The 52,463-nt window shown below is 62.1% G+C and carries 43 protein-coding genes and 12 pseudogenes; 20 read left to right on the forward strand and 35 right to left on the reverse strand.

Translation table 11 applies throughout. From position 1 onward, the window contains the following. From G3436_RS00420 to G3436_RS00445, 6 genes are all read right to left on the reverse strand, one after another. The coding region (locus tag G3436_RS00420; protein WP_338001175.1) for a rhodanese-like domain-containing protein at positions 1–248 on the reverse strand (248 nt) is incomplete at its 3' end. A gap of 101 nt (positions 249–349) precedes the next feature. After that, positions 350–946 carry a cysteine dioxygenase family protein gene (locus G3436_RS00425; RefSeq protein WP_163940263.1) on the reverse strand — a complete coding sequence of 199 codons (597 nt, stop codon included), beginning with the start codon at positions 944–946 and terminating at the stop codon, positions 350–352. Between the two features lie 22 nt (positions 947–968). After that, entirely contained in the window at positions 969–1,787 is an 819-nt protein-coding gene (locus G3436_RS00430; protein WP_163940265.1) for an amino acid ABC transporter ATP-binding protein, read from the reverse strand. Beyond that, positions 1,777–2,457, reverse strand: a complete 681-nt coding sequence (locus G3436_RS00435; protein WP_163940267.1) for an amino acid ABC transporter permease — start codon at positions 2,455–2,457, stop codon at positions 1,777–1,779. The genes G3436_RS00430 and G3436_RS00435 overlap by 11 nt, the downstream gene beginning before the upstream one ends. Then, on the reverse strand, positions 2,447–3,181 hold the full coding sequence (locus G3436_RS00440) for an amino acid ABC transporter permease (protein WP_163940269.1): 735 nt from the start codon (positions 3,179–3,181) through the stop codon (positions 2,447–2,449). Before G3436_RS00440 ends, G3436_RS00435 begins: the two co-directional genes overlap by 11 nt. After that, the gene (locus G3436_RS00445; RefSeq protein ID WP_163940271.1) at positions 3,181–4,020 is read right to left on the reverse strand and encodes a transporter substrate-binding domain-containing protein; all 840 of its coding nucleotides are present in this window, start codon (positions 4,018–4,020) and stop codon (positions 3,181–3,183) included. The genes G3436_RS00440 and G3436_RS00445 overlap by 1 nt, the downstream gene beginning before the upstream one ends. 277 nt (positions 4,021–4,297) lie before the next feature. Between G3436_RS00445 and G3436_RS00450 the strand changes: the two genes are divergently transcribed. Together G3436_RS00450 and G3436_RS00455 are read left to right on the forward strand one after the other, a co-directional pair. Further along, complete coding sequence (locus tag G3436_RS00450; protein ID WP_163940273.1) at positions 4,298–5,155, forward strand: LysR substrate-binding domain-containing protein; 858 nt, start codon at positions 4,298–4,300, stop codon at positions 5,153–5,155. Between the two features lie 262 nt (positions 5,156–5,417). Continuing rightward, a pseudogene (locus G3436_RS00455) lies at positions 5,418–6,642 on the forward strand (MFS transporter). Positions 6,643–6,771: 129 nt separating this feature from the next. On the opposite strand, the gene G3436_RS00460 reads toward G3436_RS00455, so the two are convergent. The 3 genes from G3436_RS00460 to G3436_RS00470 form a co-directional block, all read right to left on the reverse strand. Beyond that, positions 6,772–9,189: a TonB-dependent siderophore receptor gene (locus tag G3436_RS00460; protein WP_163940275.1), complete on the reverse strand. Its 2,418-nt coding sequence runs from the start codon at positions 9,187–9,189 to the stop codon at positions 6,772–6,774. Between the two features lie 163 nt (positions 9,190–9,352). Then, positions 9,353–10,273, reverse strand: a complete 921-nt coding sequence (locus tag G3436_RS00465; protein WP_163940277.1) for a FecR domain-containing protein — start codon at positions 10,271–10,273, stop codon at positions 9,353–9,355. Continuing rightward, a complete protein-coding gene (locus G3436_RS00470) occupies positions 10,270–10,785 on the reverse strand; it encodes a sigma-70 family RNA polymerase sigma factor (protein WP_163940279.1) in 516 nt (171 codons plus the stop codon). Before G3436_RS00470 ends, G3436_RS00465 begins: the two co-directional genes overlap by 4 nt. Positions 10,786–10,996: 211 nt before the next feature. Here G3436_RS00470 and G3436_RS28670 point away from each other — a divergent pair. Next, positions 10,997–11,149: pseudogene (locus G3436_RS28670) on the forward strand (pentapeptide repeat-containing protein); the annotation flags it as partial. A gap of 90 nt (positions 11,150–11,239) precedes the next feature. After that, positions 11,240–11,695: a pentapeptide repeat-containing protein gene (locus tag G3436_RS00475; protein WP_420801162.1), complete on the forward strand. Its 456-nt coding sequence runs from the start codon at positions 11,240–11,242 to the stop codon at positions 11,693–11,695. 24 nt (positions 11,696–11,719) lie between these two features. On the opposite strand, the gene G3436_RS00480 is transcribed toward G3436_RS00475, so the two are convergent. Then, entirely contained in the window at positions 11,720–11,893 is a 174-nt protein-coding gene (locus G3436_RS00480; RefSeq protein WP_243666948.1) for an Lrp/AsnC family transcriptional regulator, read from the reverse strand. A gap of 26 nt (positions 11,894–11,919) precedes the next feature. Between G3436_RS00480 and G3436_RS00485 the strand changes: the two genes are divergently transcribed. The 3 genes and pseudogenes from G3436_RS00485 to G3436_RS00490 form a co-directional block, all read left to right on the forward strand. Further along, entirely contained in the window at positions 11,920–12,399 is a 480-nt protein-coding gene (locus G3436_RS00485; protein WP_163940283.1) for an AzlC family ABC transporter permease, read from the forward strand. A gap of 32 nt (positions 12,400–12,431) precedes the next feature. Then, positions 12,432–12,476 (forward strand): annotated as a pseudogene (locus tag G3436_RS28675) (hypothetical protein); the annotation flags it as partial. Between the two features lie 55 nt (positions 12,477–12,531). Beyond that, a pseudogene (locus tag G3436_RS00490) lies at positions 12,532–12,831 on the forward strand (methyltransferase family protein); the annotation flags it as partial. A 130-nt stretch (positions 12,832–12,961) separates the two neighbouring features. Here G3436_RS00490 and G3436_RS00495 read toward each other — a convergent pair. From G3436_RS00495 to G3436_RS00515, 5 genes and pseudogenes are all read right to left on the reverse strand, one after another. Further along, the gene (locus G3436_RS00495) at positions 12,962–14,167 is read right to left on the reverse strand and encodes a multidrug effflux MFS transporter (RefSeq protein ID WP_163940325.1); all 1,206 of its coding nucleotides are present in this window, start codon (positions 14,165–14,167) and stop codon (positions 12,962–12,964) included. Positions 14,168–14,199: 32 nt separating this feature from the next. Then, positions 14,200–15,492, reverse strand: a complete 1,293-nt coding sequence (gene fabF, locus G3436_RS00500) for a beta-ketoacyl-ACP synthase II (protein WP_163940287.1) — start codon at positions 15,490–15,492, stop codon at positions 14,200–14,202. Positions 15,493–15,558: 66 nt separating this feature from the next. Next, positions 15,559–18,649: pseudogene (locus G3436_RS28185) on the reverse strand (efflux RND transporter permease subunit). Continuing rightward, the gene (locus G3436_RS00510) at positions 18,646–19,752 is read right to left on the reverse strand and encodes an efflux RND transporter periplasmic adaptor subunit (RefSeq protein WP_163940289.1); all 1,107 of its coding nucleotides are present in this window, start codon (positions 19,750–19,752) and stop codon (positions 18,646–18,648) included. The pseudogene G3436_RS28185 and the gene G3436_RS00510 overlap by 4 nt, the downstream one beginning before the upstream one ends. Before the next feature lie 80 nt (positions 19,753–19,832). Next, positions 19,833–20,447, reverse strand: a complete 615-nt coding sequence (locus tag G3436_RS00515; protein ID WP_163940326.1) for a TetR/AcrR family transcriptional regulator — start codon at positions 20,445–20,447, stop codon at positions 19,833–19,835. A gap of 90 nt (positions 20,448–20,537) precedes the next feature. On the opposite strand from G3436_RS00515, the gene G3436_RS00520 reads away from it, so the two are divergent. Next, positions 20,538–21,986: an efflux transporter outer membrane subunit gene (locus G3436_RS00520; protein ID WP_163940291.1), complete on the forward strand. Its 1,449-nt coding sequence runs from the start codon at positions 20,538–20,540 to the stop codon at positions 21,984–21,986. Between the two features lie 175 nt (positions 21,987–22,161). Here G3436_RS00520 and G3436_RS00525 read toward each other — a convergent pair whose 3' ends face one another. The 7 genes and pseudogenes from G3436_RS00525 to G3436_RS00545 form a co-directional block, all read right to left on the reverse strand. Further along, the gene (locus G3436_RS00525; RefSeq protein WP_163940293.1) at positions 22,162–24,597 is read right to left on the reverse strand and encodes a TonB-dependent siderophore receptor; all 2,436 of its coding nucleotides are present in this window, start codon (positions 24,595–24,597) and stop codon (positions 22,162–22,164) included. A 90-nt stretch (positions 24,598–24,687) separates the two neighbouring features. Further along, complete coding sequence (locus tag G3436_RS27145) at positions 24,688–25,011, reverse strand: FecR family protein (protein ID WP_243666951.1); 324 nt, start codon at positions 25,009–25,011, stop codon at positions 24,688–24,690. A 79-nt stretch (positions 25,012–25,090) separates the two neighbouring features. Continuing rightward, a pseudogene (locus G3436_RS28680) lies at positions 25,091–25,654 on the reverse strand (FecR domain-containing protein); the annotation flags it as partial. Beyond that, entirely contained in the window at positions 25,651–26,106 is a 456-nt protein-coding gene (locus G3436_RS00535; protein ID WP_420801161.1) for a sigma-70 family RNA polymerase sigma factor, read from the reverse strand. The pseudogene G3436_RS28680 and the gene G3436_RS00535, both read right to left, overlap by 4 nt. Further along, positions 26,025–26,273, reverse strand: a pseudogene (locus G3436_RS28685) (sigma factor); the annotation flags it as partial. The pseudogene G3436_RS28685 and the gene G3436_RS00535, both read right to left, overlap by 82 nt. 157 nt (positions 26,274–26,430) lie before the next feature. Beyond that, positions 26,431–26,913 (reverse strand): hypothetical protein, encoded by a 483-nt coding sequence (locus tag G3436_RS00540; RefSeq protein ID WP_163940295.1) that lies wholly within the window; start codon positions 26,911–26,913, stop codon positions 26,431–26,433. A gap of 345 nt (positions 26,914–27,258) precedes the next feature. Continuing rightward, entirely contained in the window at positions 27,259–27,738 is a 480-nt protein-coding gene (locus G3436_RS00545; RefSeq protein WP_178116265.1) for a DUF3617 domain-containing protein, read from the reverse strand. A gap of 143 nt (positions 27,739–27,881) precedes the next feature. On the opposite strand from G3436_RS00545, the pseudogene G3436_RS27155 reads away from it, so the two are divergent. Continuing rightward, positions 27,882–27,992, forward strand: a pseudogene (locus G3436_RS27155) (lysis protein); the annotation flags it as partial. A 246-nt stretch (positions 27,993–28,238) separates the two neighbouring features. Here the strand turns inward: G3436_RS27155 and G3436_RS00550 are convergent. Beyond that, on the reverse strand, positions 28,239–29,489 hold the full coding sequence (locus G3436_RS00550; protein ID WP_163940297.1) for an MFS transporter: 1,251 nt from the start codon (positions 29,487–29,489) through the stop codon (positions 28,239–28,241). A 104-nt stretch (positions 29,490–29,593) separates the two neighbouring features. Between G3436_RS00550 and G3436_RS00555 the strand changes: the two genes are divergently transcribed. Next, positions 29,594–30,580, forward strand: coding sequence for an AraC family transcriptional regulator (locus tag G3436_RS00555; protein ID WP_163940330.1), 987 nt, complete (start codon positions 29,594–29,596; stop codon positions 30,578–30,580). Between the two features lie 36 nt (positions 30,581–30,616). Here G3436_RS00555 and G3436_RS00560 read toward each other — a convergent pair whose 3' ends face one another. Then, a complete protein-coding gene (locus G3436_RS00560; protein WP_163940299.1) occupies positions 30,617–31,564 on the reverse strand; it encodes a FecR domain-containing protein in 948 nt (315 codons plus the stop codon). Then, a complete protein-coding gene (locus tag G3436_RS00565) occupies positions 31,561–32,076 on the reverse strand; it encodes a sigma-70 family RNA polymerase sigma factor (protein WP_163940300.1) in 516 nt (171 codons plus the stop codon). Before G3436_RS00565 ends, G3436_RS00560 begins: the two co-directional genes overlap by 4 nt. 221 nt (positions 32,077–32,297) lie before the next feature. Here G3436_RS00565 and G3436_RS27160 point away from each other — a divergent pair, with 221 nt between their 5' ends. The 3 genes and pseudogenes from G3436_RS27160 to G3436_RS28190 all read left to right on the forward strand — a co-directional run bounded on the left by G3436_RS27160 (position 32,298) and on the right by G3436_RS28190 (position 34,698). After that, complete coding sequence (locus G3436_RS27160) at positions 32,298–32,810, forward strand: STN domain-containing protein (protein WP_243666953.1); 513 nt, start codon at positions 32,298–32,300, stop codon at positions 32,808–32,810. Positions 32,811–32,821: 11 nt separating this feature from the next. Beyond that, positions 32,822–34,090, forward strand: a pseudogene (locus G3436_RS00570) (TonB-dependent siderophore receptor); the annotation flags it as partial. A 65-nt stretch (positions 34,091–34,155) separates the two neighbouring features. Beyond that, on the forward strand, positions 34,156–34,698 hold the full coding sequence (locus G3436_RS28190) for a TonB-dependent siderophore receptor (protein WP_338001176.1): 543 nt from the start codon (positions 34,156–34,158) through the stop codon (positions 34,696–34,698). A gap of 76 nt (positions 34,699–34,774) precedes the next feature. Here G3436_RS28190 and G3436_RS00575 read toward each other — a convergent pair whose 3' ends face one another. From G3436_RS00575 to G3436_RS00595, 5 genes and pseudogenes are all read right to left on the reverse strand, one after another. Continuing rightward, on the reverse strand, positions 34,775–35,284 hold the full coding sequence (locus tag G3436_RS00575) for a flavin reductase family protein (protein WP_163940302.1): 510 nt from the start codon (positions 35,282–35,284) through the stop codon (positions 34,775–34,777). Positions 35,285–35,372: 88 nt separating this feature from the next. Next, positions 35,373–36,401 carry a methionine synthase gene (locus G3436_RS00580; RefSeq protein ID WP_163940304.1) on the reverse strand — a complete coding sequence of 343 codons (1,029 nt, stop codon included), beginning with the start codon at positions 36,399–36,401 and terminating at the stop codon, positions 35,373–35,375. Between the two features lie 27 nt (positions 36,402–36,428). Further along, on the reverse strand, positions 36,429–37,403 hold the full coding sequence (locus G3436_RS00585; protein ID WP_163940332.1) for a DUF1852 domain-containing protein: 975 nt from the start codon (positions 37,401–37,403) through the stop codon (positions 36,429–36,431). Positions 37,404–37,590: 187 nt separating this feature from the next. Further along, positions 37,591–38,796, reverse strand: a complete 1,206-nt coding sequence (gene chrA / locus G3436_RS00590) for a chromate efflux transporter (protein WP_163940306.1) — start codon at positions 38,794–38,796, stop codon at positions 37,591–37,593. Positions 38,797–38,827: 31 nt separating this feature from the next. Then, positions 38,828–40,686 (reverse strand): annotated as a pseudogene (locus G3436_RS00595) (ABC transporter ATP-binding protein). Positions 40,687–41,008: 322 nt separating this feature from the next. Here G3436_RS00595 and G3436_RS00600 point away from each other — a divergent pair. Then, positions 41,009–41,998 (forward strand): proline dehydrogenase family protein, encoded by a 990-nt coding sequence (locus G3436_RS00600; protein WP_338001177.1) that lies wholly within the window; start codon positions 41,009–41,011, stop codon positions 41,996–41,998. Between the two features lie 469 nt (positions 41,999–42,467). Here the strand turns inward: G3436_RS00600 and G3436_RS00605 are convergent, their stop codons facing one another. The 4 genes and pseudogenes from G3436_RS00605 to G3436_RS28415 form a co-directional block, all read right to left on the reverse strand. Next, positions 42,468–43,085 (reverse strand): glutathione S-transferase family protein, encoded by a 618-nt coding sequence (locus tag G3436_RS00605; protein ID WP_163940308.1) that lies wholly within the window; start codon positions 43,083–43,085, stop codon positions 42,468–42,470. A gap of 71 nt (positions 43,086–43,156) precedes the next feature. Next, a pseudogene (locus G3436_RS00610) lies at positions 43,157–43,833 on the reverse strand (type 1 glutamine amidotransferase domain-containing protein). Positions 43,834–43,843: 10 nt separating this feature from the next. Next, positions 43,844–44,176 (reverse strand): aldehyde dehydrogenase family protein, encoded by a 333-nt coding sequence (locus G3436_RS00615; protein WP_338001178.1) that lies wholly within the window; start codon positions 44,174–44,176, stop codon positions 43,844–43,846. Beyond that, positions 44,077–44,502, reverse strand: coding sequence for a hypothetical protein (locus G3436_RS28415; RefSeq protein WP_338001179.1), 426 nt, complete (start codon positions 44,500–44,502; stop codon positions 44,077–44,079). The genes G3436_RS00615 and G3436_RS28415 overlap by 100 nt, the downstream gene beginning before the upstream one ends. Before the next feature lie 119 nt (positions 44,503–44,621). Between G3436_RS28415 and G3436_RS28195 the strand changes: the two genes are divergently transcribed. The 6 genes and pseudogenes from G3436_RS28195 (at position 44,622) to G3436_RS00645 (ending at position 51,968) form a co-directional block, all read left to right on the forward strand. Continuing rightward, positions 44,622–45,539 (forward strand): LysR family transcriptional regulator, encoded by a 918-nt coding sequence (locus G3436_RS28195; protein ID WP_163940312.1) that lies wholly within the window; start codon positions 44,622–44,624, stop codon positions 45,537–45,539. Between the two features lie 126 nt (positions 45,540–45,665). Then, a pseudogene (locus G3436_RS00625) lies at positions 45,666–46,967 on the forward strand (MFS transporter); the annotation flags it as partial. A 152-nt stretch (positions 46,968–47,119) separates the two neighbouring features. Further along, complete coding sequence (locus tag G3436_RS00630) at positions 47,120–47,617, forward strand: sigma-70 family RNA polymerase sigma factor (RefSeq protein WP_163940315.1); 498 nt, start codon at positions 47,120–47,122, stop codon at positions 47,615–47,617. Positions 47,618–47,738: 121 nt separating this feature from the next. Further along, positions 47,739–48,656 (forward strand): FecR domain-containing protein, encoded by a 918-nt coding sequence (locus G3436_RS00635; protein ID WP_178116266.1) that lies wholly within the window; start codon positions 47,739–47,741, stop codon positions 48,654–48,656. A gap of 123 nt (positions 48,657–48,779) precedes the next feature. Beyond that, positions 48,780–51,287: a TonB-dependent siderophore receptor gene (locus G3436_RS00640; RefSeq protein ID WP_163940319.1), complete on the forward strand. Its 2,508-nt coding sequence runs from the start codon at positions 48,780–48,782 to the stop codon at positions 51,285–51,287. A gap of 123 nt (positions 51,288–51,410) precedes the next feature. Beyond that, positions 51,411–51,968 (forward strand): lipocalin family protein, encoded by a 558-nt coding sequence (locus G3436_RS00645; RefSeq protein ID WP_163940321.1) that lies wholly within the window; start codon positions 51,411–51,413, stop codon positions 51,966–51,968. A 16-nt stretch (positions 51,969–51,984) separates the two neighbouring features. Here G3436_RS00645 and G3436_RS00650 read toward each other — a convergent pair. Continuing rightward, the coding region (locus tag G3436_RS00650) for an NnrS family protein (protein WP_163940323.1) at positions 51,985–52,463 on the reverse strand (479 nt) is incomplete at its 5' end.

Below are 52,463 nucleotides of genomic sequence, written 5' to 3' on the forward strand. Positions count from 1 at the left end.
AGCGCCTGCAAGCGCTGCGCCCCGCGCCGGGCCAGCTCGCCGCCGGTAGCGTCGTAGACCACCACCCGCACCGCAGGGTTCGGCGCCAGGCGCGGGGCGTCGAGTTCCAGCTGGCTGTACGGCAGATTGACGGCGTAGAACAGGTGGGCCTCGCCGTATTGGCCGTGCTCGCGCAGGTCAAACAGGGCGATTTCCTCGCCGTCGAACAGCCAGGTGTGCAGCAGCGTGGGGGTGATGCTGGGGGTCATGGGACGCATTCCGTGGTCGTTGGTAGGGTCAGTGTCTGGCATAGCGCCTCATCGCGGGGCAAGCCCGCTTCCACGCAAACCGGCGATGAGGCAGGCGGGCGTCAAAGCCCGTAGGCGGCAATCGAAGGCGCCATCTGCGATTTGTTGTAATTCACCACGCTGCCGTCGTCCTTGACCCCGTAGCGGTTGTCCAGCGACTCCAGCGGCCGGCCGTACAGGTGAAAGTGCAAGGTCGGGCTGTCGCCTTCAACGCGAATGCCGTGCAGGTCTTCACCCAGAAACGCCACCGGCGTACCCGGCTGCACCACCACCTCGCGTTCCAGCACAAGGCTGGCGCGCGCCGGGTCGCGGCCATCATCTTCGCGGCGATACACGCGGTTCAACTCCTGGCCCTCGACGGCAACGATAATCGCCCAGGTTTCGTGGTTGTGCGCCAGGGTCGCCTTACCCGGCAGCAGCGAGTTGACGTACAGCGTCGGCGACTCGCCGTCGTCGTTCAGGCGGTAGCGGAACTGCGTCTCGCCGGTCGCCGCAGCCGGCGCCGGCGCCGGAAAACGTTCGAAGTTGAACAGGTCGCGGCGCTCGGCCAGGGCTTCAAGCAGGCCGACAATCTGCTGCAAGGCAACGCGGTCGACGCCACGCTCATGGATGGCGCGCACGTGCGCAAGAAACGGCTGGATCACGGATTCACGGGACATATCGGAGTTCTCTGGTTAGGGCTCATACGCTGAGGCTGTAGCGCCCCAGGTTGCTGTACACATCGGGCGCCGGCCGGCTGGGGCGTTGGCCGCCCTCGCCCAGCGCATGCTGCAGAAAGCTGCGGGTGCGTTCGTGGGTTGGGTCGCGGAACACCTGCGCAGCGCTGCCGTGCTCGACGATGCGGCCGTGCTCGGTGAAGTACACCTGGTCGCTGATCTCTTCGGCAAAGCGCATCTCATGGGTGACCAGCACACAGGTCATGCCCTCCTCGGTGAGCTCGCGGATCACCGCCAGCACCTCGCCGACCATCTCAGGGTCCAGCGCCGAGGTGACCTCGTCGAACAGGATCAGCCTTGGCCGCATCGCCAACGCCCGGGCAATCGCCACGCGCTGCTGCTGCCCGCCCGACAGCTCACCGGGGAAGGCTGCCGCCTTGTGTCCCAGGCGCACCTTGTCAAGCAGCGCCAGCGCCTGTTCGCGGGCCTCGTCACGGTTGCGCCCGAGCACCTTGGTCGGCGCAATCAGCAGGTTGTCGAGCACGCTCAGGTGCGGGAACAGGTTGTACTGCTGGAACACAAAGCCGACCTGCTTGCGCAAGGCGATCAGCTCGGCCTCGCCGCGCAGCTGGTCGACCTGGGTGTGGCCAATGCGGATGCTGCCGCGCTGGGGCCGCAACAGGCCGGTCAGGCAGCGCAGAATGGTCGACTTGCCCGAGCCCGACGGGCCGATGATCGACACCGCCTGGCCGCTTTGCACCTCAAGGTCGATGCCGCGCAGCACCGGGTTGTCGGCAAACGCCAGGTGCACGTCGCGCAGCTGGATCAGGGGTTCAGAAGGCATAGCGGCGCTCCAGGCGTTGGGTCAGGCGGGCAATCGGGTAGCAATAGGCAAAGAACAGCGCCAGCACGCTGAAGTACACCAGCACGGTGAAACCGCTGCGGTTGACGGTGTTGGCGGCAATCTGTGCGCTGTCGATCAGGTCGTGCACACCCACCAGCGAAGCCAGCGCGGTGCCCATGGTCACCACCGCGTACAGGTTCATCCATGGCGCCAGCATGCGCCGCAGGCACTGCGGCAGGATGATCAGGCGCAACATCTGCCCACGGCTGAACGCCATCGAACGCGCAGCCTCCCACTGGGTGGCCGGGATCGAGGCCACCGCGCCGCGCAAGATCTCCGCCACGTTGGCGCTGGCCGGCAACGCCAGGCCCACGGTGACCTTGAGCCAGTCGGGGAAAGCCACCCAGGTGCCAGCCACCTGCACATCGAACGGGAACACGTAGGAGGTGAAGTAGATCAGCACCAGCCACGGCGCGTTGCGAAACACCTGCACCCACAGCTGCGCCAACGCACGCAGCGGCGCGAGCGGCGACAGCAGCAGCATGCCCACCAGCAGCCCCAGCAACGTGCCAAGGCCGATGGCGCCAACGCTCATCTGAATGTTCTGCAACAGGCCCACGCCCAGGGTGGGTGACCAGTGCCACAAGGTGGCGAGGTGTTCAGTGGCCATAGCCCGGCATCCTCAGGCGCGCTTCCAGGGCGCGGCCTACACAGTTGACGGCAAAGCTCAGCAGCCCGAAGAACGTCAGGATCAGGATCATCAACTCAATGACGTTGTCGCCCTGGGTCCAGATCATGATCGAGGCGTAGGTGATGTCGTTGACGGCAATCGCCGAGGCCACCGCCGTCATCTTCACCAGGTCGATCAGGTTGTTGACCAACGCCGGCAAGGCGAAGCGCACGGCCAGCGGCAGTTGCACCTGCAGCAATTGCTGGCGGCGGCTGAAGGCCAGCGAGCTGGCCGCCTCAAGGGTAACCGTCGGCACCGCCTCGATGCCGGCGCGCAGAGCCTCGGCATGAAACGCCCCCTTGTGCAGCGAAATCACCAGCACCACCCAGGCGAACGGGGTCATCGGGTTGGCGTTGCCCAGGCTCTGGTTGATCAGCATGTTCAGTACCAGAAAAGCGCAATACAGCTGCACCAGCGTGGGCGTATTGCGCGTGACTTCGATAAACGCGCGCGCCGGCCATTTCAACCCGCGCCGCGTCGAGGTCACCGCCGCCGCCAGCAGCACGCCCACCAGCAGGCTGCCGGCGATACTGAACAGGCACAGCCACAGGGTGGTCAGTGCGCCGTCCAGCAGCTTGCCGCTGGCATAGCTATCGAGCAGAAAGCTGTAGTTCAGGCCGAGCCGGGCCAACTGCCCGAGCAGCCCGTGCACAAGCTCGCTCATCAAGCGCCTTCGCCCTGCAACCTGGCGCGCAGTTCGACCAGCGCAGGCGATGCCGGGGTGATGTGGTTGGCCTGCTCACGCTCGATCAGCCAGCCGCTGCGGTGCCATTGCTTGACGAACGGGTCCAGGCGCTGCTGGGTGTCGGTTTCACCCAGGCGGGTCCAGATCACCGACGGCGCGGGGTTGAGCTCGGGCGTGAGGGCGCGGTAGCCGCCCCACTCGCCGCCCTTGGCCAGCAGCGGGTTGATCAGCGTGGCATCGTGCACGGCGGCGACGCAGTTGTTGCCGCGCAGGGCCAGCAGCGATTCGGCAGAGGTCTTGAAGGCTTTCAGGTCGGCGCCCAGCTCGACCAGGGCCTGCGTGTAGCTGCTGCCCTGGGAGGTGCACACCGGCTGCCCCTTGAGCTCGGCCCAGGTGTTCAGCGGGCTGTCCTTGGCCAGCACAGCAGCGCCGCCGACACGGTAGAACGGCGTGGGCACATGGCCAAGCAGCTTGTCGCGCTCGGGGGTCCATTCCATGTTGGCGATCAGCAGGTCGACCTTGCCCTGCTGTAGGAACTGCACGCGGTTGGCGGGCTGCACCGCGACCAGATCCACCGGTACGCCCAGTTGGCGGCCAAGGTCGCGGGCCAGGTCAACGCTGAACCCTACTGGCTCGCGGGTGGCCGGGTCGATGGCGCCGAACGGCCCACCCGACAGCACCACCCCCACCGACAATTTGTGACGCTGCTGGACCTTGTCCAGGGTGGCATCGGCCAGGGCCAGGCCGCTGGTGGCCAGGGTAGTGCTGGCGAGCAGCGTGGCGAACAACCCGCGACGGGCAACGGTGGACAGCGACATGGTGGGGTTCCTCATCCCGGCAGCCGGAACACCCGGCCAATGAGGGCGCATCCTAGGAAGTTGCAGGGGTAAGGGGAAATTCAAATATTGACTATCGTTATAACTTGGTTTGTTCTGCGCAATGTAAAAAAAGATATAAGCCCCTATTTTATTGATAACGACCATTGAGTGGTAGCCAGAAGATCAATCAATACATAACGATTCATTATCTTTAAGCGATCAGCTTTGATGTAATATCCGCCTACCTCGCCGCTTTTCATCCCCCACAGGCCTGCCCATGACCACTCCCGCCCTGGACCTTGAACTGCTGCGCACCTTCGTGGCTATTGCCGACCACGCCAGTTTCGCCGAGGCCGGCCGCCACCTGGCCCGCACCCAGGCCTCGGTAACCCAGCACATGCAGCGGCTGGAGCAACAGGTGGGCGTACCCCTGATGCGTAAACAGGGCCGCCACAAGTCACTGACCGACGCCGGTCGGCAACTGCTGCGTCATGCCCGGCAAATGCTCGCGCTCAATGACGAAGCATTGGCCGGCCTGCGGCAGGACGGCCCGAGCGGCGTGCTACGCATCGGCTCACCGCACGATATCGCCGACACCATCCTGCCGCCGATACTCAGCCATATCGCACGCTCGGCACCTAAACTACGCCTGGAGATCGACGTCGGCCGCAGCCCGTTTCTGATGGAGGACCTGCAGCGCGGCAAGATCGACATGGTTGTCTCGACCCGCACCGCGCCCGGGCTAGAAGGCTTCGCACTGCGCGTCTCGCCGGTATGGTGGATTTGCGCGGCGCAGTACCAGCACGTACCCGGCGAACCCCTGCCGCTGGTGCTGGTGGACGAGCCCAGCCTGTACCGCAAACTGGCCTTGGAGGCGCTGGAGCAGGCCGGCATAGCCTGGCGCCAGGCGTATCTGGCGTCCAACCTGATTGGCATCAAGGCTGCGGTACGCGCCGGCCTTGGGATCACCGCGCGCAGCCAGGAAATGGTCGGTCCCGATATGCGGGTACTGGGCAAAAGCGACGGTTTACCTGTCTTGCCAGACGTCACCTACCGCCTATGGATCCGCGCCAATACGGTCAACCCTCTGGTGCGCCAAGCCTACACGTTGGTCCGCGCAAGTGTGGGCATGTAGCTAAGGCGTCCTCATGGCGTATTAGCGCTACTAATCGATCATCAGTAGATGTCACTGTCACTCATGCCGTGGTCAACAATAATGTTGGCCCTGGGCCAATCCCCCAGCAACCACCCATCAGGCTGGTGCCCATCGATCACACTGATGATGACTATCGAGCAGCCCACCTGTCTGGCGGCCAGCACCGACGCCTATAATCGCCCCCAGACTTGACCCCTCCCCGCGCCTGCTACAGGCGACATTCCCCTTGGAACTCAACACCATGCCAAGCGCCAGCCAGGCCCCTCGCGGCCTTCCCGAACATAATCAACAGAGCGTCAAACAGCAGTGGCTGGCGATACTCTCGGTCGCCGTGGGTGCCTTCGCCCTGGTGACCAGTGAGTTTCTGCCGGTGGGCGTACTCAATGATGTTGCCAACGACCTCGGCATCACCGCAGGCCAGGCCGGCCTGATGGTAACCCTACCCGGCATCATGGCCGCGCTCGCCGCGCCCCTGCTGTCTGTGGGCATTGGCGCCCTGGACCGTCGCTATCTGCTGATCGGCCTGACCCTGATCATGATCATCGCCAACTCGGTGGTGGCCTATGCCAGCGACTTCGGCCTGCTGCTGTTCGGCCGCGTGCTGCTGGGCATCAGCATCGGTGGTTTCTGGGCGACCGCCATTGCCCTGAGCAGCCGCCTGGCGCCCAAGGGCGTGGGCGTTGCCCAGGCCACATCGATCATCATGTCGGGGTGACCCTGGCCACGGTGCTGGGCGTGCCCGTCGGCACCTGGCTCAGTGGCCTGATGGGCTGGCGCATGACCTTCCTGGTCACCGCGCTGGTGGGCGTGCCGGTGCTGCTGGCGCAGGTATTCCTGCTACCGCGGCTCACCCCCGACAAGGCCATCCGCATCAGTGACCTGCCGGCCCTGTTCATCAATCCGCAAGCGCGGGTCGGCTTGATCGCGGTATTGCTGATTGGCCTGGCGCACTTTGCCGCCTACACCTACGTCGCACCGTTCTTCAAACAGAATGCCGGGTTCGATGGCCCGACCATTGGCTCACTGTTGTTGCTGTATGGCGTGGCCGGGGTGGCGGGGAATATTTTTGCCGGCTTCGCCGCCAACCGCAGCGTGCGCCACACCCTGCTGCTGGTGGCCCTGATGATCGGCATCAGTACCGCCCTGTTCCCGCACTTCGCCACCGGCATGACCGGCGCTGCCATGCTGATCGCGCTCTGGGGCTTCGCCTTTGGCGCCTTCCCTGCCTGCGCCAGCATCTGGATGTTCGTGGTCGCGCCCAAGGATGTCGACGCGGCATGCCGCTGTTCGTGGCCATGTTCCAGGTGATCATTGCGCTGGGCTCGTTCTTCGGCGGGCAGATCGTCGACCAGTTGGGCAGCTCAGTGCTCTTGAGCCTGGCCACGGCCCTGGTGGGCTGCGGGTTTGTCACCGTACTGGTACTGGGGCGCAGCGTCAGCAATCGCCTGGCAGCCCAATCCTGCTGACAGATTGATGGCGATGGCGAAGGGGGACGTTTCGGCTTTATGAGAAACGTCCCCCCCAAGAATATGCCCACGAAGCATTTCCCTGCGCAACGCAACAACGCGCATGACCTCGTGGGCGGCGGCGTTTAATCAGAAGTCATAGCGCATCGTCAGGTTGGCGTTACGCGGTGCCCCGTAGTGGCCATAACTGCCCGCCATGCCGGCGTAGTACTTTTCGTCGAAGAGATTGTCCAGGTTCACGGTGGCCGCGAGATGATCGTTGATCTGGTAGCGCGTCATCAGGCTGGCGACAGCGTAGTCGTCCTGGGTGATGCGCGTGTTGTAGCGGCTAAAGTACAGCGACGACTTGGAGTTCCAGTTCACTCCGCCACCTACGGTCAGCTTCTCCCATTCGCCAGGCAGGCGGTAGGTGCTCCAGAAGCGGAACGTGTCCATGGGCAGTTGGGTAGTCAGGCGAACGCCATCGGCATTCTCCGTGCGTGTGTGGCTGTAGCCGGTCTGGATGTTCCAGCCGGGTGCAACCTCGCCGGCCAGTTCCAGGTCGATACCTTTGGTTTCGGCGCCGTCTTCGGCACGCGAAGCCGTGTCCGTGGTACCCGGCACTCGAACGTTGTCCTCCACAGCCAGGTTGTCGCGCTGAATCAGGTACAACGCGACATTGGCATTGAGGCGACCCTCGAAGAACTCGCCTTTCCAACCCAGCTCATGGTTCTTGCCCACCTCAGGGTCGAGTACCTTGCCGGTCCTGTCACGGGCAGACTGCGGCTTGAAGATATCGGTGTAACTGACATACACCGACTGCTCGGGGGTAAGGTCGTAGATCAGGCCGGCATAAGGCGTGACCACCCCCGTTTCCTTCATACCGTACCGGCTGCTGTAATCGAACGAACCATCGTACTGATACGAGTGGATGAAGTAGTCATAGCGATAGTCCGAGGCCCGGGCGCCCAGGATCAGGTGAAGCTGGTCGGTAAAGTTGAAACGACTGGCGGCAAAGTACCCCTGTTGGCGGACCTTGATATCGAAATCCATCCCGCCCGTGAACGGCGCATTGGCGATCTCGTTGTCCCAGGTGGTGTAGTTGAATTCAACGTCGCCCGAATAGGCCGCGTGATCGTTGTGATAATCGGAATAGTTGTAGCCGACGATGAGGTCGTGAGAACGGCCAAGCAGCTCGAAGGGCCCCTTTAAATTGATATCCAGGCCTTTCTGGACCTGATCGACCTTGGCTTTGTCATGGCTGCCCTGCGCGTCGCCGCTGGCCTGATCGATGAAGGCTCGGCCGCTCTGGCTGCTGTAGGTGGTGTTATCCAGGTCCCGCTTGATGTTCATGTAGTTGCCCACCACACGCAGCGCCCAATCATGGGCGAGCATCTGTTCCAGCGTGGCGGTGTAGTGGGTGGTGTTGAATGTCTCGTGGCCCCAGCGTGCGCCCGAGCCTTTGGAACGGGAGAAGTTCGTCGGCTGCCCATTGGTGTACAGCAGCGGCACACCGGGCGAGCCCGTGGCCTTGTATGTCTGGTTGTCGATGCCGAAGCGCAACAGGGTGGTATCGCTCAGATCGCCTTCCACCACGCCATAGAGCACTTCACGGTCCTGGGTGTACCAGTCCATGAACGCATCACTCTCCTGCTTGGCCGCCACCAACCGGCCACGCACCGTCTTGTGCTCGTTCAACGGGCCGGAGACATCGACCTCGGCACGGTAGTTGTCCCACGAACCAACACCGCCCTGCACATAGGCCTTGAAGTCGCGCGTCGGCTTTTTGCGCACCAGGTTGACCACGCCACTGGGTTCACCCGCGCCGGTCATCAGCCCGGCCGCCCCGCGCACGATCTCGACGTGGTCATACAGCGCCATGTCCAGCAGGGTACTGGGCATGTTGCGCGTCACGTTCTCCTGAACCGTGGTGACACCGTCAAACTGATAGGTGTTGATGGCGTTGCCACGGGCATAGATGTTGTATCGCTCGCCGCCGTCCTGGCTCATGGTGATGCCGGGGGTGCTCTTGAGGACGTCAGTGATGCTCGCCAGGTGCTGGTCATCCATGCGCTGACGGGTTACCACCGTAATGGTTTGCGGCGTCTCGCGGATCGACAGGTTCATCTTGGTCGCCGTGCTGGTCAAGCCGGTGGTGTAGCTGCCGGTGCCCTCGGTTGTACTCCCCAGGCCGGTGGAGTCGATGCTGGTCGCCCCCAGTTCGACGGCATCGCCGGTTTCCACCCGGTACAGCACATAGCGCTTTTCTCCCGCCTGCAGCACCCTCAACCCGCTGCCCTGTAACAACCTGGCGAACCCCTGCTGCAGCTCGAAGCTGCCCTGCAGCCCCGAGGACTGCAACCCCGAGGTCTCTGCGCTGCTGAAGCTGATGGTCACGCCGCTGGCGGCGGCGAACTGGCTGACGGCGGCGGCCAGGCTGCCGGCAGGGATATCATAGTGCTGCGGCGCAGCCCAGGCGGTCGAACTCGCCAGCGCGGCACTGCAAAGGCTCAACGCCAGGGTCGCCCGGCGAATGCTGCGGGCTAGTGGGGAACGGCGTGCGGACATGAATCGGGGCTCCTGTTCGGGGTGTCTTGGGCGCGTCTGATGCGCGCGTCCTGAAGGGCCGAAGCAGCGAAAAAAATCTGTTACCCCCAAGCGCAAAATAATTCACGAGGGTTGCGCCGGGGCGAACCAGCGGCGTGCAAAGGCGTGCTGCGCAGCACGTCGGTCAGCCCAACCCACGGGGCTCCAGACGTACCCAATAGCGCGTCATGCGCCGCGCGCGGATCGCTAGCGAGTCCTCCAGGCTGGCCAGCGCAGCGTCGGTGTCATCGAGGTTGAAAGCGCCGGACAAGCGCAGTTCGGCTACCTGCGCGGCGCACCCGAGATAACCGGGACGGTAACGTGCCAACTCGTTGACCACATCGCCCAGCCTCCAGTCGACGCTGACCAGCATGCCGCGGGTCCACGCCTGTGCGTCGGGCGCCAGCGGCTGCAGTGACCCCACGTTGCCGGTGCCGAAGCTCAACTGCTGCCCGGCGTCGATGCGTACGACTTGGGTCGATCGGCTCGGCTGCACCTGCACGGCATGCGCGGCCACCGCCACCTGGCTCACGCCGGCACCCTGGCGCACACTGAACCGGGTGCCGAGCGCACGTATGTCGCCTTCGGCGGTGCGTACGCTGAGTGGGCGCGGGTCCTTGGCGGTGTCCACCAGGATCTCGCCCTCGCGCAGATGGATCAGGCGCTGGGTGGCATCGAAGTACACATCGACGCGGCTGCCGGTGTTGAGGTCCAGGCGCGTGCCGTCAGCCAGGGTCAATTGTCGCCGCTCGCCAACCCGCGTCGCGTAATCGGTGCTCCACGGCGAGACGCGATAGCCCTGCCAACCGACCGCGCCGACACCGAGCAACAGCGCCAGCGCCTTCACTGCATTGCGCCGATCGCGTCGTGCGTTTTCCAGCGTCAGGGCAGCACCGCCAGGTGCATTGCCCAGACGGCTCTGCAACTGCTGCAGGCGCACCCAGGCTGCGGCATGTCGAGGGTCGACCGAGTACCAGGCTTGCCAGCCAGCGCGGGTGGCATCGTCGACGCTGCTATCGTGCAGGCGCACGTACCAGTCCACCGCCTCGGCGAGAATGACCTTCATGCGTCCTCGAGCAGCAGACAATGCATCAGCGCGCGAGCCAGGTGCTTGCGCACGGTGCTCACCGAAACGCCAAGCCGCGCGGCGGCCTTTTCGTAGCTCAGGCCGTCGAGCTGTACCGCGAGAAAGATCGCCCGCGTGCGGGGACCGAGGCCATCGAGCATGCGGTCGATGGTCAGCAGCGTATCGATGATCGCAGCACGGGTTTCGGCAGACGGCGCGTAGTGCTCAGGCTGCTGCGCCAGGGCTTGGAGGTAGGCGTTTTCCAGGCTGCGGCGCCGATACAGGTCGATGACAAGGCCACGCGCGATGGTCGACAGGTAATGACGTGGCTCGTTGAGTGTGCCGGCGGTGCGCGCCAGCAATACCCGCACAAAGGTGTCCTGGGCCAGGTCGGCGGCATCGGCAGAATTGTTCAGGCGCTGGCGCAACCAGCCACGCAGCCAACTGCTGTGCTCGCGATACAAGCTATCCAGGCTCATGTGCCCAGCCATGTCGGGGACCACCGTGGGCATCCAGCCTCCTTGAAAACCATGCAATGCAAATAAGAATTTTTCGCAATTATAGTCAGTGACGGTGGTATTGGGAATGGTGGCGTGAGACGAGTGTCACGCCACCTTGCTCACAAATACGTCGAGCCAGTCAATATTGACTCAACTGGCAATTTGACAAACTATCCCCGCACTTGCGCCACGCCGCGCATTGATCGACTACCAGGCACCCCAAATGCACACTGAACATGATTATCGGCGCATCGACTCCAGCGACCTGAGCAGCACCTGCCTCGCGGAGCTGACCCAGGGGCAGCAGCATCCGCTGTGGTTCAGCGCCGTCGACTTCAGCGAGCAGGACCTTTCGCGCATCAACCTGTCCGGGGCGCGCTTCGAGCGTTGCCTGTTCGCAGGCACTAACCTGACGGCCGCCCAGCTCGACGCCACCGAGTGGCTCAACTGCAAGGCTGCGCACGCGGTGTTTCGCGCATCGACCCTGGTCGATGCCCGGTTCGTCGGCAGCGACCTGAACAACACCCGCTGGCAGCACAGCAAGCTGGCGCACGCGTCCTTTACCGGCTGCAAGCTGACCGGCGCCAACTTCGCCGACGCCGCGACGCTGGGCCTGAATTTTTCGGACTGCGTGCTGCGCAGCGCCTCGTTGTCAGGCATGTCGTTCTACAAGTCGCAACTGCACTCACTCGACTTTGCCGAGGCCGACCTGAGCTATTGCGATTTTCGGCATGCCGTCTTCGTGGAGGCGGGTAGCCTCTCGCTGGCGCGGGTCAACAATGCGCGCTTCGACCACGCCGATTTGCGCGAGGCCAGCCTGGACGGGTTGCGCCTGGTCGATGCGAAGCTGTTCAAGGGCGCGACCATCTCCAAGAGCCAGGCCGCGATGCTGCTGTCCGGCCTGGGGCTGACGGTGCGCTGACACTGGCCGGCAACCCGCAATCCCCTACACCGGCAGCTCGGTGGTGTCCTGGTCCTGACGCTTGAGCCATACCCGCACAAACAGGGTCAGGCCCAACGCCACCTTGGCCGGGTCCACCAACGCCACATAGCGCTCGATCACCCCCGCCGCCTCCAGCAGGCGCACCCGCCGCAGGCAGGGCGAAGGCGACAGCCCCACCTGAACGGTGGACCTCGCCGCCGGCGGTGCTGGTGATAGTCGCCATGACCTTGCTGGTCAACAGCCGCCACCTGCTGATGGGCGCGACCCTGGTCCCGCACCTGCGCCACCTGCCACTGAAAAAGGCGCTCGGCGCGGTGTTCTTCATGTGCGACGAAAGCTGGGCCATGGGCTTGGCCGATACGCGCCAGCAGGGCAGCTTCAGCCTGCACTACTTCTTGGGGGTGTCGCTGTGCCTGTGGGTCACCTGGGTCGGTTTCACCGCCCTGGGCGCACTGCTCGGGCCGCTGCTGGGCGACCTGCGCAGCTACGGCTTCGACATGGCCTTCGCCGCCGTCTTCCTGGTGCTGTTCAAGGGCATGTGGAGAGGGGTGCATACTGCCCTGCCCTGGTTGTTCAGCCTGATCACCGCAGGCCTGTTCCACCTGTTTATTCCCGGCGGCTGGTACGTGCTTGCGGGCACGGTAGCGAGCCTGGTCAGCGCTTACCTGTGGGCCAAGCCATGATCGACATCGCTACCCTGGTCACGATCACCGGCATGGCCGTGGTCACCTACCTGACCCGCGCGCTGGGCTTTGTGCTGCTGCGCAATCGCACCCTGGGGCCACAACCGACCCAGGTGCTCAACGCGGCGCCCGGCTGGCGTGCTGTCGTTCCGTCGCGCGCGCACCACGGTCAACCCGTTGAAGCCGGAAACGGCCTCGGCGCTGGTCCGTTCGGGGGTTTACCGATATACCCGCAACCCGATGTACCTGGGCTTCGCCACCGTGCTGGTCGCATGGGCGATCTTGCTCGCCTGGCCACCGGCGCTGCTGGGGGTGCTGGGGTTTGTGGTGTATATGAACCTGTTTCAGATCGGGCCGGAGGAACGGGCGCTTGCCAGGCGTTTTGGGGGGGAGTTTGCGCAGTATTGCAACGGGGTTCGACGGTGGGTCTAGAGGGGGCATGTTTTTGGCCAATTGCTGACGTATGCCTGTTGCAACGATGGGGCGATAGTGGTCATCTGCGACCGTCGGCTAACGGCAAAAAGCGGACTGCAGCACGCAACCGGATTTTTATAGTGAGCGTCTAAGGTCTGGCCGTCCGTCTTTCGATCTGGTTACTCGAAAAGAACAGTATCAGCGCCACTAAGCAGACCGACGTCTGGATAACCCCCAAGCTCGACACCGGCGGGTATTCCAGAACCGATACCAGCCAGGTCGTGATCGCTGCAGCGCCCATGGTCATAAACCCGAGCAATGCCGACGCAAGCCCCGCCTGCTTGCCGAATGGCCCCATGGTGATGGCCGTACCCAGCGGGTTGGCCAGGCCCATGCCCCATAGAAAAACCGCCATCGTCAGCGAGTACCAACCAAGGCCTGGAGAGCTCGGCCCGACCAGCAGAAGGCAGCCGGCCAGCATTGCGGTGGTCAGGCCCCAGGTAGCGACCGAGCGACTGCCAAAGCGGCGCGCCAGGCGCGGCGCTGCCATGCCGGCAGCGAATACCACGAATACTGTGACAGCGAAGTACAACCCTGCCTGCAAGGACGACAAACCCATGCCGCTCATGAGAATCGCGGGTGCGGCTGCGAAGGATGCAAACAGCCCACTCATAAGCAAGCTCACTGCCGCACCCGCAAGGATGAAACGCTCATCAGCGATCAGCCGCCAGTAGGTGCCCACTACCTGCGGTACCGACTGTGTGGTTCGGCGTTCAGGCGGCAGCGTTTCGCCAAGGCAACGCGCATAGAAAAACGCGATGACAACAGCGGCCACTGCAACCATGACGAAAATCGCTCGCCAACCCAGCGCGGTAGTCAGCAGGCTGCCGAGCAGCGGTGAGAAGCCGGGGGCTGTCGCGGTGGCGATCATGGTCAGCGACAATGCTCGCGCCAGCGTTTGGCCTTCGAACAGGTCGCGTGCAATGGCGCGGGCCAGTACGGCGGCGGCGCAAACGCCCAGCGCCTGGATGACTCGCCCGGCGATCAGCATATCGAGTGAGCCGGCAATGCCGGCAACCAACGTGCCTACTACGAACAGCGAGAGGCCGCCGAGCACCAGCCGCCTGCGGCCGAAACGATCCGCCAGCGGCCCAACCACCAGTTGCGCGAGCGCAAAGGTGATGAAGAAGCTGGAAAGCGTCAGGCCCAGCTCGCGAGACGATACGCCAAGCTGCTGGCCGATGTCCGCAAACGCGGGAAGGATGATATTGGTGGACAGAATGCTGATCGCCGAAAGCGCAGCCAACAAAGCCACGACCTTGCCGGTCAGCGGCGTGTCGGCCTGTGTAGGCATCACGCTGTCGCTTGCTGGCTGGTGCTGCCCGCTCACGGCGTTGTCTCCCAGCGGCGGAACAACACGCTGGCATTCACGCCGCCAAAACCGAAACCATTGGAGAGCGCATGGGTGATCCGCATTTTGCGAGCGTTGAGCGCGACCAGATCGAGCCCCGCAGCTGCTTCGGCGGGGTTGTTCAGGTTCAGTGTCGGCGGCACGATCTGGTCGCGCAGCGCCAGCACCGTGAAGATCGCTTCGATGCCGCCGGCAGCGCCAAGCAAGTGGCCGGTGGCGGATTTGGTCGAACTGATTGCCACGCCTGCATCGGTGCCGAATAGCGCCTGAATAGCTGTCAGCTCGCCGTTGTCGCCAACCTGGGTGGAGGTGGCGTGGGCGTTGATGTGCTGCACATCGTCCGGGCTCAGGCCCGCCTGCAGCAGCGCCTGTTGCATGGCGCGCAGGGCACCGTTGCCATCCTCGGGCCCGGCGGTGAGGTGATAGGCATCGGCGCTGGTGCCGTAACCCACCAGTTCGGCCAGCGGCGTGGCGCCACGTGCGAGGGCATGCTCCAGCGACTCAATCACCAGCAGCCCGGCACCTTCGGCCATCACGAAACCGTCGCGGTCACGATCAAACGGGCGCGAGGCCTGCTGCGGGTTCTCGGCGAAACCGGTGGACAACGCGCGCGCCGCCGCAAAGCAGCCCAGGGTCACGCGGTCGATAGCCGCTTCCGTACCGCCGCAGATGGCGATATCGGCCTCACCGCTCCTAATCAGGCGAGCGGCATCGCCAATCGCCTGAACACCGGCGGCACAGGCGGTGACCGGCGCGCCAAGCGGACCTTTGAAGCCGTTGCGAATGGATACATGTCCTGCGGCCATATTGGCCAGGAACGAGGGTGCGGTGAACGGCGACAGCCTGCGCGGCCCGCGTGAGTCGGTCGTGCGTACGGCCTCGGCCATGGCACCGAACCCGCCCACGCCCGAAGCGATGATGGTTGCGGTTCGTGCCTGCTGCGCTTCGCTGCTCGGGTGCCACCCCGCCTGCTCCAGCGCTTCATGCGCGGCAACCAGCGCAAACTCGATAAAGCGGTCCATCTTCTTGCGTTCTTTCGGCGCGATGATCTGTTCGGGTTGATAGCCCGCCAGCGCGTCCTCTTCGAGCGCGGGCACTTGACCGCCCACCGCCACGCCCGTGCCTTCGGTGATTTGCGCGGGTAGCGTGCGAATGCCCGAGCGCCCAGCCAGCAGGCGGCGCCACACTTCATCCACACCACAGCCCAGTGGCCCGACGATGCCGGTGCCGGTTACCACGATGCGTCTGTGCTGCTGAACGTTGCTCATTGGAACCTCTCTGTATCGGTCGGCGTTCTCCCTGGCCGCAGAAGAACGCGTTGGCCGGGAACTGCGTCAGGCTTTCGCCGCGACGCTCGAATCATCGATGGGGCTGCTGGGGCGGATCTTGAACCAGATGGAGTACATCGCCGGCAGAAACACCAGGGTCATTATGGTGCCGACAAAGGTGCCGCCGATGAGGGTATATGCCAGGGTTCCCCAGAACACAGAGTGCGTAAGTGGAATGAAGGCGAGAATCGCTGCCAGCGCTGTCAGCAACACGGGGCGGGCGCGCTGTACGGTGGCTTCGACCACCGCATTGAACGGGTCCAGGCCCTCGTTCTTGTTGTGATGGATCTGCCCGATCAGGATCAGCGTGTTGCGCATCAGGATCCCTGACAGCGCAATCAGCCCGACCAGGGCGTTGATGCCAAACGGTTGATTGAACAGCACAAGCACCGGCATCACGCCAATCAAACCCAGCGGCGAGGTGAGAAACACCATGACCATCGCCGAGATCGAGCGTACCTGCAGGATGATGATCAGGAGCGTCAGGGCGATCATGATCGGCAGCAGCGGCAGAATCGCCTGGCTGGCCTTGCCCGATTCCTCGATGGAGCCGGCCATTTCGATGCGGTAGCCAGTTGGCAAGGTTTCGATGATCGGCTGCAGGTCTTTCCACACCGCTGCCGAGACGTCTGGCGGCTGCAGCTCTTCGGCGATGTCACCACGCACGGTGATGGTCGCGTGCGGTCACGACGGCGCAGAATCGGATCTTCCATACGCACATCGACCTCGCCGATCTGCGACAGCGGAATGCGCTGGCCGGCGGAGCCAACCAGTGTGAAACCCTCGATCTTCGCCGGATCGAGACGGATATCCCCGGCTGCTCGGCCGACCACTTGCACCGAGCGAATGTCTTCGCGCACCGTGGTGATCGGCACGCCGTTGAGCAGGAACTGCAGCTGCTGGGCAACTGCGTTGGAGCTCAGGCCAACGGCCTGCAGGCGATCCTGATCCAGCGAGAAATGCAGCGCAGGCACCAGCGGCCCCCAGTCGCTGTTCACGCTTCTCATCATCGGGCTGGCGCGCAAAACGCCCTGCACACGAGCCGCGATTTCGCGCAACTGCAGCGGGTCCGGTCCCATTACCCGATAGGCCACCGGGTAAGGTGAGTATGGGCCGAAGACCAGTTGCGTCACGCGCACCTTGGCCTCGGGCGCCAGCCTTCGGAGACGGCCTCACGAACACGCAGTTTGAGCGTTTCGCGGGCTTGCTGGCTGTCCGTCAGCACCACGATCTTGGCAAACGACGGATCGGGCAGTTCCGGCGCCATGGCCAGGAAGAAGCGAGGTGGGCCTTGACCGACATAGGAGGTAACGATCTTGGCTTCTTCCTGCTCGCGCAGCCATGACTCAACCTTGATGGCCGTGGCGTTGGTCTGTTCGATGGAGGTACCGTACGGCATTTGTACTTCGACCAGCACTTCGGGACGGTCGGACGTCGGGAAGAACTGCTTCTTCACCAACCCCATGCCCAGTACCGAAACCACGAACAAGGTGATGACCGCCCCAGCCACCAGCCATTTAAGGGCGATGACCCGCGCCAGCAGCGCACGGAAACGGTTGTAGTGGCGGGTGTTGTAGATGGCCGCGTGGCCACCCTCGACCTGCTTGATATTGGGCAGCAACTTCACGCCCAGGTAAGGCGTAAACGCCACTGCCACCACCCATGAGGCGATCAGGGCAATGCCGACAATCCAGAACATGTTACTGGTGTATTCACCCGCCGTGGACTGGGCAAAGCCGTTGGGCATGAAGCCGATGGCGGTGACCAGCGTGCCGGAGAGCATCGGCGCAGCGGTGTGGCTCCAGGCATAGGCCGACGCCTTGAAGCGGTCGTAGCCCTCCTCCATTTTCACCACCATCATTTCGATGGCGATGATGGCGTCGTCCACCAACAGGCCCAATGCGAGGATAAGCGAGCCCAAGGTGATGCGGTCGAAATTCTTGCCCGTGGCGGCCATCACCACGAAGACGATGGCCAACGTCAGCGGCACGGCAGCGGCAACCACGACGCCGACGCGCCAGCCCATGCTGATAAAGCAGACCAGCATGACCACCAGCAAGGCGACGAAGAACTTGACCATGAATTCGTCAACGGACGAGGTGATGTTGACGGCCTGATCGGTGACCTTGCTGAGCGTCATGCCCAGCGGCATGGCGTCGTTGATGCTCGCGGTTTCAGCCTCGAGCGCCTTGCCGAGGTCAAGCCCATTCCAGCCCTCACGCATGATTACACCGAGCAGCAAAGCGGGCTCACCGTCATTGCGTACCAGAAAGGTGGCCGGGTCCTCGTAGCCGCGCGCCACGGTTGCCACGTCGGAAAGCTTCAGCGTACGACCCTGTACGACAATTGGTGTCTCGCGGATTTTTGCCAGTCTGTCGAAGGCACCATCCAGGCGCATGACGACCTGCGGCCCGTTGGTTTCCACCGAGCCGGCGGGCGTCAGGGCGTTTTGGGTATTGAGTGCAGCAAAGATGGCCTGCGGCGTCACACCCAGGGTTGCCAGCCGGTCATGGGAGAACGATACAAAGATGCGCTCGGCCTGTTCGCCGATGATATTGACCTTTTTTACCCCTGGCACGTGCAACAGCCGCTGACGCAGCGACTCGGCGTCACGCACCAGCTGGCGCTGCGGTTCGCCCTTGGCCTTCAGGGCATACACCGCGAAGGTCACATCAGAGAACTCGTCATTGATCATTGGCCCGATAACGCCGACAGGCAACGTTTTGGCTTCATCGCTCAGCTTCTTGCGGGCCTGGTAGAACTCTTCCTGCACCTGCGACGGTGGCGTGCTGTCGCGCAACGACACCATAGTGAATGCCAGGCCCGCGCGCGTGTAGGTTTCGCTGCGGTCGTACCACTTCAGCTCCTGCATGCGCTTTTCCAGCGGCTCGGCGACCTGTTCCTGCATTTCCAGGGCGGTAGCGCCTGGCCACGCAGTGATGATGGTCATCTGCTTGACGGTAAACGGTGGATCCTCGGCGCGGCCCAACTGAAAGAACGCCAGCGTTCCGGCCACCGCGATCAGCAGGATCAGGAACAGCGTGACGGAGCGCTCGCGAACCGCAAGTGCGGACAGGTTGAAACGCCCCTCGCTCATGGCTGACTCCCGGCTACCGCCGCGGCAGCCGCTTGGGCAAGCCGTACTTGCTGGCCATCACTCAGCAAGTGGGCACCGAGGGCCACCACTTGCTCGCCAGCAGTGAGCTTGCCGGCGACACGCGCGGCCTCATCATCGATACCTATCACCTGAACTGGCCGCCAGGAGACTTTCGCCGGCTCGCCAGCCACTACCCATACGCCTGTGCCGTTGCCTGGGTCGTAGAGCGCGGCGATAGGCACCTGCAGCACCTGAGTGGCGCTCTTGCCCTCTGCGATGGTCAGGGTAATGGTCGAGCCGAGCGGCGCATTCGCCAACGCACCGTCGAGCACATACCTGGCTTCGAAGGTCCGGGTGGCGGCATCGGCTGCCTCGGAGAGCAAGCGCAGCTTGGCTGCCACGGCAGCGCCGCTATTGCCATACAACCTGGCTTGAGCCGTGGAGCCTGGCGCCGGACGCAAGGTTTCAGGAAGGTGCACGACAGCTTCGCGCTGCCCCGCCCGCGCCAATCGCACCACTGGTTGGCCCGCACTGACCACTTGGCCGGGCTCGGCCAGCGTGTCCATCACCACCCCATTGGCGTCAGCCAACAACACCGCGTACCCCGTGGCATTGCGCGCCACATCAGCCTGAGCTTGGGCAGCGCTGAGCTGAGCCTTGGCAGAATCGGCGGCGGCCTTGATCTGATCATAGCGCGACGCCGATACCGCACCGGCGGCTACAAGCCCGCGATAACGCGCCTCGTCATCCGCCGTCTGCTTGGCCAGCGCCCGAGCGGAAGCGACCGTCTCCTGCTGCGCGCGCGCCTGTAGTTGCAGGTCGATGGGATCGATGCGCATCAACGGCTGGCCGCGCTTGACCGTTTCACCCGTGTCAACCAGGCGCTCGAGAATCTTGCCCGATACCCGCAAGCCCAGGTCACTCTGGGTACGTGCGACCACTACGCCGGTGAATGAACGGCCCGTCTCGGACGACTGCTGGACCGTCGCCGCCCTGATCAGCGGCGGCTTGTTACGGGGGTCTTGGTTGACTGACGAATCGCCACACGCCACCAGGACGATAGGCAGTATGCAAAGGGCGAAGGTGGCGGGCTTGAGGCGCATGGGTTCCGTTACTCAAGAGCAAGATAGGAACCACATTCTTGTTCTAGTGACTAAAACTGTCAATGGTCACGAGCAATTATCTAAGGCGCCAGACTGCGCAATATCAGTGCTGGCAGCAGCACGACGGCCTCAGACGCTGTATCCAGGTTGTACTGCAATTGAGCCGCGTTGACGTAGGGGCGCAGGGTCAGAAAGATCGCATTGACGGTCTCATCCAGGGGCGTCTTGCGCTCGAACTCTCCAGACTGTCGGCCTTCCAGGACAATCTGCTGGATAAGCTCACGGATACGCAGCTCATGAGTCTTGACCGACGGCCACAGGTCGCGCGAAGCGACGGCAGCAATGTCGTAAAGCTTGCGATCGTGGAAGAACAGATCGCTGCCGGCCTCGGAAATCGAGCGAAACAGGCGCCTTAGTTTCTCGGATGCGGTCTGCGCCTCGCCAATGGCGGCTTCGACGATCTGCATGATCATGGCCAGGCGATTGCTGCATATCACCCCACCGATGGCCTGCTTGGAATCGAAGAATTTATAGATATAGGCCTTGGAGAAACCAATTGCCTTGGCGAGGTCCGAGACGGTGGTCTTTTCATAACCGTAATGGCCGAAATGCTGCGTCGCCGCGTTGATGATCTGGTCGCGGATCTCATGATCCAGCGGCCCACGTAGGGTCGAGTTGTTCATATCTTCGTTCATGTCCACAGCTTAACTCCGTGGCGGGCTGATTGACAGATAGTGACCATTATATGATATGGTCACAACCCCAATCGACTTCAGAGAAGCGTTATGCCTCCATTGCGTATTCTTGCTCTTGTGGTGAGCACCAGCCTGGCAGCAGGGTGCGCGGTGGGCCCAGATTACCATCGCCCGGATGCTCCATTGGCCGAGCAATTCACTGGCCAGGCAGCGGTGCAGGCCCTGGCCGCGACAACCACGGCCAACTTCCAGGCCTGGTGGGAAAGCTTTGGCGATCCGCTATTGAGTGCTCTGGTCAGCAAGGCGCTTGCCCAAAACCTCGATATAACCCAGGCCCAGGCGCGAGTCGCCCAGGCACGCGCAGGGCTGGGTGCAGCCCATGCGGCGTTACTACCTTCGGCCACTCTCAATGGCCAAGCCGCACGTGCTTACCAGTCGGTGGAGACGCCGCTGGGTCAGGTGCTTGACGCCACGCCTGGCCATGAGCGTTACGGTAATAGCTACGAGGCCAACCTCAACGCGAGCTGGGAACTGGATCTGTTTGGAGGCCTGCGACGCGGCAGGGAAGCGGCGCTGGCAGACTATCAAGCCTCCAAAGCCGACGTCGTGGCTACGCGGCTCGCCGTCGCGGCGCAAACTGCCGATATCTACACCACCCTCCGTGGCCTGCAGGTACGACTGGCGATTGCGCAACAACAGGTCGATACCCAGCAGGAGCTGCTGGAGAGCGTGCACCTGTTGTATGACCAGGGCCTGGCCGCCGCATTTCAGGTACAGCAGACCGAGGGCCAACTGTCGCAGGTCAAGGCCAGTATGCCGGTGCTGCAGGAGGGCCTGGATGCCGCCATGAATGCATTGGACGTGATGCTCGGCAGCCCTCCCGGCACGCATCGCGCCGAGCTGTCTGGCGCAAGCGCCATTCCACGTGCGCCGCAACTGACGGCCACCGGCTCGCCATCAGACCTGTTGCGCCGCCGACCCGACCTGATCGCCGCCGAACGCCGGCTGGTCGCGGCCAATGCTCGTATCGGTGTGGCGATCAGCGAGTACTACCCGAAATTCTCGCTCAGTGCCCTGCTCGGCAGTGCTACCACCCAAAGTGGCAGCGTGTTCAGCGGCGGCGCCGCGCAATCGGCTGGTGTATTGGGCCTGCGCTGGCGCCTGTTCGACTTCGGCCGTATCAACGCACACATTGACGAGGCCAAGGGTCAGGAAGCCGAAGCACTCGCGGCGTATCGTCAGTCGGTGCTAAGAGCCAGCGTAGATGTCGAAAACGCCTTCTCGGCATTGGTCAATCGCGAGGCTCAGGCGACCACCCTGACAGCAGGAGAAGCGTCCCTGAGCAGCGCCAGGCAGTCGTCTTTCATTGCCTATAAGAGCGGCGTCGCCAGCCTGATTGATGTGCTCAATGCAGACGAAACTTTGCTCCGTGCTTCGGATGCAAGAGCTCAAGCGCAAACAGAATCGGCGCGTGCTGCAATTGCCGCATTTCGTGCGCTGGGAGGGGGGTGGAACCCACAGCCTTCGGTCCTGCGATGAGTGGTAGGAGCAGGCTTGCCTGAGTCGATTTCTGCCTGGATTCTACTGGTGCTTATCGGCGGCTTTGGGTCGAATGAGGACAGCCGCGACTGGCCGCTAACGACTCAAAGCAGCCAGCGGTACCATTGGATGGCTACAAAGCAGGCCACTCAGTGGTTTCGCGGGCCCGCCTCACTCAGAACTTCGCCCGCAACGCCACATTGAAATTGCGCGGCTCACCGTAGAAATTCCAGTAATTGGTATTTCCCAGGGTCTGGTAGTACTTCTTGTCGAACACGTTATCAAGGTTGTACTGCAGCTCCAGGTTGCGGTTGATCTCATAGATGGCGTGCAGGTTGGTCAGGTGGTAGGCATCCTGCCGGATCCTGTAATCCTTGCCGACCTCGGCCTGGGTCATCTCGCTCTGGGCGTAGAAGCTGCCACCGACACGCAGCGGGTTGAGCGTACCTGGCAGGCGGTAGTCGGTTGCAACCTTGAACAGATGGCGTGGCGAGGCGCCGTTGAAGTCTTCGCCTTTCTGCTCGCCCCCGATGTACTTGGACTGGGTATAGGTGTACCCCGCCGATACATTCCAGTCCGGCAGCACCTCACCGGTCAGCTCCAGCTCGATGCCTCTGTTGCGCACTTTGTCGGAAGCCCGGTAGCAAGCCCAGGTCTGCGCACAGGTCACCCGTTCGGCACGGCCGGTCTGGTCCGCCTGGAACAGCGCGATAGCGGTTTGCAGGCGCTTATCGAAGAACTCTCCCTTCAAGCCGATCTCGTAGTTGCTGCCGGTCATCGGCAAAAGCGTTGTGCCCTCCGCATCCTGTGCACTCTGCGGCTTGAAGATTTCGGTGTAGCTGGCGTAGGCCGACCAGTGTTCGTTCAGGTCCTGCACCAGGCCCGCATAAGGGGTGACTTCGCCACTCTTGGAGAAGTGCTTATGGTCTGTGGGTTCACGCACGCCATTGGTGTCATCCAGCGAATCGTGGCTGTACCAGCTCAGGCGGCTGCCGAGAATGAACGTGGTGCTGTCGGTGAGGCTGAACCGGCTGGCCACATACACGCCTTTTTGCTCCTGAGTGCGGTTGTATTGCCATTGGTTGACATTGAGTGCGGTCGGTGTGGGTGGGTCAAATGCTGCCAGCTTGTTCATGTCGACGATGTAGCGGTAGGTCGCATCGCGCCCGCCGTGGTAGTCGAAGTCGTCCTTGTTCCAGTTGCCACCCACGATCAGCTCATGCTGGCGGCCCAGCAGCTGGAACGGGCCCGTGAAGTAGCCATCGATGCTGGTTTGGGTGTCATCGAAGCGAAAGTGGCGCGGATTGAGGGTGAACAGGTCGGCGCCACCGCCTGGGTAGGTGTAGTTACCCAGGAAATCCGACTTTGCCCACATCTGGTTGACTGCCACCACGCCCTTCCAGCCGTTGGCAAAGGTGTGCTGGATGTCGGCGAACAGGGTGGTATTGCGCTTGTCCAGGTGGTTCCAGTCACCGGTCAGCGAGGTAGAGCGCGACATCGGGTAGAACGCGCCGCTCTCCTTGCTGGGCAGGCCCGACCAGTCATAACCGGAGTTGCGTTCCTTCTGGTAGGTAAAGCCGAATGTGGCCAGGGTCGATTCATCCAGGTCGGCCTCGATGATGCCGTAGAACAGTTGGTTTTCTTTCTGGGCCGTGTCCAGGTAGCTGTTGGCATTGTTGTAGGTAATGACCGAGCGGCCGCGCAGGGTGCCGGCTTCGTTCAGCGGCGCCGACAGGTCGAGCATGGTCTTGTAGTCGTCCCAGGAGCCGACCGAGGTTTCGATCAATGCCTGGGACTCGGCCGTAGGCCGCTTGCGGACCAGGTTGATCGAGGCCGACGGGTTACCCGCCCCTTCCATCAGACCGGTGGCGCCCCGCACCACTTCTACGCGGTCGTAGATGTCGGTGTTGGGCTTGGAAATGGTGTCCATCGAGTACGGGTTGCCGATGTTGGTCGGCACGCCATCGATCTGCAGGTTTTCGACCGTCTGCCCACGGGCCTGGTACAGCGAGCGCTCGCTGCCGTTCTTGATGATGGTGATGCCGGTGGCGTTACGCATGACGTCGTCAAGGTTTTGCATGTTCTGGTCATCCATCCGCTGGCGGGTGACCACGGTGACCGACTGCGGCGTTTCGCGCAGGCTCATCGACAGTTTGGTCGCGGTGGACGAACGCCCCGTCGCGTAGGCCCCGGTGCCCTCGGTCAAGTCGCCCAATCCCTGACCGGAGATGGCGGTGCTGCCCAGGGTCACGGCACCGGCTGCGTTTTCAACCTGACGCACCAGCTGGAACTCCCGCTCGCCGGTGCTCACCGCCGCCACGCCGCTGCCCGCCAGCATCTGCGCCAGCGCCTGCTCGACACCGGTGGCGTGCACCCCCTGGCTCTGCTTGTTGGCGGTGAGCGTGGCATCACCGCCAATCAACACCCCGGCCTGGCTGGCCAGCAGGTTCAGTTGGCGTGCCAGCGGCCCGGCCGGAATGTCGAACATCGCGCGTTGCACTGCTGCGCCATTGCTTTGGGCCTGGGTGGTGGCAGCGTGACTGCCAAGGGCAAGGAGGATGGCCAAAGCCAGCGGATGACGGCGCGAAAAAGCAGGGTCGCGAGGCAGCATGAAAGGGTCCTTCCGGAAGTAGGATGAAGTAGCGTCATCCCACCAAGCGCATGAGCGGCGCAAAACCGGAAAAAGAATCTTGAAAATTTTTCAGCGCGCCTCGATGGAGACCCACCAAGGCAAGGTGCGCACCACCCGAATGGGTAACGCACGCTCGAGCATGGCCAAGGTGCGGTCGGTGTCCAGCAGCGGGAAGGTACCCACCGCGCGCAAGCTGTTCAGCGCAGGGTCGATGCCCAGGTGGCCGTGGCGGTAGTCGCGCAGAACGTCGACTACCTGGCCCAACGGCATGTCCTCCGCCACCAGCACGCCACGGCTCCAGTCCTGGCGCAGAGCCTGTGCAGCGGTTGATGCGCCTGCCTGTTGCGCATCGAACACCAGCATCTGCCCGGCGCCCCAGCGTAGTGTGCACACCACTGGCGGAGCAGGTTGCCTGCACTGAGCCTGCAAACACACTCAAGGTCGTTGCCAGCCCCTGATCCCGCACGCTGAACCGCGTGCCGAGTGGCCGCATCCGCCCTGCCCGCGTCTCGACGAACAGGGGGCGTGGGTCCTTGCCGGTGTCGATCAGGATTTCGCCGCGGTACAGACGCAATTGCCGCACGCCTTCATCGAACTGCACATCCAGCGCCGTGCCGCCGTTCAGCCACAACTGGCTGCCATCGGCCAGTGCAAGCGGCTGCACGTCCCCCAGGCCGGTGCGATACGTGGCGAACCAGGCGCGTGGCGAGTCCACCCAACCGCGCTGCCAGCCGCCCCACCCCAACACCCCAGCCGCACCCGCCACGCACAGGCTGCCAAGCACGGCACGACGCGATTGCCGGTGACTGCGCGCGGAGTCGAACACCTGCCGTGCCTGCTCGGCCTGGCCATCGAGGTTGCCGAAGCGCTGGTTGATGTGTTCCACATAGGACCAAGCCAGGCGATGCCGCGCATCCTCGGTCAGCCAGGCCTGCCATTGCACCTGTGTTGCTGCGTCATTGCCTGCCGCGTGCAGCCGTGCGAACCACCCTGCCGCCGCTTGCAGCACGGCATGGTCGAGTTGCCCACGGTTCATGCCAGCGCATCATCCAGTTCGGCTTCCAGCAACAGGCACTGGTACATTGCCTGAGCCAGGTAGCTGTTCACACTGCGCTCGCTCACGCCCAACTGCTCGGCGATCTCGCGTTGCTTCATGCCCTGCAGTTGCGCCATGGAAAACGCTTCGGCCACCCGCTTGGGCATGCGTTCGAACATCGCCTGCAGCTGGTCCAGTGTTTCGAGGATGACCGCCTGCTGCTCCAGCGAGGGGGCAAGTTGCTCGGGCTGGGCGGCCAACACGTCCCGATAAGCCTGCTCTACCCGCCGCCGCCGCCAGAAGTCGACACACGCATTGCGCGACATGCGCCCCAGGTACGCGCGGGCATGCTCGTGGTCATTGACGCCCGGGGTCTGGTCAGCAACCGCACGAACACATCCTGCGCCAACTCGGCAGCATCGTGGGCATTGCCGAGCTTGCGCTGCAGCCACTGGCGGATCCAGCCATGGTGGGCGCGGTAGAGGTTCTCCAGGTCGGAGCCAGCAGTGCCGGGAGAAGCGGTCATGGGAACGGCGCCTAGGTTGCTAATGCGAATAATTAGCAATTCTACCGTTGATGCGAAGTTCGGGCAATTGGACAAGTCGCAGGCCACGTGCATGGCCGTTTTCGGCCAAAAGCGGCCAATGGTAATGGACAGTTAAAAGGCCATTGGAGCAGGCGAAGCTTACCCATCGCTTATTAGTAACTCTAGGATGTTCGTTCAATCCAACAGGGTCGCTGCTCTATCGACAAGAGACGCCATCACACTCGGCTTTTCACTTATTTTGCAAGGAGCTAAGTCTTTTCAACGACCATCGTCTGACGCCTTCAGAAAATGTAGGACGAGGAGGCCAGACAGTGATTCTTTCGAAATCTATTTCTAAAGCGTCGCCGACAAAGCGCCCTCTAAAGGTGCGGACATCAGTGTAGACCGTATCACCCGTTCTACTTAGGAACGGGGTTCGCGAAACCGCGTTTATGTCGTTTTCAGTTCGTGTGTATGGCACCGGGCTGCCAACATCGAGACCGGCGCCTTTCATGTAGGAGTCAATTTTTTTGAGTACATCATCCGGTTTTTCTACGGTGCGCCAATAGATGAAATGGCCGTCGTCAGTAAATACCAAATAGACGTGCCAAGGGGCGCTGGCTGGTCTCTCTCCTTCGGAATACCACACTTGCTCGCGCACATCAGAACTGACGCGTGTTGTGCAACCAGAGAGGAGCATTAGGCAAAACGTAGCAATCAATAAGCGAATCATATTTCCTTCCTTTAGTTAACTATCCAGCTCGAAGCGTCGCACGTAGGCTGGCTCCAAGAATTTTTAACTACTTCTGCCTTGCCGATCCGTAAAAGTGGTTCAGTACTCTTAACTCAAGCACTGCCGCGAAAACGCAGAGCGCCAAAAGCCAAGACTGAAGACTCGCTTACGATGGAGTCACCCCAACAGACCAACGCTTAAGAAAGCGAGCTCAAGATCATCCCGAAGGATATATGCAACGCCTGGAAGCCGCGAGGGCACTGACCTTAGCCACAATTGAGCGTTATACGTGGCAAGCGATGTAGCTGCATTCGAGGTCCGTCAAGCGATGACGCTTTAAACCTTTCATCTATTAGAGTACGGGGAATTAATCTTCATTCCTCCGTGCATTTTTTTTACACCCGGCTCCATATCCGCCGGGCACGCGCCCTGAAAGCTGCCATTAATCACTGTGTGTTGTCTTTCAGTTTTTCCATTTAGCTCAAACGACGTATCGGCCGTCAGTACATAGGATTTCGCAAGGTCGCCTTTGAAGGATCCGGCCATAATCGCTTCAGGGCAGCGTGATTTGAAATTATAGCTATCGACGTTACCGCTTTTAGATTCGATTTTGCACTCCTGTTCGAAGCCACTCCACAGGTCGTCATCTATAAGCCTGTCTTTCTCATGGTCGACGCATATTTCCCAAGAAAACGGCGAGGTGGACGGAGTAACCTTCCACAAACCTGAAGTGCGTTGCAGACGCAGCGATGGTTCAGCGGCTGACGCCAACGATGTTACTGAGAGAGCAATTGCAGTCGACAACAATATGGCGAAGTACTTCATCACGCATCCTATTTGTAGATGATCACGTTGAGCAGGATACTTGAAAAGCAAGTGCTCCTGGCTTGGCGAGAGTCATTGATTCACAGCTGCGCGCCGAAACTGCCCACGGCATGGTCAGCGTCACTCGCGTAGCCCGCACTACTCAATGTGCCCCAGCGCATGCTCAACGGATTATCGCCATCACCGACGCCGGCGACCAAGGATTGATTGCGCTGCGGGCGTGCCAAGCGTACGTCAGAGTTCTGGCCCCCTGAGCTCTTTAAGCTCCATCATCGACGTTTGAGCGTGCGATCTGAGGCGACGAGCAGCACGAGTTGCTCCTGGTTTCGTAAACGCCCGACGCCGCTTCCGACCCAAAGCGGCCGCATAACCGTTCCTGATTGAAATGCGAATCCAGGCGTCCATGGCTGTGGCAGTTCAGAAAATCCCGCACATGCTACCGGTGCTGCAGCATGGGTTAAGCGGTTTGGAAGCGGATCGGCGCCGCTTGGAGAGCCAGATCATAAGTGGAGTGCCGACCCGTTCAGCACAGCGCCATCTACCGAAGGAACTCGCACACGCAGTGCAATCAGCAACGCGGCCAGCAGCATCAGCACGGCCGCCGCCACGAATACGCCTGCGCTGCCACCGAGGCTGAATACTGCCCCACCCGCGGCTGCGCCTGTGGCGATGGCCGACTGTACAGATGCTACCACCATGCCCCCGGCGCTTTCCGCCTGGTCAGGGACCGCGCTGGCGACCCAGTTCGACCACGCCACCGGCACCCCCCCAAAGGCCAGGCCCCAGACCGCCAGCAGTACGGCCTGCCCTGGCACCGACGCCGGCAACAGAACCAGCGCCAGTGCCGCAACGCCCACCAGCGCGGGCATCAACACCAGGGTGGCCAATGGGTGACGCATAAGCATCCACCCGGCCACCAAGGTGCCGACAAAGTTCGCCACACCAAAACCCAGCAACATCAGCGACAGCCCCTGCGGTCCAATGCCGGTGGTACTTTCGAGGAATGGCCGGATATACGTGAACATCGCGAAGTGGCCGCTGTGCACCAGCACACAACCGAACATCCCCATGGCAATGCCTGGGCGCTGCAGCACTTCAAGCACCGTGCGCAGGCGTGCCGGCCGACGCGGTGCAAGGCTCGGCAGCGTGAGTGACTGAAAAGCCAGCGTCACCACCCCCACCGCCGCCGCTGCAAAGAACGCGCTGCGCCAGCCATACAGGCCGCCCAGATAACTACCCAGCGGTACCGCCACCACCGTCCCGATGGCGATGCCACTGAAAATGATCGAGAGCGCTCGCGGCAACAAAGCCCCCGGCACCAAGCGCATCGCCACCGCCGCCGCCATGCTCCAGAACCCGCCAAGCGCGATGCCCAGCAAGATACGCATCAACAACAGCACCGCGAAACTGGAGGAAACGGCGACCAACAGATTGGAAGCGATCATCAGCGTGGAAAAGCCCAACAATACCCAGCGACGATCGATACTGCGAGTCAGGCCTGGCACCAACAGGCCGGCGAACAGCGCCACCACGGCTGTCACCGTTACCGCTTGACCAGCCAGCGCTTCGGATACCCCCAGCTCGGTCGCCATCGGCGTCAACAGGCTGGCCGGCAGGTACTCAGCGGTCAGCAAACCGAACACGCCCATGGCCAACGAGAATACGGCCATCCACGCGGGGGTTGCAGGTTCTGCATCCGGCCCGGCGCCGGGGCGGCGGTCGGGTACGGCATTGCATACAAGGTCAGTCATTGCACGGATCTCCCGATCTTCAATTGCGACCCGCAGTCTAGGCGCGAGAATCCGGATGATCTATGATCGAAAAACTCGATTTCTTGACCAAAACACCTGAAAAAATGCCGACAGACCCATTTGCCCTCTCTTCCGATCTCATCAACGAGCTGTTGCGCGGCATGCGCCTGCGCGGTGTCGAGTACCGGCGTATCCAGGCGGGCCCGGCCTTCGGCCTGGGCTTCGCTGCCAGACCCGGGCATGCCTGGTTTCACTTCCTGGCGTTGGGCAACGCGGTGCTGCGCATGGACGACGGGACAACCTATGCGCTGTCCGCCGGTAACGCCGTCTTAATCTCCCATGGCGCGGCCCATCAATTGCTTTCGGATACGCACGTGCCCGTGCAGGACATCGACCTTCTGGACAGCGAGCCTCTCGGCGACACCGTCAGCGCGGTGGACACCGGCACCGATGCCGCCCCCATGCCGGCCACGCTGTTGTTCAGTGGATGCATGGAATTCGAATTGGGCAGTCTCCATGGCCTTGGCAAACTGATACCGGGCCTGATGCTGATTGATGCCGGCGGCCAGCGTTACCCCGGGCTGGTGCCGATTCTCACCACCATGGAGCGCGAGGTCAGCGCCGCACGCATTGGCTTCGCCGGCATCCTCGCGCGATTGGCCGATGTGGTCGCCGCCATGGTCGTTCGAGGTTGGGTCGAGTGCGCCTGCGGCAATGCCTCCGGCCTGGTGGCCGCCCTGCGCGATCCGCGGCTGGCAGGTGCACTTCTGGCGCTGCATCAACAGCCGGGTCGCGACTGGACCGTCGAGCAGTTGGCGGAGCAATGCAGTACGTCCCGCTCGGTCTTTGCGGAGCGTTTTCAATTGACGATTGGCATGACCCCGCTGCGCTACGTCACCGAAGTGCGAATGCGGCTTGCCAGCCAGTGGCTGACGCTGGAAAGGGTGCCTATCGAGGAGGTCGCGCAGCGTTTGGGCTATACGTCTCAGGCGGCGTTCAGTCGGGCGTTCAAGCGTGTGACGGGTAAGACGCCTGGGTTGAGTCGCAGGTCGAGGCTGACACGGCCATCTTCGCCAGCCGAGCGCCGATGATCACCTGAGGAACGGGCCTTCGAGCGTAGCGAATCATCAAGCCGGCAGGATGCGCGTCCAGTAACGGGTACGTTGCTGGATGCGCACAGGTAACGAGCGGGCGATCGTATTCAATGTAAGCTCGATATTGCCCAGCGAGTACGAGCCCGATACCCGTAAATGCCTGACTTCGGGCGCGCAACCAAGATAGCCGGGGCAATAGCGCTGCAGCTCATCGATCAGCCTGCCGAGCCTCCAGCCTTCCACGACCAGCCGCCCCTGGGTCCAGGCCTCTTCGCCGGCTTCCAACGCTTGCGGGGTCAACAGCCTCTGATGATCAAACATCACTGATTGCCCTTGCTCGATCACGACCTCATCGCCAGCCTGCGCAGCGCGTACCGCAACGGCATGGCTGTAGACGCTCAGGCGCGTCAGCCCGTCGAGCTGACGCACGGCGAAACGGGTGCCCAATGCGCGCAGCTCACCTTGCGCACTGTGCACCAGCAAAGGACGGGGGTCCTTGCCTGTGGTTACATGGACCTCCCCTGCCCGAAGGATCAGCAGGCGCGTGCTGGCAGTGAACCTCACATCCAGCGCGGTATCCGTATCCAACACCAGAAGGGTACCGTCAGAAAGCGTCTCGGGGCGTTGTTCACCCGTGCGAGTCTTGAGGTCGGCCATCCATTCTGGCGCAAGGCGATATCCTTGCCATGCCACTGAACTCGCCCCGACGCTCAGCAACAGCCCTTTGAGAAGGGTTCGGCGATTCGGGCCGCTTTCGCGCAGCGTGGATTTTTCCATGACCTCCCAGGCCAACTGCTGAGGCATGCCGCCAATGCGCGCCTGCAATTCGGTCAACCGCAGCCATGCCCACTCATGCTCCGCACTTCGGCAGTGCCAGCGTTGCCACTGTGCGCGCAGCGCCGGGTCATCAGGGTTCGCGCACAAGTGCGCGAACCACTCGGCAGCATGGCGAAGCGCTTGGCGCTGGGCGTCGGTGGTCACCACGGATTGTCCAGGAGGTACAAGAGGCAGCGTTCGGTGGCTCGGGCCATGTATTTGGTCACTGAGCTGGCGGACACCTGTAATCGTTCCGCGATTTGAGGGTAGGTCAGCCCTTGCACCTGCGACATCAGGAACGCCGTTTTCGCCTTGACGCCCAGGCCGTCAAGCATGCGATCCAGCTCCATGAGTGTCTGGAGTACGCAGAGCTGCTCCTCGGCAGAAATCTCGAATGACTCAGGTTGCGCGGCGAGCACTTCCAGATAGGCACGCTCCACCGACTGACGGCGAAAACTGTCGATCATCACCCGCTTGGCAATGGTGACCAGAAAATGGCGTGGCTCATTGAGCGTGGCCGCCAGGGGTTCACGGCGCTCGGCGAGCAGCACGCGAAGAAAGGTGTCCTGGGCGAAGTCTGCCGCTACCTGCGAACACCCGGTGCGCTTGCGCAGCCAGTTGATCAGCCAGGGTTGATGGTCGCTGTAGAGCGTCGCGATAGGGTTGCGAGACGGCATATCGGTGCCAGGCAGAGAATAAGAATTAATCTCAATATAGTGAAATGACGTCCCGAGGGCAATCGACTTTCGGGCCAGACCAACGGGACAAAAAAATTTCAAATCGCGTTGTCACTTTGCGCTCTGCCGCGCGACTCCTTTTGCAAACACCTCATCAAACGCCGACAACCGCATCAGGAGACAGCATGCAGCCCCCCCTTCCAGGCTTGTGCACCGCCACGTTGAACACCCCAAAAAGCACGCTATACCTTGCCCTCTTCGGCGTATCGCTGTTGCTGGCTACGCCAGCACTTACCCACGCTGCCGAAAGCCAGGTAAGCGCCCCTGCACTGCACCAGCAGGCATTTGCCATCGAAGCCGGGCCGCTTGCCAGCGTGCTGAACCGCTTTGCCACTGAAGCAGGCGTTGTCCTGTCATTCGACAACGGGCTGACCGAAGGCAAACAAAGCCGTGGCATCAACGGCCGCTACAGTATCGATCAGGGTTTTTCTGTGGTGCTTGGCGGGTCTGGATTGCAGGCAGTTGCCGGTGGGGAGAACAGCTATGTGGTGCTGCCGACTTCACCTTCGGACTCATTGCAGTTGGGGGTAACCAACGTGACGGGCTCGGGGTTGGGCGCGATTACCGAGGGGTCGAAGTCGTACACCACAGGCAGTACCAACACTGCGACGCGGATGAGTCTCTCGCTGCGCGAAACGCCGCAGTCGGTCAGTGTCGTCACGCGCCAGCAATGAACGATCAAAACATGCAGTCACTGGAAGACGTTGCCAGGGCTGCGACAGGTATCAACACAACCAAGGAATTCGGTACCGAACGATCCCGCTATTTTTCCCGCGGTTTCCAGGTCAACGACCTGCAATACGACGGCGTACCGACCAGCATTTCCGAAAGCTACTCGATGGACGTGACCTCTGTTAACAACATGGCCATCTACGACCGCGTGGAGTTTGTGCGTGGCGCAAACGGCTTGATGCAGGGTGCGGGAAACCCCTCGGCGGCGATCAATCTGGTGCGCAAGCGCCCGACGGACAGCTACTCGCTCAAAGCAGAAATCGGTGGTGGCTCGTGGGACAACTACCATAGTCAGATCGACGTGGGCGGGCCTTTGAACGAACAGGGCACGCTGCGTGGCAGGACCGTACTACTATACAACGCCGGAAACAGTTTCGTGGACCGTGCCGACAAGGAGAATCAGCTGTTCTACGCGATCGGCGAAGCCGACGTGAGCGAAGACACGACCGTGAGCCTCGGGACCGTGTTTCAGAAGGACTATCACGGCGGATATGACTGGGGCGGCTTGCCCACTCAACTCGATGGCAGCTTCTATCCGCTGTCGCGCTCGGCGTCCTTCGCGCCAAGCTGGGCCCATCTGAACAAAATAAATCGCACGGTGTTCGCTGACATCAGGCATGCGTTGAGCGATGACTGGAAACTGACCGTCAATACCAACCTGATGTGGTCGAATGCCGATTTTCTCGGGCTCTACGGCAACAACATAGGTAACGACCAGTTCCGCCTGTCCACCAACGACACCCAATACGACGACGAACAAGTAAGCCTTGATGCCGCGCTGAACGGCGCGTTCTACCTGCTCGGCCAGCGCCACGAACTGGTGTTCGGCGCTAACGCGCGCAAAGACCGGTTTATCAACGAGTCGCGCTACAACAACAATCCAAGCGTGGTCGATATCCTCGATTTCGCCCCTTCACACGTGGCCGCACCGACCTATGGCTACGAACGCATCCAGTACCGCAACGTACGCAAGGACAAAGGGCTTTATGCCGCCACCCGGTTGAACCCCACCGACGACCTGCATGTGATCCTGGGCAGCCGCTTCAGCTGGGTTGACTACACGTCGGCCGACGATGAGGATCGTTTCAAGGAAAACGCAAAAGTCATTCCCTATGCCGGCGTTGTGTACGACCTGACTGACAGCGCTTCGATCTACACCAGTTACACCGAGATCTACCAGGTTCAGAGCAACTACGACGTCGATAACAAGCTACTCGACCCCATCACCGGCACCAACTACGAAATCGGCCTCAAGAACGAACTCTATGACGGCTTGCTCAATACGTCGTGGCGGTATTCCAGGTTGACCAGAGTCATCTGCCTCAGGCGGTTGCCGGCGCAGCACGTATTTGCGGGCCAGGGCGTAGCTCGACGTGCTACGAGGAAGGCGGCAAGGTGCGCAGCCGAGGTTTTGAAGTCGAGGCTTCCGGCGAGATTCTCTCCGGTTGGAACGCAGTGCTCGGCTACACCTACAGTCACCCTGAATACGTAGGCGGCACCCGCAAAGGTACCGACTACGCCACCGAAACCTCCCCGCGCCGGTTGTTCAAACTTGCGACCAACTACCGTTTGCCCGGCGAATTGGGTGATTGGCGCGTTGGGGGCAGCCTCTATCATCAGAGCAAGGTCTACCTGCGTAACGTGGAGCAAGGTGCCTACAACCTGGTGGATCTGAACGCCAATTACCAGATCAACCAGAACCTGAGCGCGCAACTGAACCTGAACAACGTGTTCGACAAGAATTACTACGCTGCCATCTATAACTCGAACCTGGGCAATTATTACGGCGAACCGCGTAACTTCGCCGTCACGCTGCGCTACGAACACTGACGTGATCTGGTCTCGCCGCAACAATGTGCCTTACGGCGAGTAGGCGCTGTGCCCCGTTCGCGAACGGCAAAAAAACTCACACCCCGCCCATTGCAGCGAGGTTGCAATATTGCCCTTTGAAATACAGCAACGGCTGCATGCCAGCAGCCTCTTGCAGGTTCAGCGCTTTGACTTCGCCGATCACGATCAAATGATCACCTGCTGCATGCTCGGCGTGAATTTCGCAATCAAGCCAGTGCAGGCTGCCGGCAATGATCGGGTTGCCCAGCGGCGATGCCTGCCACTGCACCGCGTGCCACTTGTCCGTGCCGCGCCGAGCGAACTGGTTGGAGATCCTGACCTGCTCGCCGCAGAGGATATTGACCGCGAATCGACCGGCCTTGCGAATCACCGGATAGCTGGCCGAACTGGCCATCACGCTGAATGACACCAGCGGCGGGCTCATCGACACGCTATAGAAGGACTGGCACGTGAAGCCAACCGGTTCGCCATCACTGTGCGACGTAATCACCGTGATACCGGAGGCGTAGTGCCCGAGCGCTTGGCGAAAGCTCACCGGCTCGATAACAGTACTGGGAAGTGACATGGTGGATCCTGAATAGAGCACAGCGCCAACGCGTCAAGGAAGGCCCCAAGCAGCCCTCCGCGCACACCTCGCCAACGCTGGCTCAACACTAGTTCGAAAGTTCTCTGCGTACGATGTCTGCGCCAGCACTCAACGCCTTCAGCTTGCCCCTTGCTACGTGGCGAGGCAAAGGCGCCATGCCGCAGTTGGTGCAGGGATAGAGTTTGTCGGCATCGACGAACTGGAGAGCTTTGCGCAGCGTATTGGCCACGTCTTGCGGTGTTTCGATGGTGTGGGATGCCACATCAATGGCGCCGACCATGACCTTCTTGCCGCGAATAAGCTCGATCAACTCCATGGGGACATGCGAGTTGTGACATTCCAGCGAGACGATATCGATGCTCGACTTCTGCAGCTTGGGGAATGCCTCTTCGTACTGGCGCCACTCGGACCCCAGTGTCTTCTTCCAATCGGTATTGGCCTTGATGCCGTAGCCATAACAGATATGCACGGCCGTTTCGCACTTGAGCCCTTCGATTGCGCGCTCCAGGGTGGCAACGCCCCACTCGTTCACCTCGTCGAAGAACACGTTGAATGCGGGTTCATCGAACTGGATGATATCGACGCCAGCAGCCTCCAGTTCCCGGGCTTCCTGGTTGAGAATCTTGGCAAATTCCCAGGCCAGTTTTTCGCGGCTTTTATAGTGGCTGTCATACAGCGTATCGATCATCGTCATGGGGCCAGGCAGCGCCCACTTGATGGGTTGGCTGGTTTGCTGACGCAGGAACTTGGCGTCTTCGACAAACACCGGCTTTTGCCGCGCCACCGCACCTACTACGGTCGGCACGCTCGCATCATAGCGATCACGGATTCGAACGGTCTCGCGCTTCTGGAAGTCAACGCCACTGAGGTGTTCGATAAAGGTGGTGACGAAGTGTTGGCGCGTCTGCTCACCATCACTGAGGATATCGATGCCTGCTTGCTGTTGCTCTTGCAATGACAGGCGCAATGCATCCTGCTTGCCTTCGACCAACGCCTCATCCTGCAGTTTCCAGGGGGACCAGAGGGTCTCGGGCTGCGCAAGCCAGGACGGTTTTGGCAGGCTGCCAGCGGTTGAGGTAGGTAGCAATTTTTTCACGTTAGATGACCTTGTACTTTTGTGTGATCAAAGCGCGCCAATAGCGGACTCAAGAACAGCCTGGTAGGGTTTGATGAAGTACTCTTCAGCAAACTTCCCTTGTTCAACCGCCAGCCGGCTACGTTCCTCTCGATCGTAGACAATGCGCGTCAGTGAATAGTCCTGGTGCTGCAAGCTGGGCTGATAGGACTTCCCAGCGGCAGAGTTCGCGTTGTAGATCTCTGGCCGGTAGATCTTCTGGAAGGTATCCATGGTGCTGATGGTGCTGATAAGCTCCAGGTTGGTGTAGTCACCCAGCAAGTCACCGGTAAAGTAGAATGCCAGCGGCGCAACGCTGTTCGCCGGCATGAAATAGCGAACCTGCAAGCCCATTTTCTTGAAGTATTCATCGGTCAACGAATACTCATCCTGCTGGTACTCGACACCCAGCACGGGGTGCTTGTTTTCAGTCCGATGGTAGACCTTGCTACTGGACACACTCAGGCAGATGACCGGCGCCTTGTTGAAATGCTCGCGGTAAGCGCTTGAGTTCACGAAGCACTTGAACAGCTTGCCATGCAGGTTCCCGAAATCTTCCGGCGTACTGAATTCGGACTGCCCCTTGCTGCGCCCCAACACCACGCTGAAATCATAATCGCGCACGTAGGAGGAAAAATTATTGCCTACGATGCCATCAATCCGCTCGTTGGTTTCCTTATCGACAACAGTCGTCTTCAGCATCTCGATCAACGGAATGGCGCTGGCACTTCGCTCAACACCCACGTTCATCTCAACGGAAATGATTTCAAGCTCGACGGCGTAACGATCGCCCTTGGTGTTGTCCCAATGCGCCAGGGCATTGAAGCGGTTGTCGATCATCCTCAAGGTATTACGCAGGTTTTGCTGGCGACTTTCACCCCTGGCCAGGTTGGCGAAGTTGGTGGTGATGCGCGTATTGCCCGACGGCTGATAATGCTCATCGAAACGGATGCTTTTGATAGCAAAGGTAAAATCGTTGCTCATGGTGATCTGACGCCCTAATCCCTGAGAAAAACCTGAATTCAATGAGGTGGATTGTGAGGCGCAGGCAACCATGCGGCAAACTCATATTATTTGCGCACAACTTTAGTTCCGCTCATGATGGATTCGGGTCTACTCTGGCGTGTCGTGGCAGTTGTGCGTGGACTTGGGTTGCAACGCGTGGCGCAGCCTACTGCGCAACCCCTGACAGCCCGCCCAGCACAGCGCTGCCCAGCACCACCAGCCACGGCGGCAACTTCCAGCGCATCAACGCCACCAGCGCCGCCAAGGCCAGCGCCACGTCCTGTGGGGCATCCATCGCACCCGTCCACACCGGCTGATACAACGCTGCGAGCAACAGCCCGACCACCGCCGCATTGATGCCGAGCAATGCCGCCTGGATGCGCGCATTACGGCGCAGACGCTCCCAGAACGGCAAGACGCCCATCACCAGCAGAAACGACGGCGCGAAGATCGCCAGCAGACAGGTCAAACCTCCAGGCCAACCGCTGGGCGCCGGGTTCATCGAGGCGCCGAGAAACGCCGCAAAGGTGAACAGCGGCCCCGGCATGGCCTGCGCAGCGCCATAGCCGGCCAGGAACGCATCGCTGTCGACCCAGCCCGACGGCACCACTTCTGCCTGCAACAGCGGCAACACTACATGCCCGCCACCGAACACCAGCGCGCCGACTCTATAGAAGGCATCCACCCTCGCCAGCATCTGGTGCGGGAACACCGTTGCCAGCAGCGGTAGCCCAAGCAGCAAGGCAAAGAACAGCGTCAGCCAGAACAGCCCGGCTCGACGCCCAAGGCTTATGGGCAGTGGGTCGTGCGCTTCGCCGCGCTGCGGCTTGAACAGCAGCAGGCCGATGATCGCGGCCGCCACCATGACCCCGACCTGCCCCACGGCCGACGGTACAAGCACCACCACGCAAGCCGCTGCCACCATGAGGCAGATGCGCGGCACATCAGGGCACAGGGTGCGCGCCATCCCCCACACCGCCTGCGCGACCACCGCCACGGCTACCACCTTCAAGCCGTGCAGCACGCCAGCAGGCAGGGCATCGCCATAGTGGGCGATGCCCAGCGCGAAGAGGATCAAGGCGCAAGCGCTAGGCAGCGTGAAGCCCATCCACGCTGCCAGCGCGCCAGCGTAGCCTGCGCGACACAGCCCAAGCGCAATGCCAACCTGGCTACTCGCCGGCCCCGGCAGAAACTGGCACAGGGCAACCAGGTCTGCATAACTGCGCTCGCTCAGCCACTGTCGGCGCACCACGAACTCCTCCCGGAAAAAGCCCAGATGAGCGATCGGGCCGCCGAATGAGGTCAGGCCCAGGCGCAGAAAAATCAGGAAAACCGCCCAAGGGCTACGGTCATGCTGCACGGTGTCGGTCATGTTCGCCTGCCTCAGCCCCTGCCGTTCACGCTCACACCTGATCCATCACCTCGGCGACCCCGCGGTCCTCACCCAGGAACCCGCCGCTCTGGTGGTGCCACAGCTGCGCGTAGATGCCGTTTTTCGCCAGCAGTTCGGTGTGGGTGCCTTGTTCGATGATGCGCCCGGCATCCATCACGATCAGCCGGTCCATGGCCGCAATGGTGGACAACCGATGGGCGATGGCAATCACGGTCTTGCCCTTCATCATCTGGTCGAGGCTTTCCTGAATGGCCACTTCGACTTCCGAATCCAGCGCGCTGGTGGCCTCGTCAAGCAGCAGGATCGGCGCGTTCTTGAGCATCACGCGGGCAATCGCGACGCGCTGGCGCTGGCCACCCGAGAGCTTGATGCCGCGCTCGCCCACCAGGGTGTCGTAGCCAGTGTGGCCCTGGCGGTCGCTGAGCTGGCTGATGAACTCGTCGGCCTGGGCGCTGGCCGCGGCGCTGCGGATCTGTTCGTCGCTGGCATCGGGCCGGCCGTAGGCGATGTTGTCACGGATGGAACGGTGCAACAGCGAGGTGTCCTGAGTGACCATGCCGATGGCGCTGCGCAGGCTGTCTTGCGTCACCTGTGAGATGTCCTGGCCGTCAATGCGGATCTGCCCGCTGTCGATGTCATAGAAGCGCAGCAACAGGTTGATGAGCGTGGACTTGCCCGCGCCGGAGCGGCCCACCAGGCCGATCTTTTCACCCGGCCGGATGGTCAGGCTCAGGCCATCGAGTACCTGGCGCTCGCCGTTGTAGTTGAAGCGCACATTGTCGAAGGCCACCGCACCGCCGGTGGTGGCCAGCACACCTGCATCCGGCGCATCCTTGACCTTGGGCCCGCGCGAAAGCGTTGCCATGCCGTCCTGCACGGTGCCGATGCTCTCGAACAGCGAGGTCATCTGCCACATGATCCAGTGCGACATGCCGTTGATGCGCAGCGCCATCGCGGTGATTGCCGCCACGGCACCCGCGCCCACCTCGCCCTGGTGCCACAGCCACAGGGCATAGCCCCCTGCGGCCATGATCAGCCCCACCACCAACGCCTGGTTGACGATCTCGAACTGGCTGACCAGGCGCATCTGGCGAAAGCCGGTCTGCTTGAAGTCCTCCATCGCCGCGCGGGCAAAGTGCGCTTCACGGTTGGAATGAGAAAACAGCTTTACCGTGGTGATGTTGGTGTAGGCGTCGGAGATACGCCCGGTCATCATCGAGCGCGCATTGGCCTGTTCCTGGCCGACTTTACCCAGGCGCGGCACGAAGTACAGCATGGCCAGCCCGAACAACACGACCCAGGCCACGAATGGCAGCATCAGTTTCAGCGCAAAGCCACCCGCCAGCGCGATGATCGCAATGAAATACACACCGATGCCGGGGGCGATCTCGATCAGGGTGAACAGCAGGTCGCGCACGGCCAGCGCCGTCTGCATGACCTTGGTGGTGACCGGCCGGAGAACTCGTCGGAAAAGAACGAAAGGCTCTGGCGCAGCATCAAGCGGTGGAAGTCCCAGCGCAGGCGCAAGGGCAGGTTTATCGCCAATATCTGGTGCTGCACCATCGTGCGCAATGCCACCAGCCCGACGCTGCACACCATGACGATCCCCATGCCCCACAGCACGCGGCGTTCCTGCGCCGCCGCCTCGCCACCGGCCTGCCAGGTCGCGAGCAGGTCTACCACCTGGCCGAGGAACGAAAACAGCCAGGCCTCATAGATCGACACGCCGGCACTGAGCAGCGCAAACGCGAGGATGTAGCCACGGGCGCCGCGTGTGCACGCCCACAGGAAGCGAGCCAGCCCCGTCGGTGGCGGTGGTACCTCGTCCGGAGGAAAAGGGTCGAGCCTTCGTTCAAAAGCACGAAGCATGGTGGTCTCCAAAACGATCAAATTCAGGAGATTTTGCCACCGAACTGTTGCGTTGAGGGATTTGCGACATGGCTGGCTCGGCACGCATCGGGCAATCGCCGATATCCAGCAACCTGATGCTGGTTTGTGCTATACATCTGCTCCCCCTACCAAGCGCTGCAAAAAAGCTTGGAAAATGGGAGAGCCGTCAGTAACCGCTGACGTGCGCAAACACCTGGAAAAAACATGCACGCCGCCGCCTGGCCCCCACTGGTCAACTAAAGCCCCTTGTAGACGCTGCTGCCATGCGTCTGCTGACTCATGCTGCTCCCAAAAGGGAGTGGTGGCTTTTTTTCGTCCGTGGTTTTTCGACGCTTTGGCGCAAAAACGCGGAGGTTGGCTGCTTTTCATCCAGGATTTTGATATGCAATTTTTCAACGTGTTGATGGCCCGTGCCATCCCTTTCGTTCCCCGTGCAATTATCCAGAAACTATCCCGACGCTACATTGCTGGCGCCACGCTCGGCGAAGCCGTTGCGCGCGTTAAACAGCTCAATGCACAAGGCTTCTGTGTGACGCTCGACGTGCTGGGCGAAGCTGTTTGCACGCCACACCAGGCTGAACAGACAGCACTCGACTACATGCAGGTGCTTGAAGCGATTCGCGCCAACCAACTGGATGCGAGCATTTCAATCAAGCCGACCTCACTTGGGCTGCTCTTCGACAGGCAGCAGTGCGAACGCCTCGCCGAGCGCATCGTTGAAGCCGCAGAGGGGTGCAACAATGCCGTCTGCATCGATATGGAAGATGTGCACTGCACCACAAAGGAAATCGATCTGTTCACCCGCCTGCGCACAGACCATGACAATGTAGGGCTGGCATTGCAGGCGTATTTGAAGCGCACTTACGAAGATGTGCAGCTGCTCACACGCAAACCCGCCACGCTGCGTATCTGCAAGGGTATTTATGTGGAGGAGCGATCGCACCTGGTGAACGGCGCCTGGCACGACCGCAGCGCCATCAACACGCATTTTCTGGCGCACGTCAGGCACTGTTTCAGCGCTGGCAGCTTCGTCGCCGTGGCCACACATGATGGGGTACTGATCGAGCACGTCATTGCCCTGGCCCAGGAACTCGGCATCGGCACCCGCCAGTTTGAATTCCAGATGCTTCTGGGGGTGTGCGAGCCCTTGCGTGACAAGGTATCGAGCATGGGGTTCAGCGTGCGCATCTATGTCCCCTTTGGTAGCGACTGGTACGGCTACAGCACCCGCCGACTGAACGAGAACCCCGCTATCGCAGGCCACCTCGCCAGAGCGCTTGTCGGGCTCTGACAACCTGCAAAGGATTGGCTTGGCCTGAGCAGTGATCACGGCCCTTTCCCTGCGCGAAATCGCAGGGAAGCATCGCTGTGCGCTGACGGGCTGCCCACTCGGCGAAGCGGCGGCGACACCGTATACGTCGCCTGGCTCAGATACCTTGATTCACGTAGTACCAGTGCCCGGACATGGGCGTAACCGCTGCGTATTGCGCGCTGTCATGTTCGGGTACTTGCCCAGGTGAATAGACATAAGAGGCGTAGCAGAGCATGCAGGGAAGATCGATCTGCGCGAACGTTATGCCGCCATGTTCGCTCTCGATACAGATTCTGATGACGAGTCCGACGTCACGTAGATGAAAGCCACAACCAATAGCGCCAGGGCAGCCACACCCAGTATGCGCTTGGGCAAGACCCTGGCCAGGTATCTCATCGATTCCAATAGCGTCCTGCGTGCCGATCCCAACCATGGCCACATGGCGATTCTACTGCTCCAGTTTCAATGCGCGCTTCCAGCTGTCCAGTGCCGCCAGGCGCTCCAGATAGGCAGCCAGATGAGGATACTGTGCACCTGCCCCCAACTGCTCGACCACCGTGATGGCGACGAAGGCCAGCATGAAATCCGCGCCGGACAATGTGTTGCCCACGATGAAGGTTTTGCCCGCAAGCGCACCGTCCAGATAGCCCAGCACCTTGGCGAACTCGGTCTGGGTATAGCCATTCAAGAACGTCAGCTGCGTACCGGCCTTCGCCTCGAACTGCGTAAACACCTTGAGCAGCACCGGCACCATCGCCGAGCTTTCGGCAAAGTGAATCCATTGCAGGTACTGGAGATACTCCGCCGAGCCGAACGCGGGTTCCAGGCGCGGCGCAAACCGGCGGATCAGGTACTCGACGATGGCGCCCGATTCAACCAGCGTCTGGCCATCAAGTTCGATCACCGGCGACTTGCCCAGTGGGTGAACATCTTTAAGCGAGTCTGGCGCCAGGTGGGTCACCGGATCACGCTGATAGCGAACCAGCGTGTAGGGCTCGCCTATCTCTTCCAGCAGCCAGAGGATACGCAGCGAGCGGGACGCATTGAGGTGGTGAAGGGTGATCATGATGGGTCTCGATAATGAGTGGCAGCCGCGCAATGCCTGACACCCGCGAGGCGTTCAGGCACGTTGAGCGGTTACTTCAGTTGGGCCACAAGGGCCTTGGCAACGCCTTCGGAGCTTGCCGGGTTCTGGCCGGTGACCAGCGTGCCATCCTCGATCACGAACGGTGCCCAGTCCGGCCCTTTGTGGTAAAGCCCACCCAGTTTCTGGAACTCGTCCTCGATCAGAAACGGCACCACCGCGCTCAGTTCCACTGCAGCTTCCTCGCCGTTGGTGAAGCCGGTGACGCGTCGCCCTTTGATCAGCGCTGAGCCGTCTGCCGCCTTGACGTGACGTAGCACCCCTGGCGCATGACATACCAACCCGACAGGCTTGCCGGCACGCTCGAACGACTCGATCAGGCGGATGGAGACAGGCGACTCGGCCAGGTCCCACAGCGGGCCATGTCCACCTGGGTAGAATACGCTGTCAAAGTCGCTCTGGCTGACCGTATCGAGCTTGACGGTGTTCGCCAAGGCCTTCTGCGCAACCGGGTCGGCGTTGAACCGGTGGGTCATTTCGGTCTGGAAGTCCGGTAATGCGCTTTTCGGATCCAGCGGCGGCTGCCGCCCGCAGGCGATGCCAGTACCACCTCGGCACCCGCATCCTTGAACACGTAGTAAGGGGCCGCGAACTCTTCGAGCCAAAAGCCGGTTTTCAAGCCGGTATCACCCAACTGATCGTGCGATGTCAGAACCATCAGGACTTTCATTGCTCACTCCTCATTGTTGCGGTTTGGCCTGGTCGTTGAAGAACGCCTCAAGCGCGTGTGTTTTATCCCCATACGGCGCACGCAAGCGCAGATTCGATGCCCCATCCGGGCTCTGCACCACGACCGGCTTGGCATGCGTAAAGCGACGAAAACCATGCAGGCCGTGATAGGCGCCCATGCCCGAGGCCCCCACCCCGCCAAACGGCAGGCTGTCGAGCGAGGCGTGCGTCATGACATCGTTGATCACCACGCCGCCGGAGGTGGTTTCACGAATGAACTGCTGCTGTCGATCCGCGTCATCGCCAAAGTAATAGGCCGCCAGCGGGCGCGGATGGGCATTGATGTAGGCAACCGGTTCGTCGGCGTGTCGGTAGGTCTTGACCGGCCCCGGGCTTTCGACAGGCAGCAGTGCGTCATCCACTGCGCCACGTGGTCTGCCGAGTGCTCGAGCATTTTTAACGGGGTGGCCAGGTCGGCAATCATCGACTGATAAATACTGCGATTACCGAAGTCGGCGCTGATGGCGTCATGGTTCTCGCGAATCAGGCGTGCTGCACGCAGCAGCCGGTCTTTTCGCACCATCGCATCGGCAGGCCCGGCGGCCAGGTGTGCGCGCTTGAGGGTGCGCAGAATGACGTGCAGGTCGTCTGCGTCGGGCTGATAGGTCATCTCCAACGCTCCTGGGCAACAGTGCATGGCTGAGTGCGTGCAGGCATCCTAGGGCGCTGGCGCCCAAGTGACTAGAAAGGGTATTTTGGGTCAGGTATAAATAATTTTATGGGGCAATCATGTCGCTGGTCAGGCTGCGGACATTTGTAGAGGTATTTCGGCAACGCTCCATCAGCGGTGCTGCGCGCACCCTTGACCTCACCCAACCTGCAGTTTCCCAGCATGTTTCCGGCCTCGAGGCAGCTATCGGCAGAAGTCTGTTCGATCGGCAGGCGCGTGGCGTGGAGCCCACTGCGGCCGCAAAGGAACTGGCTGCGGCTATTGGCGACAAGCTCGACGATGCAGAGCGCGCGCTGGCCCACGCAAGGGCTCGCTCGGTTGAGCTGGCGGGCGCTCTTCAGATCGTGGGTCACGCGGACTTTCTGGCCGAAGTCGTGTCAAGGCAGCTCAGGCCCCTGCTCGAAGATGGCATCCGCATTCGGATGCAAAGTGGCAACCACGAATCGATTTGCCGCCTGCTGATCGAAGGCGAATGCGAGCTGGGGGTCTCTGCTGCGCGCCCTGACGATCCGCGCCTACGCAGCGAATTGCTGTATACCGATGACGTTATCGCGGTGGCGGCGCCAGCCGTGGTGGAGCGACTGGTGGCGGCACAGCAATTCGTCAGCGCACTCGAGGCCGAGCCCATCCTCGCCTATAGCCTCACGCTGCCACTGGTTGACGCCTGGCTGGCGCTCAACAGCATAGAAATGACCACCTCGATGCCCGCCATGGTCGGCCAGGACCTGCGTGCATTGCGTACGCTTCTGATCGACGGGTACGGCTGGAGCGCCCTTCCCGCCTACCTGTGCAAGCCACACATTGGCCGAGGTGAGCTCAAGGAGATCCCGGCACCGGTGGGCCATTCAAGCCGTGACTATCACCTGATCTGGACGCCCAGCGCACTGCGCCAACCTCGGGTGGCGCACGCCCGCCAGGCCTTGCTGTGGCGGCTCAGGGGCAACCGGCGTGCCCAGGCCCCAGGCACTGCGTCCTAACGTCGCAGCACTGGCCCTTGGCAAATACTGCGCAGCGCTTAAAATCGCGCGTCCTTTTCGTCAGTCACCGACCCAGTACGCCATCAACGGGCCTGCCGCGCTGGCGATCGCTCATTCGAGGTTTTTATGTCTCCGCGTTTGCTGGCCATGGCGCTGGCCCCCCTGCTCGGCCTGTTCATCGTTGCCCTGGGCAACGGCGTGCTGTCGTCGTTGACCACCTTGCGCCTGGGCGCCGCCGGTGAGTCGGCCACGCTGATCGGCATCGTCTCGTCGGCCTATTTCATCGGCCTGACCCTGGGCGCCCTGTTCAATGACCGGCTGATCCTGCGCATCGGCCATATCCGCGCCTACAGCAGCTTCGCCTCGCTGATCGGCGTGACCATCCTGCTGCAGGGCATGTTCTATGACACCTGGAGCTGGTTCGTGCTGCGCCTGATCAATGGTTGGGCCACGGTCGGCGTATTTCTGGTCATCGAAAGCTGGCTGCTGCTGGCCGGCGACGCGAAGATCCGCGGGCGCCTGCTCGCGCTGTACATGATTGCGCTGTACGGCGCCGGGGTGCTGGGCCAGGCAACCCTGGGCGAAATCACCGGTTGGGGCGACACCGCACCGTTCATGGTGGCCGGCATGCTGGCGTCGCTCTCGGTACTGCCGATCGTGATCCTGCCGCGGGTATCGCCACTGCTCGAACAGGTCGAGCCACTCAAGCCACGCCAGTTGCTGGGCGTGACACCCACCGGGCTGGTGGGTTGCTTTGGCTCCGGCATTGCCATTGCAGCCGTCTATTCCCTGCTGCCGCTATACCTGCAACGCATCGGCCACGATGTCGGCGAGGTGGGCAACATGATGGCCTGGACGATCCTTGGCGCGATGCTGCTGCAGTACCCGGTAGGGCGCTGGTCCGACCGCAGGGATCGCCTGGAGGTGCTTACCGTACTGGCTGCGGTGTGCACCGCGCTGTCGGTGGCGGTAGTGCTGCTGCCGTTGTCGGCCACAACGCTGGCGGTGCTGCTGTTCCTGCTCGGCGGCGGCGTGTTCGCGCTCTACCCGGTGGCGGTCAGCCATGCCGCAGACCGCGCATCCCCCGAGGCGCTGGTGCCGATGATCCAGGGCCTGCTGCTGATCAACTCGCTGGGATCTGCCATGAGCCCGCTGATGATCTCGCCGGTAATGACCTCGCTTGGCGAAGCCGGGCTGTTCTGGGCGTTCGCGGTGGTCAATCTGAGCATGGTGACCTTCTTCGTCTGGCGGCGCGGCAAGCGTCCAGTGCCAACCAACCCGGCACCGTTCACCGCCTCGGCGACCTTCTCGCCCACCGGCGCCGAGCTGCGCCTGACCGAAGACCTGATGCAGGCCGCCCAGGATCACCGCCCATGGCCGATGCCGTCAATGGCCAGGCCGCCGTCAAACCCGCGCCCTGCGGCACGGGTGGCTGAGCCCCCCCCCCCTATCAACCGGTGCGCTGCCAAAGACCGAGCGGCCGCACCGGGGCCACCCGGCTCGAACACACCCACAGTATTAAATGATATTCATTCCTGTTATCTTCCTGCGCTCTCTGTTCCCCGACCCACAGGTGTTCCGTGTCAAGCGCAGACCTCGAGGCGTTGTACCTCGCTCACCGCGAAGAAATTCAGGACTACCTGAGTCGTCAGGTTCGCTGCAAGGACACCGCTGCCGACCTGACCCAGGAAACCTTCATCCGCCTTTCCGAGCAGTTGGGCCGCACGCCGATCGATAACTTTCGCGCGTACCTGTTCCTCTGCGCACGCAACCTGTTCATCGATTACCTGCGCCGCGAGCGCCATCGCAAGGGTGAAGAGGTCGAGCCCACCGAGCTGCAGGCACTGGAGCAGAAGACCCCCAGCCTGGAGCGCACAGTGATCGCGCAAAACCAGCTGGCCACCCTCAACCGCGTGATGGCGCGCATGCCCGCCCCCTGCCGCGAAGTGTTCCTGCTGGCTCGCGGCGAGGGGCTGACCTACGTGGAAATCGGCGAGCGCCTGGGGATTTCCTCCAAGACCGCCTACAGTCGCATGGTCCGCGCACTCGAGTTGCTCAAGCTGGGCATGCACGAGTGAGTTTGGATTATCATGCGCCTGCGCAGCACAACGTCGTACTCGGATAACCACTGGACCCATGGCTGAACCTCCCTTCCCTCCCGAACCGCCAGGCACAGCGCGCGATCGCGCTGCGGACGTCGTGACGCAACAGGCTTGCGCCTGGTTTGCGCTGATCTTCGAAGGTTCGGCCAGCGAGGCGCAGCGCGAGCAATGGCGGCAATGGATGCAGGCCGACCCGCAGCATGCAAAGGCGTATGCCGAGCTTGAGGATATCTGGATTCTGTCGGCCGCCTTGCCCGCGGTTAAAGCACCGGCACCCGCGCCGGCACGCGGCGTGTCGCGGCGACGCTTCGTCCAGTTGGGCATGGCCGCCTGCAGCGCTGCGCTGGCCACCGGCTGCGCAACGCTGTGGTTCAAGGGCGAAAACCTGTCATTTGCCGACCTGCACACGGCGGTGGGCGAAACCCGTACCGAGCGGCTGGCCGACGGCAGCGTGATCGAGCTGGCCGGCAACACCGCCCTGGACCTCGATTTTTCGGGCGCCACCCGGCGTTTGCGCCTGCTGCGCGGCGAGGTCTATTGCAGCGTGGCGGCCGATGCCCGCCCGCTGCGCATCGACACCGATGCCGGTGCGGTCATCAGCGAGCAAGGCGCCTTCTGCCTGTCGTGCGAGGGCAGCAGTGCCGACCTTGCGGTCAGTGCGCGCACCGCACGAGTCGAAATCCCTGGCCAGCGGGCAGCGTTGAGCGCGGGCGAAGGCCTGACCTTCACCCGCACCGCATTGGGCCCTATCCAGCAGGCCGAACTCGACCAGCTCATGGCATGGCGCAGCGGTAGCCTGGTGTTCTTCAATACCCCGTTGGCCAAGGTCGTGCAGCATGTGCAGCGCTGGCGCGAGGGACGCATCTTCATTGCCGACGAGCGCCTGGCCACGCGCCCGGTCAGCGTGATCTTCAATCGCCATCGCCCCGAGCAGATGCTCGATGTGCTGGCGCGCACGCTGCCCATCCAGGTCAACCGCTACACCGATCTGCTCACCATCATCCGCACCGCGTGAGCCTGCCGGCTGAAAAAAAAGTTGCCGCGCCCCATCAGACATTTGATCACCTCGTGCGTCATCACCTGCAGATGAAAGCGATTCGCAAACGTGCGAAGCCGTACTGCCGAGGAGTCAAAGCAAATGGCAACACCCCAGACGTTGTTGAACCAGGGTTCATGCTGGCGCGTGTCCGCGCTGAGTGCGGCGATCAGCTGCGCGTTGCTGGCGCAGCCGGCACTGGCCCAGCACGCAGCGCCAAGCCCTGCAACGGTGACGGCACAGAAACCGTTCGACATTCCCGCGCAGCAACTGCGCCAGGCGCTGTTGATGTTCAGCCAGCAGACCGGGCAGAACGTGATGCTCGACGGCAACCTGGACGCCGACCTGCGCAGCGCGCCGGTAAAGGGCAACTACTCCACTGACCAGGCACTGGCACAACTGCTGGCAGGCAGCGGCTTCACCTTTGGCCGCAGCGACACCACCACGCTGTACCTGGTGCCCTTGCCGGCCCACTCCGCCGGCAACATCGAACTGGGCGCCACCAGCATCAACAGCGCCTGGAGCCTGGGCAGCACCACCGAAGGCAGCGGCGCCTACACCACCGGGCAGACCAGCGCGGCCACGCGCCTTGACCTGTCGCTGCGCAAGACGCCGCAGTCGGTGAGCGTGATCACGCGCCAGCAGATGGATGACCAGGGCCTGACCAACCTGTCCGAGGTGATGCAGCAAACCCCAGGCATCACGGTCAACCGCGAGAACTCCGAGGGCTACACCTTCTACTCGCGTGGCTTCGAGATCCAGAATTTCCAGTACGACGGTGTACCCAGCCTGAGCACCGACGCCGGCAACCTGCGCGACAACTACAGCATCACCAACTCGGTGATCTACGACCGCGTCGAGGTGCTCAAGGGCGCCACCGGCCTGGTCAACGGCATCGGCTACCCCTCAGGCGTGATCAACCTGGTACGCAAACGCCCCACCGCGCAGTTCCAGGGGCATGTGGCAGCAGGCGCGGGTTCCTGGGATCACTACCGCACCGAACTGGACCTGTCCGGGCCGCTGATCGAAAGCGGCGCGCTGCGCGGCCGCTTCGTGGCGGCCACAGAGCGCCAGCACACGTATATCGATTACCAGAAAAACGAACAGAACATTTTCTACGGGGTGCTTGACGGGGACCTGTCTGACAGCACGCTAGTCAGCGTCGGTTACGAATATCAGGAGAACAACAACGACGCCAGCTCCACCACCCACCTGCCGGCGTTGTACAAGAATGGCCAGCCGGTGCGGTTCTCGCGCTCCACCAACCCAGCCGACAAGTGGGCCTATCGCAATCATCGGACCCAGCGAGCCTTTGCCAGCATCGAGCAGCAATTGGACAACGACTGGTCGTTGAAGGCCACTGCCAGCTACCGCAACTATGCATCGCGCGAGATCATCGCGGGCCTGGCCACTGCGCATGTCGATCAGAATGACAACAGCGTTGCCCATGGCTATTACCCGGGCGGATCGGCCAAGTTCAACACCGATACCGACGAGAAGTCGCTCGATGTCTATGCCAAGGGCCCGTTCACGTTGCTGGGCAGGAGCCACGACCTGGTACTGGGCTACAACTACGCCCACACCACGGCACAATCGAACCGCACCGATGGCAGCACCGACCTGAAGGTGCCCAATGCCTTCGACTGGAACAACAACGCCGCCTACCCCACCGACTGGGCCTGGTGGTCGACGTTCGATATCGAGACCACGCAAAAGGTCAGCTACGCGGCGGTGGTGCTCAAGCCTAGCGATGCGCTGAACCTCATCGTCGGTGCCCGGGTGACGGACTACGAATGGAGCCTGGACAACGTCAATGCGATACGCCCTAGGCCTATCCGCACGGCCACCCGCAACAGTGGGGAGGTAATCCCCTATACCGGCGTTACCTACGACCTGGATGACCACCACACGGTCTATGCCAGCTACACCGATATCTTCAAGCCGCAGCCCTACAACAAGGGCGCCGACAACAAGCCGTTGGAGCCCTTGACCGGGCAGAGCTATGAAGTCGGCATCAAGGGCGAATACTTCGATCGCCGGCTCAACGCAAGCCTGGCGCTGTTCGAGCTCAAACAGGACAACCTGGCCGTCACCACCGGCGTGACCGGTCCGTTCGGCAACGAGGTGATGCGCCCCATCCAGGGCGCGAACACCCGCGGTGTGGAACTGGAGATGTCGGGCGAAATCATGCCGGACTGGAACGTCAATGCAGGTTACGTCTATCAGGAGTCCTACGACGCCGACGACAACCGCGTGGCCACCAACCAGCCGCAGCACCTGCTGAAAGTCGCCACCAGCTATCGCCTGCCGGCCGAGCTGAACAAGCTGACCGTGGGCGGCAACTGGCAGTGGCAAAGCCGCACCTACTTCATCGATGACAGCTTTGTCGACGAGGTCACCGACGAGCCGCTGCCCAGCCACGCGTTCACACAGGATGCGTACGGCGTGGTCGGCCTGATGGCGGCCTATGACCTGAGCCAGCAGCTCAAGCTGTCCGCCAACCTCAACAACCTGTTCGACAAGGCGTACTACAGCGGGATCGGCAACTACAACTCGGTGTACTACGGCAACCCGCGCAACGTGATGTTCAACGTGAAGTATTCGTTCTGATCGACAGCGCGGCGGGGCTGAGCACCTGCCCTTGCAAGCGCTCCACCGATACAACTTTTGAACAAAGCGTGCCTCCAATACCAGGTGAGCGGTGCCGTTGCGCCGCTACCCTGGAGGCTTCCCATGGCGATACCTACCCGCTTGCTGCTGTCCTGTCTCGCACTGGCCCTGGCCGGCTGCAGCAGTTCCAGTGATCGACAGCCCCCCACCACCATGCAGGTGGACCTGCAGCGCTACCAGGGCACCTGGTACGAGCAGGCGCGGCTGCCGATGTTCTTCCAGCGCAACTGCGTACAGTCGCAGGCGCATTACGGCCTGCGCGAGGATGGACGCATCGACGTAACCAACCGCTGCCTGGAGAAGGATGGCCAGTGGGCCGAGGCGCGGGGCAGCGCCGAGCCCCAGCAGCCAGGCAGGACCGACAAGCTGTGGGTGCAGTTCGACAATTGGTTCAGCCGCCTGCTGCCTGGGCTGACCAAAGGCGACTACTGGGTGATCTATCACGATCCGGCCTACAACGTGGCGCTGGTGGGCCACCCCAACCGCGAATACCTGTGGCTGCTGTCCAGAACCCCGAGCGTCAGCCGCGAGACGCGGGACCAATTGCTGACCATTGCTCGCCAGCAGGGCTACGACACCCACGCGCTGATCTGGCGTCAGGACGGCCCTCGCGTGCCGTGACAGCCAACGCAGCCACCTACCCCGGGTGCCCATCCACCCGGGCCTGCAGCAACATCGGCGCATAGCGCCAGGTGTACAGGGCAAAGGCCAGCACCCAGCACACCCCTGCCAGCCACACCCCCGCCAGTGGCAGCCACACCACCAGCAGCACGCGGCTGAGGCAGGCCAGGTTGAGCAGGATGAACGCCAGGGTCATGCCCGCAGGCGGTTCGAGCGCGCGCCCGGTGTGGCCCAGGCTGACCCGCGCGATCATCGCCAGCACCAACCCGGCCATGGCGCCGATGGTGAGGCAATGCACGGCCAGGCTGGGGTTCAGTGCAACCCCCAGATGCCAGGCAGCCATTCCCAGGCACGCCAGCGCCAACCAGCCATAGGCCAGGTGCAGCGACCACAGCAACGGCACGCCCCACACCCCGCGATCATGCCAGCGCAGCAGACGCAGGCCATGCCCGACCGCCAGCGCCGCGAACAGCAGCCCGAGCCACCGGCGTGGCG

Origin of the sequence: Pseudomonas brassicae (assembly GCF_010671725.1) — a bacterium.
GTDB lineage: Bacteria > Pseudomonadota > Gammaproteobacteria > Pseudomonadales > Pseudomonadaceae > Aquipseudomonas > Aquipseudomonas brassicae.

Coding starts and splice junctions, on each gene's coding strand:
- G3436_RS00640 (WP_163940319.1), top strand. CDS start 48,780: ATGGCAACACCCCAGACGTTGTTGAACCAGGGTTCATGCTGGCGCGTG.
- chrA (WP_163940306.1), bottom strand. CDS start 38,796: ATGACCGACACCGTGCAGCATGACCGTAGCCCTTGGGCGGTTTTCCTG.
- G3436_RS00445 (WP_163940271.1), bottom strand. CDS start 4,020: ATGTCGCTGTCCACCGTTGCCCGTCGCGGGTTGTTCGCCACGCTGCTC.
- G3436_RS28415 (WP_338001179.1), bottom strand. CDS start 44,502: ATGACCTATCAGCCCGACGCAGACGACCTGCACGTCATTCTGCGCACC.
- G3436_RS00515 (WP_163940326.1), bottom strand. CDS start 20,447: ATGAACGAAGATATGAACAACTCGACCCTACGTGGGCCGCTGGATCAT.
- G3436_RS00435 (WP_163940267.1), bottom strand. CDS start 2,457: ATGGCCACTGAACACCTCGCCACCTTGTGGCACTGGTCACCCACCCTG.
- G3436_RS00550 (WP_163940297.1), bottom strand. CDS start 29,489: ATGACTGACCTTGTATGCAATGCCGTACCCGACCGCCGCCCCGGCGCC.
- G3436_RS00425 (WP_163940263.1), bottom strand. CDS start 946: ATGTCCCGTGAATCCGTGATCCAGCCGTTTCTTGCGCACGTGCGCGCC.
- G3436_RS00495 (WP_163940325.1), bottom strand. CDS start 14,167: ATGCCTACACAGGCCGACACGCCGCTGACCGGCAAGGTCGTGGCTTTG.
- G3436_RS00430 (WP_163940265.1), bottom strand. CDS start 1,787: ATGCCTTCTGAACCCCTGATCCAGCTGCGCGACGTGCACCTGGCGTTT.
- G3436_RS00555 (WP_163940330.1), top strand. CDS start 29,594: ATGCCGACAGACCCATTTGCCCTCTCTTCCGATCTCATCAACGAGCTG.
- G3436_RS00585 (WP_163940332.1), bottom strand. CDS start 37,403: ATGAGCAACGATTTTACCTTTGCTATCAAAAGCATCCGTTTCGATGAG.
- G3436_RS00465 (WP_163940277.1), bottom strand. CDS start 10,273: ATGAAGGTCATTCTCGCCGAGGCGGTGGACTGGTACGTGCGCCTGCAC.
- G3436_RS00565 (WP_163940300.1), bottom strand. CDS start 32,076: ATGCCGTCTCGCAACCCTATCGCGACGCTCTACAGCGACCATCAACCC.
- G3436_RS00545 (WP_178116265.1), bottom strand. CDS start 27,738: ATGAAGTACTTCGCCATATTGTTGTCGACTGCAATTGCTCTCTCAGTA.
- G3436_RS00520 (WP_163940291.1), top strand. CDS start 20,538: ATGCCTCCATTGCGTATTCTTGCTCTTGTGGTGAGCACCAGCCTGGCA.
- G3436_RS00450 (WP_163940273.1), top strand. CDS start 4,298: ATGACCACTCCCGCCCTGGACCTTGAACTGCTGCGCACCTTCGTGGCT.
- G3436_RS00645 (WP_163940321.1), top strand. CDS start 51,411: ATGGCGATACCTACCCGCTTGCTGCTGTCCTGTCTCGCACTGGCCCTG.
- G3436_RS00605 (WP_163940308.1), bottom strand. CDS start 43,085: ATGATCACCCTTCACCACCTCAATGCGTCCCGCTCGCTGCGTATCCTC.
- G3436_RS00510 (WP_163940289.1), bottom strand. CDS start 19,752: ATGCGCCTCAAGCCCGCCACCTTCGCCCTTTGCATACTGCCTATCGTC.
- G3436_RS00575 (WP_163940302.1), bottom strand. CDS start 35,284: ATGTCACTTCCCAGTACTGTTATCGAGCCGGTGAGCTTTCGCCAAGCG.
- G3436_RS00525 (WP_163940293.1), bottom strand. CDS start 24,597: ATGCTGCCTCGCGACCCTGCTTTTTCGCGCCGTCATCCGCTGGCTTTG.
- G3436_RS00540 (WP_163940295.1), bottom strand. CDS start 26,913: ATGATTCGCTTATTGATTGCTACGTTTTGCCTAATGCTCCTCTCTGGT.
- G3436_RS00460 (WP_163940275.1), bottom strand. CDS start 9,189: ATGTCCGCACGCCGTTCCCCACTAGCCCGCAGCATTCGCCGGGCGACC.
- G3436_RS28195 (WP_163940312.1), top strand. CDS start 44,622: ATGTCGCTGGTCAGGCTGCGGACATTTGTAGAGGTATTTCGGCAACGC.
- fabF (WP_163940287.1), bottom strand. CDS start 15,492: ATGAGCAACGTTCAGCAGCACAGACGCATCGTGGTAACCGGCACCGGC.
- G3436_RS00440 (WP_163940269.1), bottom strand. CDS start 3,181: ATGAGCGAGCTTGTGCACGGGCTGCTCGGGCAGTTGGCCCGGCTCGGC.
- G3436_RS00470 (WP_163940279.1), bottom strand. CDS start 10,785: ATGCCCACGGTGGTCCCCGACATGGCTGGGCACATGAGCCTGGATAGC.